Below are 57671 nucleotides of genomic sequence, written 5' to 3'. Positions count from 1 at the left end.
CGTTTCGTAAATTTCGAGGAATTCCTCAACGGTTTTCGGCACCTCTGGACCGAAAGTAGCGAGATATTCTTCCCAATCCTCCTGGAATCGGTAATCTGCAATTTGCCGAATGTTGGGAGTACCATTCTCAACGTAGAATTCAAGGAACTCGGGGTCGAAATTGACTGGGTCAACAATTTCTGCTCCCAGTTCTTCTAGGGTTGAGATCGCCTCTTCGGCTAAGGCATCAATCTCAGGATCGCCCCCAAAGAAATCTCGAGCCACACCAATGCGTGCTCCTTTTAGCGAACCTTTGACTAGAAAGTCCGTATAATCTTCAGAGATTAGCTCCTCACTATTTGGGGTCAAGGGATCGTTTGGGTCGATTCCTGCCAGTTCGTTCATCAATAGTGCCGCATCAGTGACGGTACGAGCAATTGGTCCTGCCGTATCGAAGGTTAAGTTTTTGGGAGCGATGCCATCACGGCTAATGACTCCAGTGGTAGGTCGTATCCCAACCAATCCCTGATAGGAAGCAGGACCCCGAACAGAAGTGCTGGTATCAGTACCCACAGCAAAAGTGGCAAAGTTTGCAGCAGTTGAAGCTGCAGAACCACTACTAGAGCCGCCAGTGTCGCGGATAAAGTCGTAGGGATTTTTCATTTGCCCATCAAGGGTGCTGTAAGGACCCCCCGCAAATTCCCCCATGGATGCTTTACCCAGGATAATTGCTCCGGCATCCCGCAGAGATTGAGTAATAAAAGCGTCATCTGGCGGAATTGCATCCTTGAGAATGACCGAACCATTGGAAGTTGGCATGTCAAAGGTATCAATATTGTCCTTCAACAGCACGGGCATTCCATGGATGGGACTTTTAATTTCTCCAGCCTGAAATGCTTCATCTAAAGCTTTGGCAACCTTTAAGGCATCGGGATTAATATAAGTAACTGCGTTTAGTCTAGGTCCCGCGTTTTCATAAGCTTCAATTCGATTGAGATAAAGTTTTACTAACTCCTCAGCTGTGAGAGCACCAAATTCAAAGGCTTTTGTAATCTCATCAACTGTTGCCTCTATCAGATTGAATTGAGTTGGAGCTGATGTGATAAACGTTTGCGCCATAATTTTTTTCCTGTATTAATGTGAGCTCACAGCGGGAAAATACCTGTATACTCAGGCAGTCAGATAATAGAGAAATTTACTTAGAAGATTTGTATAAGAAGATACTGGCGTTGCCTGTTAAATCCTAGTGTTGCCAAGAGTATTCGGTCTAACTACGTCAAAGATGTCTGCATTAGCTCTGTTATCTTTGACTTGGTAAGATTTTGTCGTTTCGTTTCTTTTATTATGCGTACTAAGAATCCTCTTCAAATTCAATGTGCGTTGTCTCAGTCATTTTGGGTATCGCTTAAAAATTTAATGTGACAATAAAGCTACTGCATGGCTGTGCTACGCATCTTCTCTCTACTATTTTTCACTTTAAATCACGTCGGGATACTTAAAATTATCCCGTTGAAGAAATGGTTACAATTATATTGTATAAAACTCTAACTAGCGAGTCGTTCTCTGTGAAAGAAACCAACATTAGGCAAACAATAGCCGCTCGTGTTCAGAGTTTGCCAGCAGAACAAATCAAACAAGCTGTATTAAAATGGCTCGACACAGAAGAGGGAGAGCTTGTCGATTTGGCACGAGATTTATCTACAGCACCAGAAGCTGAGAGTCGCTCGGAGTTGTCAGCAGCAAAAAAAGTCGTAGCTTTTAGAGAATGGGCTGATAGTCACCGTCGCGGACTGCCGTTATTAAGCGATGAAGCGATAAGTAGGGAAAGCATCTACAGCGACGAACGGCTGTAATGAGTTATTTGGTAGACACGAATATTCTGTTACGCAGTTGCCAGCCAGACCACCCGATGTACCCGATTGCGGTGGAAGCAGTAGCAGCTCTTTTGGCACGAGGTGAAAAGCTTTATGTTGCACCACAAAACATTATTGAGTTCTGGAACGTCTGCACTAGACCACTGGATAAAAACGGGTTAGGCATGACACCAAAGCAAGCTAGTACCGAAGTCGCCAAAATTGAAAACCTTTTACCTTTAAAACCAGACCTGCCAGAGATCTATCAACAATGGCGGAAACTGGTCGAACTTTATGCTATCAAAGGGGTAAACGTTCACGATGCCAGATTGGTGGCAGCCTGTATCGTGAACGAACTCACTCACGTTCTCACCATAAACGTGCGAGATTTTAAAAGATACCGAGAAATCGTTGCCGTTCATCCAGACACGGTAAATCTCTAGAGCAGGCTTTCGCCCGTCACCGATTAAAAATCGAGCGTGGCGATTACAAAAATAGTTTTTGAAATGCCTATAGCACAGGGCTTTCAGCCTTAGCGTAATTCTCTGTACAATTGCTACTCAAATGCCATAACGAAAAATTAAAACTTTTTCGATCGATAATTGTTCACTTAAACGACCGTTAATTTGAACTTTCTCGACTGCCGCGATTGCATTTTAGTGAATTTGGCGATCGCTAGCAAATTCGTCACTCTATTTTCGAGCAGAGTTTATTATTGTGGTTTAGTCAATCAAAGTATATAATTCTGCTTGATAGATAAGTTTACTAAACAATAGCCAACAAAATGCTTCTCGGTTATGCTCGCGTTAGTACCAACGAACAAAACCTAGATTTACAACTCGATGCTCTACGTTTGCATGGATGCGAACGCTTTTTTACCGATACGGTTAGTGGAGCTAAAGCAGTTCGTCCTGGATTAAATGAGATGTTAAGTAATGCTCGTCCCGATGATGTTATTGTCATTTGGAAATTAGATCGCCTAGGGCGAAGTCTCAAGCACCTGGTCGAGTTGGTAGCCGAACTAAACGAGCGTAATATAGGGTTGAGAAGCCTCAACGATCCTATCGATACAACTACGGCTCAAGGTCGGTTGGTGTTTAATATCTTTGCTTCTCTGGCAGAGTTCGAGCGAGAGATAATTCGCGAACGAACCAATGCGGGGTTAGCTGCTGCTAGGGCTAGAGGCAGAATGGGTGGCAGAAAACCTGGACTATCGGAAGATGCCCAAAGAAAAGCTCGTATAGCTCAATCTTATTACCAAGAGGGAATGCCCGTTGACCAGATTGCCAGAGATTTGGATATTTCTAAAGCTACTTTGTATAAGTATTTGCGGTTTCGGGGAGTAGAGATTGGCAAGTATGAAAAACAAATATCATGACTTTATTTTAAATGGCAAATCATACAGTCTTTCTTTTACTTTGTCTAAATCGACCGCTGTATTGATTGTAGAGCAAAGGTTTTAGCGACAGGCTGTACCATATCAAACGAACCTTCTATTTCCGCCAACAAGCTGCTAAGGTTAACAGCAAAGAAAATTTTGCTCCCGTCTTAGACAAACATCTCGAAGATATTTTCGTACAACGCCTAGAAGGTAATGAAAAAATCTTTATGGAAGTGATGAACAATGACGAGCTTAAAGAACTTGTTTTTCAAGATTTACTATCTCGCGTCTACAGCCAGCTCAACGATTGAGGTCTTCAATTCAGACTCAATTTATCGACGTTGCTCGCTCGTCTGCTGGGTTTGAAAATTCAAGCTGGCGATCGCTACTAAATTTTCTGTATTTCTGTAATTGCAGAAAACTGTAATTGCAGAAAACTAGATATTTACGCTCGAACTGCCAAACCAGACGGGGAGTTAATACTTCGCTCATCGACGACTATTTTGTGGCATCGAATTCGATGGAGTATGGTTCCAATCGCCCATTGGGATCTTGCCAGTACATTTTGCCATCTACGGAGATAATTGTGGCTATACCTAGAGCGTGCATTCGCTTAACGGCTTTCTCGACGGCGATTTGAGCTTTTTGCTCGATTTCATCTGGGGTAAGGTAAAAAAAACCTTTCTCCGTTTGAATTGATGAGTCTTGAAGATTTAGTTCGCCGTGAGAAGTAACTTCTGACATTGCGCTCGCGCTTTTAATAATTAATTGACTATCTTTATTTAATTTTAGCTTGGGAAGTAGGTACCAACCGAGGCGCATTTTCTGTAATTACAGAAAAAAGTAATTACGTCCCTAACAAACCGCTACGACTGACTTTTTTGCTCTCAATCGCCGAGAAAGTTCATTTCTATGTCTATCAGCCTCCCCACCCCTTAGAGTCAATTGAAGCAGATATTAAATCTTTAGAGACAGAGATTATAGCAATGTTGGGAGATGTAGTTTAAGTTAATGATAGCGTATGTGCTATCTTATAAAGATGGTTACAAAAATCGTTATTGATACCAGTGTGTTTATTGGTGCGCTTATTAGTAGGACTGGTGCTAATCGCGAATTGATTCGGCGTTGTCTGAGACAAGAGTATCAACCTTTGATGGGCAATGCTTTATTTTCTGAGTACGAATCAGTAATGAATCGACCAGAAATTATTACTAAATGTCCCATAAGCCAAGAAGAGGTCATGACTTTGTTTGCAGCCTTAATTAACGTCAGTCAATGGGTATCAATTTATTATCTGTGGCGACCAAATCTTAAAGATGAGGCAGACAATCATCTAGTGGAGTTAGCAATGGCGGGAAATGCTCGAATTATAGCGACTAACAATATCAAAGATTTTCATAATTCTGATTTGCTTTTTCCCAATTTGGCGATTTTAAAACCTGAAGATATTATTCGGAGTTAGATAAGTATGGCAACTTTAACAATTCGTTTACCAGACGACAAACACGCAAGATTAAAAGAATTGGCTAGATCGAGAGGGATTAGTCTAAATAAGTTGATAGAAGAATTTTCCACTATTGCTTTAACAGAATTTGATGCGGAGAATCGTTTTAGGGCTTTAGCAGCTAAAGGAAATCCAGAAGAAGGCTTGAAGATTTTAGATAAGTTAGATCGTTCATTTGAGCCGTGAGTGAGCAAAATAGACTCTTATCATTACACATTTAGCAACGCCACAAATCTATAGATAAAAGTAATGAAGCTGAAAGGAATTATTAAAGGGCAAACTATCGAACTACTAGAACCAATTGCTATTGCCGAAGGTTCAGAAGTTACTATCGAAATCTCCGAATCAGAATTAGAACCCAAACCCAATTGGACAGAATTACAAAAAGTAATTGGAATTTGGCAAGAAGATACTGAAATACAAGAAATTTTTGAGGAAATAGAGCGAAAACGTCATTTAGATTTGGAAAGGGATGTCGATTTTGATAATTTATAGGGTAGTTCGAGCGGAATGTATTTACTAGATACAAAAGCCAGCTCAATGATTGAGGTCTTTAGTTCAGACCCAATTTATCGACCTTGCTCGTCCGCCAGCTTGATTTCTCAAACCAAGCTGGCGATCGCCTTCGTCTACTTGTCACATATCCTCAGACAAACAAAATATATTTCGATAACTTAAAAACTTAGTGCTACTTGCATTAGCGAAACAGCTAGTAGGGGTTACTTTTCTCAGCTTTTTCTATTGTAAGGGGTGACTCCAAACGTCAAAGGAGTCTGGGTAAAGCTCTAACTTTCTGTAGTAAAATAGGCTTTTTAAAGAGTTTCTAACATTCGCTACTCTTCATCTTTAGCTTTTTGTCTGAGTTCGAGAAACTCTAAATAAAAACCGTATTTCGCGCCAGAAAATAACTCGCTAACCCAAACTAAACCCATTGACATTTGAAGCCTCCACCCCTTGCGTCAAAGATAGCTGAGGAAAAACTCAGTTGTAAATTTTATCCAATTTAGGAGTTACAAAATGCCAATTAATCACAATGCTCTATCTTCTAAATTCCAAGTTCCTACACTCAAAGAACAGGAAAGAAAAGCCGCTTTTCGTAGATGGCAGGCAGTGTTCTACACTTTGCGTCATCTAGTTTGGGACAAAATTAGGACGAATATTTTAACAGATGCTTTCGCATCAGGGGCAGTAGAGCGTGGCGATATTCCAGAAGAAGTTATCAAACAACTTTATTCGGAAGCTTGGAAAGAGTTTGAGGTAGAATTTGACGCGGCTTTTATCAAAGCTACCGTTGAAGAAATGGTCGAGTATGCCAAAGAGCGACTCAAACCAGAGATAACTTTGGACTACCTATTGAAGCTAAATAAAGAGCGTAGTGCCAAACGATTCAACAGATAAGTATGACTTTAGCTCAGGACTTACATCCTGAGCTTTATTTTCTCTGTCAAAAATCAACTAATTAAACTAATAAAAATAAACCAACTAAAAAAAAGATAAAAATAAAAGTCCTTCGGTAGCGGTGAAATTAATTGAGGTCAAATAAATGACTACCGCTCAAAACTTAATTTATTCTAAATCCGCTGCCGCTAGACTGTTAAATCTTGACTATTTCCTAATTAAAGATCTAGAAGTCTGGAATAAAGTCGTTCTAGTTAAAATCCACGATCGAAAGGCTAAATTCGTTTCCAAGAAAGAATTCTGCCAGCACTTTGCTAACTGGCGCAGGTCTAGAAGTCGCACACTTGAAACTACACCTCATCTCTACAATAAAGAATCTTTTACAGTCTACAATCCCTACAAAGAAACTCGCTATCAAGTTACCGTTCGCCCACAAGAATTAATCTGTGACTGTGATGATTGGGCTAATCAAAAAGAGTTGTTGGGTAAAGCCTGCTGTAAACATTGTTACTCGGTTCTGAACCACCTCAATTACTCTTCTCTAAAAGAATACATCGAGAAATCTAAAGAGTTAGTAACGGCATAAATAAACAAATAAAAGTGTCAGAGAAATAAAATCTGGCACTAAAAACCAAACAAACCTTCGGCGATCGCGTAATTAATTTGGAGAGATATAGCTCATAGAGATATAGCTCATGGTTAATGCTTTTGAACCTTTAAAAATGGACGGTATTGTTTACATCCCTGGTCGTCCCCGTCAGTATCGCGCTGACTGTAAAGCTGGCGTGTTTAAAATTGGCGAGTCAAAGCTGGTTGGTAACGAACTCAAACTAGAAATCCTCAGCTTTCGCACCTTTGAAGAACAGCTATTCAATTATCCCTATCAAAGCTGGTTGGAAATTATCTTTGTAGACCCCGATAACATTGTCGGTCATATTCTACTCAAAACCGAATCTCTCGATAACTTTATCAATCTTCATCTAGATTTAGGGGTAAAAGGTATTGCTATCGGTACGGGTATTGTAACTGCCAAGATGGACAAACGCTCTTCCGAACTAGGGACTTATTATGCAGTAGAGTTTGAGTGGGCTGAAAATCAGGAGGAACGAGTTGAGGAGTTGAAAGCATTTATCGGTCAGCATCAACTCTATGCAGCGCGAATGAAGGATGGGCAGGTAGAACTACCACCACTCCCAGCAGCAGCTAGGTCAGTAACAGAAGATGCCGAGGTCGAATTTTAACTAATTTAATGTTTGACGGGCAACCTATTGCTGATTGTCCGTCATGTTTTCTAGTTCCTCAATAGTAGGAACATTGACAATCTTTAGCTGTTCCAAATCTCCATTTAGAAAATAACCGTTGAAGTTAAAGTAAGTCTCGTCCCATTCATAATGAGACACCCAATCTTCACCGTTATTCAAAACCAATCGCTCGATACCTAAGTTGTGAATTAATTTACCGAGATTCCCTATTAACAAAAATCCACTTAACTGATTTTCTGTCCAAGAGTTAGGACAATGAACTAGTAATGCCGAACTGCCTTCTACTACAACCATTTTTATTTGACATAGTTTAAGCAGTCCTGCTTGCGCCTCGCTACAGTTTTTAATTAGGCGATCGCCAATCAGTTGACTAAAATTTTCCATAACCGTAATTTTTACCTCGCTAATACAAGAGTATCAAATGAACTAAAAGATAGAAAAGAATAATTAGTCCTTCGGTGTAAAGGAAATTAATAAACTAAAAGGAAACAACAGTTTATGAATGATAATCTCTGGAATCAAACTCAAGACCTCATCGATTTAGAAGAAGCAATTGCCGAAATTGCTAACAGCGAAGAACTAACCGAAACAGAAAAAGACGAACGTTCTCAACAACTATTTCAACAGTGGTTGGGTAAAGAAGAAGACTGGAAAGCAAAGCTAGAATCTGCTGCCTATGCTGCTAAATGCTTAGAAAAAGAAGCCGAAGCCGTTAAATCCATGATTGACGAGCTTAGAGTCAGACAGGTTAGTAAGCTCAATTCTGCCAACAAGCTAAAACAATACATCCTCCTGGCAATGCAGCAGCGAGGAGAAACCAAAGTTAAGGGTAAGTATTCAACCATCTATCAGCAAACCAGACAGCCAGTAGTTCTTAAGGTAGCACCAGAAGAACTGCCAGAGGAATATCAGCGAGTTAAAGTCGAGGCAAAATTAAACGATCTAAAGCAGGCATTAAAAACTAGTAAAGATGATTTTCCCTGGGCTGACTGGGGAGAAACCGAAACCAGTTTGGTAATTAGGATTAAATAGAAAACAAGATAGATAAAAACTAAATAGTTACTGTCTCGTGCTGAGGAGTAAGTGAAGTTTATTAGATAACAATTACTATGAACTATTCACAACCTAGTTCGAGAGATGAAGATGCTCTATTTGAGTACATCAATGGTGAAAATGATGCCCTGAATTTAGAAACTCCAGCTTCAGATGACTGTTACTATCTTTCTGGCTGGCATGAAACTAAAGCCAAACTAGCCAGAGGAGAATTGACCGTGGAGATAACAGAAAGAGACTTAGAAGAAGAAAAATATAATCCAGAGATTTTCTGAACAAAGCAGTCCTACGGCAACCTGTGAAATTAATTCTAAATCGAACTATGAACGTAATTACTTTGCAAAAAGCCGTAGCTAACCTCAATTGGCACATTGATTTTTATGAATTCTGTCGAGAAATACTTCAAAAACATAACTGGACTGACAGACGGTTAGAAAAAGATGCTTACTGCCTGGAAAAATGGCGCGACTGGCAAAAGTTAAATAAGGCGTTACATCTCTTTGATGATGAAACCTTAGAGCGCATTGTCACTGTATATGAACGAAGACATAAAAACAAATAAACATATAGTATGGCTGAAATTTTAAATAAACTTTCAATTTCAGCCATGAATAACTGTATACAAGCAGTGTTGAATGTTGAGGTAGCGATCGCCTGCAATAAGAAGTCAATGAAGCCATCGCCTAAACCACGATCGCCACACCGAGAAAGTAGAACGAGAATTACACAGCTAAAAGAAAGGTAAATCTAAGAAAAAGAAAGCAAAAACTAAGAACTTTGAGGAGCAATTAAAATTAATGTAGAGTCTTGCTAACACGCTTATTTTGATTATGAAGGGCTATATTAAAGGAAAAAACATAATTCTCTTAGAAAACGTACCCGAAAACTTTAAGGAAGGAGATGAGGTAGATATTCTAATTACTCCAATACCATAAGAAAACTATCCTTTTCTAACTTTTGAATTAGGAGTTAAAGAGGAATATCTCAATCGAGAAAAAATCTATGAATTAGATTAGAATGCAGAGCGCGGGCAGGACTCAGCCTCACGATAGTAATCTGCCAGGATATTCTTTTTAGCTTAATGAGCAAAATTCTGGTTGCAATTTCTCTATGAAGTTAAAAGATGTAATTGATTATGTATCTATAGATCCTCGTAAACTAACAGAATATGCACTCAACCTAGATAACCCTAAAGGTAGGGACAAGGCGTTAATGTTTCAACGTCATCTTGGTTTTACTAAAGACAACTATCAACCTCTGTTAGAACAAATTGAAACAAAAGTGCTTAACGCAGAAGCAAGTTTACAAAGGACTGACGTACACGGGCGAAGATATCAAGTAGATTTACAAGTAAACGGAGTCAAGCAAGGACAAACAGAAGTTGTGCGAACGGGGTGGATAATCGAACCAAATACGAATGTAGCTAGATTGGTGACGCTTTACGTGAGGAAAAGAAAATGATTCAGCCAGAATTATTCGATATTGTTGAGTTGCTAGTAGATTTACCTGAATACAATCTTCGAGCAGGAACACAGGGGACTATTGTTGAAAGTTACCAAAACAATGCTTATGAAGTCGAGTTTTCTGATTCTACAGGTGAAACTTTAGCACTTTGTACATTATCTTCTCAACAGTTTATAGTTGTTTGGCAAGCTAAAACAAAAACTTGGTTATCTGTTCCCGACAGAGTAGCCGCTATTCTCAATAATTTAGACAATAAACGTCAAGAAGAAGTTTTAGATTTTGCACGTTTTTTATATCTTAAATAGATTTCAAACCATTTTTATTCCTACAAAATAACTTTATTCAATTGAATTTTTACTTAAATTTATTAACATTGTGAAAAACCTATCTATCCAACTACCTGAAACCGTTTTTTCCGCCCTCCGAAAAAATCCTGACGAATTTGTCAGAGAAATGCGGATTGCTGAGAACGAGACACCTGAGCTTGGCTCAGGTGCTTGATATGTCCGTACTGCCGTAAAATGGTATGAATTAGAAGAAATTTCCCAAGGTAAAGCAGCAGAAATTGCGGGCTTGAATAGAGCAGAATTCATTGATGTTCTTTCCCGCTATCAAGTATTTCCATTTCAATACACTCCAGAAGAAATAGCTAATATTGATGAGTAGAGTAGTAATCGAGACTTCGCCTTTGATTGTATTGTTTCAAAGTTTATTTAAGACCTAAATAAACATTACTTGTCGAAGTTTTCTAACAGCTTCAGAGAGAATTTCTGCGGCTTCTTCAATCTCGCGATCGCTCGTAAATTTTCCCAATCCTATTTGGATATTTGGTCTTGTAGCAGTTTCTGCAACTTATCTCGCTTTAGCGCGATCGCCTGTTCGTCTGCTTACATTTCCAACTGTCTTAACTGACGAGCTTCTTCTAAATCAACAATACCTAATTACATCAATAGTTCGACATTATCTTTATTCCGCCACGTACCAGGGACTCTAATATTAACTCAACGTTCGCTCAAATTAAAAATGTTTGAGTGAATAAAAAAGGTGGAATCAAGTAACAATGATGCTTTGAGCTAGAGGAGTTAATCAGACATTAGCTGAAAAACAAAATAAATCAACTCTACTTCAAAAGATTTTAAATCAACAAAAAGTTGTGACCTTTTATCGCAAAATTAAAGCTTTAAATTAGTGGAAAATAAGACAAATTAAAACTGTCAAAAATATCGCAATTGTTTTTAGGTGTTCGCCGCGTTACTGTCTATTGTTAATTATTTTTGGTTGATGTATTGTGAGAAATAGTTTGTATGTCCGAACAAATTTTAACAGTAATTTAACTTTAAATTAAAAACAAGTTAAGAATATGAAATCGCTAACAGAAAGACAAGTTTGGATGACTATCTTAGCTAAATCTTCTGTAGTCAACCTCGAACAACAGGTTAAGACGTTAGAAAAATTACCAGAGTATACTGTTTTGCGGCAACCAGAGATTGGTTTGACAATGGTAAGAGCTAGAGCAGGAGGTACGGGCGAAGCATTTAGCTTAGGAGAAATGACAATTACGCGCTGTGTTATAAAAATAAATGAGGTTATGGGTTTCGCTTATGTTGGAGGGAGAGCCAAACGTCATGCAGAGTTAGCTGCTGTTTGCGACGGATTATTGCAACAGGAAGAATGGTTTTCTCAGGTGTGCGAGCGCGTCATTCAACCCTTGCAAATCATATTGCTAGAACATCAACAAAAACAACAAAGACAGACAGAAGCAACCAAAGTAGAGTTTTTAACTATGTTGCGCGGAGAATAAGTTTTTAATGATAGTTGAACTGCCAGGTTTTGAAGATTTAACCCACGATTCCCAAAGTACATTTAGAGTATTGCTCAATGCTTTGTCTCATCCAGGAACAATAAATAAAATTACCGCTCAATTAACCCCACCTTGGCAATTAAATATAGCTTGTGCTGCTGCATCTTTAACTCTATTAGATATAGAAATCCTCGTATGGCTGCAACCAGGATTAAATGAAGAAGTTAAAAACTGGCTTTTGTTTCATACAGGTTGTCGTTTTACCGAAAATACAAAACTGGCTGATTTTGCAGTTATTTGGGATGTTAATAATATGCCCTCATTATCTCAATTCAAACAGGGAACGCCAGTCTATCCAGAGAATTCCACCACATTGTTAATAACCGTAGAAGCAATTGGCGAATTATCACTACAACCAAGAAAATTAATAGGCGCAGGTATTAAAGAACAAATTACCATGCCCATCAATTTACCAGAAATATTCTGGCAACAATGGCAACAAAACCATAATTCCTATCCTCTGGGAATAGATATTTATTTCTTCTATCAAAACAAAGTACTTGGTTTACCCCGTACCTCAAAAGTAATTTAATTTTCCATTATCGATTATCAATTAAAAAATATGGCTTACGTAGCGGTAAAAGGTGGCGAAAAAGCAATACAAAATGCAGAGGCTTTATTACAAGCAATGCGTCGGGGAGATAAACATATCCCCGAATTATCTATCGAACAAATAAAGCAACAACTGGCTTTAGCCGTCGATCGCGTTATGGCAGAAGGAAGTTTATACGATCGCGATTTGGCAGCTTTAGCAATTAAACAATCTTGGGGAGATCTAGTAGAAGCAATTTTTTTATTAAGAGCCTACCGAACTACTTTACCCAGACTCTATTACAGCCAGCCTCTAAATACAGAAAAAATGCAGATTCAAAGGCGCATTTCTTCTATTTTTAAAGACGTACCAGAAGGACAAAAACTAGGTGCGACTTATGACTATATTCATCGTTTACTAGATTTTAAATTAGCCGCAGAAGACAATAATTATAACACTCTAGAAACAGATAACAATCGCGATCGCAATGGAAAAATAGCAAGGGCGATCGATACGTTAGATAGAGAAGGATTAATTCAATCCGAAACCTGTAAAGACGCAACTAATGAACCATTCGATCTTACCCGTCAATCGCTAAACACTCCTACCAATAGAGATGCTAGATTACAAAATTTAGCACGCGCTGACGAAGGCTTTTTACTGGGTTTGGCTTATTCCTCCCAACGGGGATACGGTAAAAATCATCCCTTTGCAGGTGAAATCAGAGTCGGAGAAGTAGAGGTAATTATCGAACCAGAAGAACTAGGTTTTGAAATTGCGATCGCCGATATTCAAGTAACCGAAGTTCAGATGTTAAACCAGTTTAAAGGCAGCAAAGAATTACCGCCTCAATTTACTAGAGGTTACGGTTTAACTTTTGGCTATAACGAACGCAAAGCAATGTCGATGGCAATAGTAGATCGTGCTTTAAGAGCAAAAGAGTTTGGGGAAAATTTAGAAGGTGTAGCGCAAGATGAGGAGTTTGTTTTATATCACTCTGATAATGTCGAGGCACAAGGGTTCGTGCAGCATTTGAAGTTACCTCATTACATTGATTTTCAAGCGGAATTAAATTTAGTTCGTCAGATGAGGAAAGAACAAAAAATAAATAGCTTAAAAATACGTGCGGCAGAAGCACATGATTATCCTGCAATAGCAGAAGTAAATAATTTAGCCTTCGGAAGAGAAAATGAAGCTGAGTTAGTTGAGAAAATTAGACAGAGCAAAGGCTATGTTCCCGAACTATCTTTAGTAGCCGAACTAGATAACAAAATAGTCGGTCATATTATGTTTAGCTACATAGATTTAATAGACAAAGAAACTACTCAAGTTTTAGCTTTAGCACCTGTAGCCGTATCGCCAGAACATCAAAATAAAGAAATAGGAAGTTTGTTAATTAAAACTGGTTTAGAAATAGCAGACAAAATACCAGCACCGATGGTTATTGTTTTGGGCGATCCTAAATTTTATATTCGTTTCGGATTTAAACCTGCAAGCAAGTACAGTATTCAATCTCCTTTTAATGTACCAGACGAATATTTTATGGTAAAGTTTTTGACTAAATCTGATGGTTATCGAGGAAAGATTGTTTATCCTGCTGCATTTAGTGCTGTTTAATTTATTAAAGCTGTAATTTATGAACCAAGCTCATTTTCCCGACAAGATTCGTACTTTACCAATTTTCCAAGGTAGATTTGAGGCAAATAGATTGACTACAGAAAATGTAGATATTTATTTTGCTAGTTATTCTCAAGGTACGGAAATCGAAGCGCATCAACACAATAGCGACAATCACGGCGTAGTAACTCAAGGAGAGTTGATTTTAATTGTTGATGGCAAAGAAGAATATTACAGCTTAGGAGATTGGTATCACCTTAAACCTCATCAAGTTCATGCAGCTAGATTCGATCGCGATACTTTTATTATTGAGTTTTGGTTTAAATAGTAATTCAGTATTAATTAAGACAAATGATCTCAGGATTAAACCATTTAAATTTATCTGTTACTAATTTGGAGGCTTCCTTTGACTTTTATACTCAGAAGTTGCAGTTTAAACCTCTAGCTAAATGGAAACGTGGTGTATATATGTTGGCTGGCGATCTTTGGTTCTGTTTGTCTTTAAATCGAGAGAGCGATCGCCACGTAGCTTCTGTCTACACTCATTACGCTTTTAGTATTTCTCAAACAGAGTTGAATTATTATCGTCAAAATATCAAGCAATTAAATCTTAGATTATGGCAGGACAACACTAGCGAAGGCGACTCTTTATATATTCTCGATCCAGACAATCATAAATTAGAACTTCACGTTGGTAATTGGCAAACTCGCCTAAATGCAGTTAAAGAAAATTCTTATGAAGAAATGATTTTTTATGTCTAGAAAATTATTATTCATTCATCTACTATGACTCAAACAGAACCAGGCTTTAACTTTGCCTATCTCGACGAACAAACCAAACGCTCTATTCGACGCGCTATCTTGAAAGCTGTCGCCATACCAGGACATCAAATTCCGTTTTCCTCTCGCGAAATGCCAATGTCTTATGGTTGGGGAACGGGAGGTATTCAAGTAACAGCTTCGGTAATAGGTAAAGAAGATACTTTAAAAGTTATCGATCAGGGTGCAGACGACACTACTAATGCCGTAAATATCAAACGCTTTTTAAAAAAAGTTTGTGGTGTAGATACCACAGAAAAAACCAGTGAAGCTACTTTGATTCAAACCCGTCATCGTATTCCAGAAACCCCGTTAACCGAAGGGCAAATTATAGTTTATCAAGTTCCCATGCCCGAACCTCTATTTATTATCGAACCATCGAGAACCGAAGCGGCAAAAATGCACGCTTTAGAAGAATATGGCTCGATGTACGTCAAATTGTATGAAGATATTACTAATTTTGGACAAATTGCCACTGCTTATGATTATCCCGTAATGGTTAACGATCGCTATTTAATGAAACCAAGTCCCATACCTCGTTTTGATAATCCTAAAATGAATAACAATCCCGCACTGCAATTATTCGGTGCGGGAAGAGCTAAGCGAATTTATGCCGTTCCACCCTATACCAAAGTTAAAAGTTTAGACTTTGAAGATTATCCTTTTTCAGGTGAAAAATGGGACGATAAAGCCTGTGAATTTTGCGGTTCGACTGAAAGTTATTTGGATGAAGTAGTAATTGACGATCGCGGAACTAGAATGTGGATTTGTTCTGATACCGATTACTGTAATTCACGCCGTGCGCAACTTGCGGCTAAAATTGAAAAGAAAAAACCCATTTGAAAAAATAAAGACTTCGACTCAAATGCAAAATATTTAGTACTGAAGATTTTATCATCACTTGCCGTTCAATTGAAGATGTTTTATTTATATAGTGCTTGCGATCGCTCAACCAAATTTTATCGAGTCGGTGCGATCGCATAAAAAAAGGTGAGCAAACGCCCACCTAGTTAACAAAAATTAGATGAATTAGTCTTTAGTATCTAAATAAGAGCTAAATTGTCTGCTACATTGAACTGGAAGATTTGACCGCCTTGGTCTGCCTCGCGCTCCTCGATGATGCCACTAGATTCGCCACTGTGCTGCACTACGCCGATTAGCGTCTGCTCATTTAGAGGGAATCGGTCGATAATATCTTGTATGCCAGTTCCAGCGATTTCTTCTTGAGTGTAGAAGCTACCGTCTTCCTTAGTCTGCACCAGGTGAGTCACGTTCCAGGAGCCAGAAAACTCCGAGCTAGTAGCCTCTGTAAAGGTGTCGGGAATTGCTGAAATTTCCGCGATCGCACGAGGATTGAGTTCACCACCAGCAGATGCTAAGAAGTAGCCCGTACGTTCTTCTTCTAGCTGCAACGTCTCGGCATCGATAGGCAGAATCATTTTCCGCTCGCCGTAGTCGTTACCTGAGTCCTCATCCACAATCAGGTAGTCACCATCAGAGGTCTTAATCCACTGTAAGCCATCGGGTTGATCCAGCCGAGCTTCCTCAATTTCTAAATGAGTCGCATGGGTAAGCGTACCATCGGGGTTGTTTGGTCCAATGTGACCCTTACCCTTACCACCAGTTTCTAAAGTCAGCGCGCCGTCTACACCAGCTAAGATGCGAGTTACGTCTGCCGATAGGTAATCTGGCAGACCGTTGCCATCGGCATCGTTATTTTCTAGCTCGTTAACCATATCGGTAAAATCGATGCCTAACTGAGCGCTGGGGACGGTCAGGTTTTGGACATAGCGATGCTTGGTGATATCGGGATCTACTGCTGGGTGTTCGGTCTTGCTGTCACCGTTGAAGTAGGTGTGACCCTCTGGCTGCTCGTTTACCTCACCGTTGTCGCCATCTTTCTCCCATAGAAATACCTCGGTGTCTGCGGCTGCTTCAGGAGTGTCGAAGCCATCCCACTGGTAGCTAGTAGGAACGTAACGCGCGCTGAAGTTTTCGGGAGCATCGGCATCAGTAGCGTAAGCATCCAACATAAACTCGTCAGCATCGACCTCGTCAATACCAAGAGAAGCGTAAGTCTCGTCAGTAGCAGCCATACCGTAGATCTGACCGTATAGTAGACCGTTGCGACCCAAGAAGGAATCGCGATCGCTAGCACCCTCGGCAAGAGGGTTGCCGTGGGCATCTACACCTTTCTTACCTACGTAGACCGTCAGCGGTGCTGGCTCAACTTCAAGGTTATAGCCCGCCATCACCATGACAACATAGTCCTCATGACCTGAGTTCATGGGGATCATTTTCTCATAGCCAGACTGACCCAACACTGGCACCGTGTAAGCCGTCTCATTTTCAATGTCTACAACCATGGAAGCCAGACCCATAGTTTGAGTAAAGTAGTCCTCTCCTGGAGAGATGCGGGCTTCTTCTTCAGTAATGCCAGCAGCGGCAGCAGCCTCCTCAAACATTTCACCAATGTTCCACTCCTCGCCCATTAGCCACACATCGTCTTCAAAGCCGATGCCGTCGCCGTACTTGTTGGCTTGCTCGTAGTATGCACCGCAGAAAGAATGGAAGAACCAGTCAGCTAAGGTAAGCTGCCGATCTGAGTCGAACTCGACTACCGTGCCGTCTGGCAGAGTTTGGTTGCCCCATTTAGCACTTAGGTCGGTCGAGTCTAAGTTTTTGCCGTCAACAATCTCACCGAAGACGTTATAGACAGTGTCGAATAGATGTCCTGCACCCTTAAACATTTCGCTGGCAGCAGCGTCATTGTTTAGGAATTCGGCAAATGCCTCGCGATCGTAGTCAATTGTATGGACGTGAGAACCAGTGAAAGTTGCGCCACTCTCCATCTCCCAGGGATATGTTTCGCTAGACAGGGTTGCGTATGACTCTGACTGATACGCTACGCGCACGGTATCTTGGTCTGCTAACCAAGCTGCCTGACCGTCTGGATAACCAGTCAGTACGTGACCATTATCTGGATCGATCTCGCCCACAGTCGCTAGTGCTTTAAAATCACCATAAGGAAAATCCGTGTCGCCACTACTGCCTTCCTGCAAATCTTCAGGCGCGTACGAGCTGCCCGCTTGAGGAATCAGCGCAGTAGTTTCACCAACAGTTATTTCGGGTTCGATAGCAGAAGCATCAACACGGGTATCACCAACGTCTGCACCAGTTAGTTCCGCAGCCCCTAAAGCTTCGGCAAATTCTGGGGCAACTAACAAATCTGCCTCAGCAATTTCTAATGACTCAGCATCAGCGTTAAGGCTACCTGGAGTGCCAACATCAAACAAAATTTCTAGCTCTAGATCGTCTTCAGTTGTATCTGCCACAAAAAAGCCACTGGCAGTTTCTGAGACTCTTGTCTCATCAAAACCAATCGAGAAATCGCCTACAGTAACTTCCGTGTCATCTAAGCCCAGAGTGACTGTTCCTGAATGTTTAATAGAACCGCTTACAGGAACAAAAGGATCGGTTTCAAATGTAAAATATGAATCTTCAATGGGAAAACCTACTTGGAAGTCTTCAGAGAAAGGTTCTTCTGTACTATCTGTATCGACCAAGGTAATTCCTGCTGCCGATTTTAATAAAGGTAAATCGAGAAAAACACTAGTAGTTCCTGAATCGACTTGAGCAAAAGTAGTTTTTGATTCGGTATCGGGTGTCAATGTATCTGTCAAGGGACTACCTCCTAAAGTAGGGTCTAAATCTAAGGGTTGTTCTAAATCGAGCAAAATAACTTCGTTGTTGTCGATATCGCCTTCTCTGCCCATCGAGAAAGGATAGTTATTGTCATTGGCGACTAAGATAGTGTCTTCGTCTACTACCACTACGTCTTCGATAGTTACGAAGGGGAAAGAAAAAGAAGTTTTGCCGTCTTCGTTTAGGTCGTTAGGATCGGCAATATTTAGCAAATCGACAACTTCTTCTTTAGCGACAAAACCGTTTTCGTCTACTTTTGAAATATCGATTTTGAAGATTTTTTTGAATTCGGCTTCTTCTCCTTCGTTGTTATCGCGTTCGATAACTAAAAACTCGTTTTCGTTAATGGGAGTAAAGTCGCCAATGGGATGAGAATCTTCGGTGGGATAGTAGCCAATTAACTCATCGCTGTACTCGCTGCGTTCGGGATCGAATTTATAGATGCGTAAAGCATTGTCGGGATCGCCCAATACTGGACCTTCGAGCAAAGGATAGAGTGTAGTATTATCGGGACTAAACGCCATACCCTCAAAGCCTTGAGAGCGATTCAAGTTGGCTAACTGTTCTTCGCCCAAAGCAGGATTTTGGGGAGATTTAACCAAGTCAGCAACTACCGCATCTCTAACTTTGTCTCCAGTACCAGGAAAGTCGGTGAAGAAGCCATCGGCACCGATTTGAATTAGCTGCTCGAATTCTCTTTCGGGTGTTTGAGGGGTACCGTCTGCTTCTAAAGTTAAAAACTGTTCTTCGTTGCGTAAAGTGTAAGGATGAACCTGCAAACCCGCAGTGTGAGCGTCATCGATGAAAGAAGTAATTTCGCCAGTAAGCTGAGTGGTAATTTCGGCTTCGCCATCGTCATTACCATCAACTGGTTCTTCCAAAGATTCTCTAAGCAGAATATTGTTTTTCCAGGGACCAGCACCTTCTGCATAGAGGTCGGCAATAACCTGTAAGAATTCGGCACTATCCATGTCACGATAGGTAGTAGCTTCAGATAAACCGTTTTCGACCGCAGCTAAAAACTCTTGTCCGTAAATTGCCTTTAAGTCGTTACCCTGTTCGAGGTTATAACGAATGTCATAAGGAACGGAGAAACCATCTTCGGGACTGGCATCTTTAGTAGTGTCTCCATAAAGCTGAACTAAAGGAATATCGCCCAAACCTGCTTCATCTAACATTCCCTGTAGTTTAATTAAGTTTTCAAACTCAAAGGATTGAATAAAGATGCGGTTGGGATTGGTAAATCCCGTTTTTTGTAAAGTTTCAATTAACGATTCTTCTGGAGATAAGTCCTGAAGATCGAAGTAAGTAGGATGCTTGGTTTCGGGATAGATGCCTACTTGTACTCCCGTTTGCGCCTCGACTTCTTGTACTAATTCGATGACTTCTTGAAATGTGGGAATTTCAAAAGCACCGTTAAATTCTTGCGAGCGAAAATCGTTTTGTTGAACCGCTCTTAACTGCTTGATTTCTGCTAAGGTAAAATCTTCAGCAAAATAAGCGGTAACTTCTTCGCCGTCGAGTATTTTGGTAGACATTCTGTCTTCACCAAATACCTCTGCGACATTAGTAGTATCGTCTAAAATTGGCTCGTGACGGGCAATCAACACGCCATCTTTGGTAGAAACTAAATCGGGTTCGATAAAGTCTGCTCCTTGCGCGATCGCCACACGGTAAGCTTCTAAGGTATGCTCTGGTAATAAACCGCTAGCACCACGATGTCCGATTACTAAGGGGTCTTGTCCGTTAAGAGTATTGAGCCTGGGGATATTGGGTGTGGGAATGGGAGCTTCGATTAAAGTGCCACCTCGATCGAAATGAAGTAGATAGGGACCAAATTCATCACCTACCCAAATATCGCCATTACTATCGAAGACAAAGGACTCAATATCGAAGTCACTACCAGTAAGTAGACGTTCTTCGCTGTTTTCGTTGACAATATTAAAAGGAATTAGCTTATCGGGGTCGGATAGCTGTACGAAGTTTTGCACTTCTACACTACCGTCTCCCTTTTCTGCACCAGCAAAATCGGGATCTGCTTGATAAATACGTAATAAATAGTCGGTACTATTTTCTTGTGCGCCAAAGCCGTTGTCGGATAAAAACCACAACGCACCGCTATTATCGGGAGCGAACTGTACGCCGCTAAAACCCTGTACGGGCTGTCCGTCAAATGGTCCCGTTCGACCGTTGGCTTCGATAGGATTACCTTCACCATCATCCGCACCAGATTGCGGTCCTTCGGCAAAAGTATCCGCAGGAAGCGAGGCAAAACCGATTAGTTCGTTAGCCATGTTTAACTTTTACTTAACCTAGAAATAATTAGAAATTAGTATTGACATGAATACTGTTTTAATTAGCGACAATAGCAATTTATTAGTTTCGCTAATACCACTTAGATATGATTTCACGATCTGGTTAAGAAAAGAATATGAAGCTATTAATAACAAATCAAAAAGTTACTTTTGTTTTATAAATAAAAAATAAGGATTCAGGTGGGGATTGTATAAAAAAAGAAGTATCGGTAATCTAAGAGTTAAGATGAGCCAAGAAACTCCAGCGAGAAACCGAGAAAAACTAAGCCAGTTGTCCACATTACTAAAAGAAAAGTCACTAGTGGTTCTCGTTCTCTGGCGCGATTTGAGGACATTGCTAGTAATTTAACTGCGATCGAGACTTGTCGTTTTCAAGGACGTTCGGTGATAAATTTTTTCGCCTCTGCTTTAAAGGCTTCTGTTGATATTGAAAAACAGCCTTTTTTAATTTCCAATTCTCATACCTGAATCCTTACGAAATTATCAATTAAAATCGGCGACCGAAACTGTTGTGTAAATCAAAATACAGACAAGAAATAAAGTAATGAAGTCATTATTAAATATATCTCAACTAACTAAAAACTATGGCAATGTAAAAGCTTGCGATCGCGTTACTTTCGATCTTTATCCAGGGCAAGTATTGGGTATTGTTGGTGAGTCTGGATCGGGTAAATCTACTTTATTAAATTGTATTGGCAATAGTTTAGAGATAGATGCAGGAACAGTTATTTACACTAATAGTAAAAATGAGATTTTAAATATTAAACAATTACCAGAATCACAACACAGAAAATTAACTAAAACTGAATGGGGATTTGTGCAGCAAAATCCTCGCGATGGTTTGAGAATGAATGTTACCGCAGGGGCAAATATTGCCGAAAGGTTATTAAACGTGGGAATACGCCACTATGGAAATATCAGAGAGGAAGCTAAATATTGGCTAGAACAAGTAGAGATCGCACCGAAGAGAATGGATAACTTTCCTTATACTTTTTCTGGGGGAATGCAACAGCGTTTACAGTTAGCGAGAGTATTAGTTACCAAACCTCGGTTAATTTTTATGGACGAACCTACAGGAGGTTTGGATGTTTCGGTACAGGCAAGACTTTTAGATTTATTACGATCGCTCGTCAGAAATCTCGATCTTAGTGTTATTTTAGTAACTCACGATATCGGCGTTGTCAGGCTATTAGCACACCGTTTATTAGTAATGAAAAACGGACAAATAGTAGAGTTGGGTTTGACAGATCGAGTTTTAGACGATCCGCAACATGCTTATACACAACAATTAGTTAGTGCAACTTTAATACCATAATATTTAATGAAATTAGCGACTTTACCTTCAGAAGTTATTACCGATTTAAGCAACCGCGATCGCTGGCGACTAGACGTTTGATAATTTGAAAGATACAACCCACATACATAGTTGGTTTGTACCATAGCATCTAATACCAAAAAATAAAAGTAACTAATATCTATGAATGTTGAAAAATTAACAATCGAACAGCCTGCAATTGCTCTTGCTAGCGTTACTCTTTTATATGCCACACGAATATTTAAACAATTCACGTTACACAATCAAGGTGGAATTAAATTACCCGTCTTGGAAAATGTCAATTTAGAAGTAAAAGCAGGGGAATGTGTTGCTTTAACAGGCGTATCTGGTTCGGGTAAATCTACTTTTATGAAGGCTTTATACGGTAACTATGGTATTGATGATGGTGAAATTTGGCTAAAACATGAAGATAATTGGGTAGATTTAGCACAGTTACAACCCCATGAAGTAATTGAAGTTAGACAGAAAACAATTGGCTATGTCAGTCAGTTTTTAAGAGTAATTCCTCGCGTACCAGCTTTAGATGTTGCCGTAGAACCCTTATTGGAATTGGGAATAGATATCGATACAGCTTATAGAAAAATCCAAGAACTTTTTAGTTTGCTCAACTTACCAGAAAGACTATGGCAACTATCTCCCACTACTTTCTCTGGTGGCGAAAAACAAAGAGTAAATATCGCTCGCGCTTTAGCTGTAGACTATCCAATTTTTTTATTAGACGAACCTACCTCGGCTTTAGATGCCAAAAATCGCCAAGTTGTAGTCGATCTACTAATAGCTAAAAAAAACAAGGCTGTGCTTTAATTGGCATTTTTCATGATGAAGAAGTCAGAAATAGTTTGTGTTCGCGAGAGTTGATATTTGGAGACAATTGATAATAGACAATCGTTAATTATCAGTTGATTGTAGTTGATAACTAAAACTCCAGCCATGTTGCTTAAAACCTAAAGATTGATAAAATTTATGAGTGCGATCGCGCTTCAGATTAGAAGAAAGGGTAACTTTGTAGCAACCAGCTTCGGCACTAATTTTTAATGCCTCACGCATCATTTGTTTGCCGTAACCTCTTCCTCGATAACTACTAACAATTGTAACGGCATCGAGAAGAGCCGATTTGTGAAAAACTGGATGCATCATTGTCGGTACAAACAACAAACTAAAAGTACCAATTGCCAATTCTTCTAGATAAGCAAGATAAATGTAATAGTCAGGAACCTGCTGTATTTTCTGCCAAATTTTTGTTATTTGTTCTTCGCTCATTAATGGTTTGTTATCCATATCTGCATAGAGATGATTGAGAGTCGGTAAATCGTCTTTGGTAGCAATACGGATATCAAAATTTTGCATCGATTAACAACAAGTTTCAACAATCGCCATAAAATGCTTTAAATCGGGTGTAGTCAAATTTTTTACCTTAGCCAGATCGTCCCAAACTCTCAATTTAATTGCATCCTCGGCAAAAGATTGTTGTCTAAACTTTATTGCTGCTTCTGGTGAAAAAATACCGCCTTGTAATTTCAGGCTAGTCTTAGAAGCTGGTGATAAACTCGCCCAGTAATTAAAATCGGTAGCACAAAGATATCTTTTTGCTGCTACGTGCATTCTAATTGGTTCGGTTACGGCAGGACTAAATATCTTTTCAAGATAACTCAAAGCGCGATATTCGTGGCGATCGTCTATACCTCTGGTTGCTGCATCTTCTCCCAAGTTATGAACTAAATGACCGAAATCGTGAAGTAGTGAGGAGGTAATTAGTTCGGCAGAAGAATTATCTTTTTCTGCTAGAGTAGCGCATTGTAAGGCGTGTTCGAGTTGGCTTACTGCTTCAGTGCCATATTGTTCGTGTCCTTTGGTAGATAGAATTTCAATAATCTCGGTTAGGTCATAGTTCATGTTTATTTACCAGTTTTTTAAAATTTATTGATAGCGTGCGACTTCTTTACCTGCGACATAAACAGACACGATCGCGCTAGGATAAGGATTGTTAGGTTGAATTAATAGAAAATCTGCATCACAGCCAGCAGCATTACTACCTTTACTATTTTCAATTCCCGCAGCTTTTGCAGGATATGCCGAAACCAGTTTCCAAGCTCGTTCTAAAGGCATAATGCCTAATTCTGATAACTTAAAAGGTGCGTGAAATAGAGAAGGATAGTGATAGTCAGAACAAAGACAATCGATAACGCCTGCTTTGGCTGCTGCTTCTACACTCATCCAGCCTACATGAGAACCACCTCGAATTAGATTTGGCGCACCCATCAGCACCGACGCACCGTAGTCTCTAGATTTAGCGGCGAGTTCGATAGTAGCTGGAAATTCAGCAATAGATACTCTGCGTTTGGCACTTAACTCTACTTTGGCTTCGGTATCGTCATCATGGGAAGCTAAAGGTATATCGTGTTGATGAGCGAGAGTAACTAACTCCTCAAGTTGCTGTAGTCCTTTTTCTCTATTACCTAAAGCAGTTTGAATTAAATTCTGCAACTCTACATCTGTCATCTTGTGTCTGCGGCGCAAACTGTTGAGATGACGATTGAGTTTATATTCGTCTCCTGCTGGGGGAAGATGATCGTTTAAAGACAAAAGCTGAATTTTTCCTTGTTTGAGCCAATCGCACAGTTCGCTATAGTTATCTGTATTAGCCTGTTCGTGACGAATATGAATTCTGCTGTCGGCTTTTAAACTTTGCTTTCCTTTATCCAATACGAAATTAATAATTTCTCTGGCAGTATCGCGACTGCGTAACCCCGGTTCGTAAGAGTCGGTAATCGAATAGAAAAAAGTAGTAATCCCTGCGGCGATTAAATTACGGTCATTTTCTTCTATAGCCATTTTAAGGAGAAAACGCACACCAGGACGGGGCGCGATCGCTCTTTCAAAGGCATCACCGTGTATATCTACTATCCCTGGTAGCATTAGCAATCCTTTGGCAGCTATTGTAGGTATTTTAGGACTATTAGCTTTATCTATAGAAATAAACTTACCGTTTTTGATTACCGCAGTGCCATTTTTTAACCAACCTGTAGGAGTAAGAATATTTGCTCCTTCAATTGCAAACTTTTTCATCGCGATCGCATTTGACTACAAGAAGCAGTTTAATGCTTGGTGATAGGTTAAAGATTAACTATAGATTATGCTGTAGTTAAGTTTCACAGGCTAGAAACTTTTGCGATCGACTTAATTTCTCTAGGATAAAATTTTTGGATTTTTTGCTAATTTGCTAATGTTTGCTTAACTACGGCTTTATTTTCTGTTTACACAAGACTGGGAAATTATTAGAGTATCTTGACAAGAAATTTACTGATAGATAGTACGGGGCAAGTTTTTAGACGGAATACAGAGTGCCGTTTAAAACTGCAACCATACAAGCTTGTCGCGAGCGCTATATCCTAATTATTTGATTATTCTATGGCTAGCACAGATTTATTTATTTCAGAATATATTGAGGGCAGTAGTTTTAATAAAGCACTCGAAATTTATAACAATACGGGCAATGCGATCGATTTAGCAGCAGAGAACTACAACCTTAACTTTTATTTTAACGGTAATACTTCTGCTAGTACTGTAATCAATCTGACAGGAACGGTAGCTGATGGCGATGTTTTTGTAGCAGCTGATGATGGTGCCGTTCCAGCTATCTTAAATGTAACCGACCAAACTAGCAGCAGCAATTTTTTCAACGGCAATGATGCTGTAGTTTTGAGTAAAGATGATACGGTTATCGATTCACTAGGTCAAATTGGATTCGATCCTGGTTCCGAATGGGGGAGTGGCGATACTTCTACGGCAAACAATACATTGCGGCGTAAGACTAGTGTTGTGGACGGAGATACCAGCCCTAATAATGAATTCGATCCTGCGGTTGAGTGGGATGGTTTTCCTCAAGATACTTTCGATGGGTTAGGTAGTTATGGTGACGATGGTGGCGGCAATGGTAATGGCGATCCGACCTTAACTCCTATTTATAATATTCAGGGAGCAGCTCAAACTTCACCCTTAGCAGGTAAATCTGTAACAACCACAGGTATTGTTACCGCAGTAGATACTAACGGATTTTATCTACAAGATCCTAGTGGCGATGGCGAACTTGCTACTTCCGACGCGCTTTTCGTCTTTACTAATTCCGCTCCTGGCGTAAGCGTAGGCGACGAACTACAGGTAAGCGGTACGGTAAGTGAATTTACTCCTGGCGGTGCTGCGTCTGGCAACCTTTCTACTACACAAATTTCTGGCAGTCCTACAATTACTACTCTTTCTACTGGCAATACGCTTCCCAATGCGGTAATTATTGGTGGCGAAAGAGTACCTCCTACAGAAAGTATTGACGACAGTCCAAATAGCTACGATCCTGCTGCTGACGGACTTGACTTCTTTGAATCCTTAGAAGCAATGCGCGTTACGGCACAGAATGCTGTAGCTGTTTCTGGTACCAATGGCTTTGACGAAATCTTTACCGTTGTCGATAATGGTGCTGGGGCAACAGGATTGAGCGATCGCGGTACTCTTAATATTAGTCCCGATGACTTTAACCCCGAACGAGTCCAAATTGACGAAGATGAAGGTATTTTCGATTTCGATCTTCCTAGCGTCGATGTAGAAGCGCAACTAAAAGACGTTACGGGAGTAGTCGGCTACAGCTTTGGTAATTTTGAAATCTATCCTACAGAAGCTTTTAATGCTATCAACTCTGGAATTGCACCCGAATCTACAGCAGTTTTAGGAGACGCAGACGAGCTAACTGTGGCTACCTATAACGTACTCAACCTCGATCCCAACGATAGCGATGGCGATACTGATGTAGCTGATGGTCGCTTTAGCGCGATCGCCAATGATATTGTTAATAATCTCAATACTCCCGATATTGTTGGCTTACAAGAAGTTCAAGATAATGATGGTTCGGTAAATAGTAATGTTACCTCTGCAAGCGAAACTTTGCAGTTATTAGTTGATGAAATTGCTGCTGCTGGCGGTTCTCAATACGAATTTATCGACAACACTTTTATCGTGGATGACCAAAGTGGCGGTCAGCCTGGGGGTAACATCCGCACTGCCTTTTTGTACGATCCCAGCCGAGTCGATTTAGTCGAAGGTTCGGTGCGTCCGATTGGCGACCAAAGTTCTGGTAGTCCTTTTAATGGAGCGCGTTTACCCTTAGTTGCCGACTTTGAGTTTAACAACCAAACCGTTACCGTCATTGATAACCACTTTTCTTCTAAAGGGGGCAGCAGTCCCATTTTAGGTGTAGACCAGCCTTTTGAAGAACTACAAGAAGATCCTACCGTCAATGGCAGTTTGGACGAACGTAGGGAACAGGCGCAAGCGGTTAATGATTTTGTCGATGGTATTTTTGCCAACGATGACGATGCTAATATAGCTGTTGTCGGCGACTTGAACGAGTTTGAGTTTATTTCTCCTCTCGACATTCTGGCTGGTACTACTGTTAGCACTAACAACGGACAGGATACTATGCCTGGTGGTGAAGCAGTTCTTACCAATCTCATCAATAATATTCCCGAAGACGAACGCTATAGCTTCATTTTTGAAGGCAATTCTCAAGAATTAGACCATGTTTTAGTAAGCGATAGTTTATTAAATGATGCCAATATAGATATTGTTCATCTCAATGCAGAATTTGCCGAAACCGAACAAAGTGCCAGCGATCACGATCCAGTAGTTGCTAGCGTAGTAATAGCAGCACCAGAACCTATAGTGCTAGAAGGCGGCAACGGTAAGGATAGTCTCACAGGTGGCGCGGGTAACGATAAATTGTCTGGCGGTAACGGACAAGATACCCTTGTCGGTTTAGCAGGAGATGACTTACTAGAAGGCGGCAATGGTAAAGATCTGCTCAATGGCGGTCTTGGTGATGACACTCTCATCGGTGGCAATGGAAAAGATACCTTTGTTATTGCTTCTGGAGAAGGTACGGATACTATCCAAGACTTCGGTGAAGATCTTATTGGTTTGGCAAACGGTTTGAGTTTCAACGATTTAACTTTCTCAGGCAACAGCATTCTCTCAGGTAAAGAAGTGTTGGCAAACTTAGAAGGTGTCGATACAACTGCCTTAACAGCAACGGATTTTACTACTATTTAGCTTCATTGAATTAACAGCAATTTTAAGCGAACAAAGAGGCGAATATTATTTGTCTCTTTTTTTATTACAAATAACAAAAATTTTGCTCAGAGGAAATTCTTAGATTTAAAAGTTTTTACCATAAAATAACTGTTTATTAAACAAATAGTCGCCTCAGCTTAACTTTGCTCCGATACTCTACTTTAGTTATAAATGTATAATTTTTGACATTTTAACAGTTAAATATAGTTGCAATTAACAATGACTAATAGCAATAATATTCGCTTCGCTACTTTTAATGTCTCTTTGAATCGCAATGAAGCAGGAGAATTAATTGCAGATTTATCTAGTCCCGATAACCAACAGGCTAAAAATGTCGCTGAAATTATTCAACGGCAAAATCCCGATGTCGTTCTTTTAAACGAATTCGATTACGATCCTGAAGGAGAAGGGATCGAGTTATTTCAGGATAACTATCTTTCCGTCAGTCAGAACGGAGTCGCTCCAGTAGAGTATCCTTATGTTTATCTTGCCCCTTCAAACACAGGTATTCCTTCTGGTTTAGATTTTAATAATGATGGTACTGTCGATGGTGCCGATGATGCCTATGGATTTGGTTTCTATCCTGGGCAATATGGCATGGTTTTGTTGTCTAAATATCCTATAGATAATGACAATGTTCGTACTTTTCAGAATTTTCTCTGGAAAGATATGCCTGGGGCATTATTACCAAACGATCCGAGTACGCCAAAACCTAATGATTATTATTCTGAAGAGGAGTTAGAAGTTTTTCGACTATCTTCTAAAAGCCATTGGGATATTCCCATAGAGATAAACGGCGAAACAGTTCACATTTTAGCTAGTCATCCCACACCACCCGTATTCGACGGTGAAGAAGATCGTAACGGCAAACGCAACCACGATGAGATTAGGTTTTGGGCTGACTATATTACCCCAGGCGAAAACGGTTATATCTATGATGACGAGGGTAACTATGGCGGTTTGCCAACAGGAGAAAGCTTTGTTATTGCTGGCGATCAAAATGCCGATCCTTTTGATGGTGATAGTACCGACAACGCTATTCTACAACTGCTAGATAATCCTCTGGTAAATACTACCACCACTCCCGTTAGTCAAGGGGGAGTTGCAGCCTCTAAGCGTCAGAACCAAGTTAACGATACTCACCAAGGAAACCCCGCTTACGATACGGCAGACTTTAACGACGAGTCTTCTGGTAATCTGAGAGCAGACTATGTATTGCTTTCTCAGGATTTAGAAATTAACGAAGCAAAAGTTTTTTGGCCCGTTAAAGACGATCCTTTGTTTGAATTAGTAGGCGACTACGACCCCAATAGCGAAATTCCTAATGGCTTTCCTAGTTCCGATCATCGTTTGGTATATGCAGATGTTAAGGTTTCTTCAGAAGATAAAGATATTAATCGTCAGAATGTTACTAATCTCGATTTTCTTGGGGAAGTAACTTTTCCTACGGGGTTTAGTTTCGCCGAGACAGAAGTAGGCGGAATTTCGGGACTTACTTATAACGCTGCAAATGATACCTATTATGCCCTTTCAGATGACCGCAGCACGATTAATGATGCTCGTTTTTACGACTTGGCGATCGCTCTTGACGATGGTAGCCTCGATGAAGGAGATGTCGAGTTTGAAGATGTTACAACTTTACTAAATACTGGCGATAGTCCTTTCTCTGCCTCTAGTCTCGATCCTGAAGGTATTGCTGCTACTAGTAAGGGAACTTTATATATTTCTTCTGAAGGAGATGCGGATAACTTAGTCGATCCGTTTATCGGTGAATTTAGTCTCGACGGCGAGATATTTAACGAGTTGCCCATTCCCGATAAGTTTTTACCTACTGCTGATGGCAGTAGCGGCATTCGCAACAATCTAGCATTTGAAAGTTTAACTATTACACCAGACGAACGTTATTTATTTACGGCAACCGAAAATGCTTTAAATCAAGATGGCGAAACGGTATCTTTAGAAGCGGGAAGTCCTGTTAGGATTTTACAGTACGATTTAAAAACTGGAGAAGAAATAGGCGAATTTCTTTACGAAACCGATCCCATTCCCGTTCCTCCAGAACCAGCAGACGACTTCGCCGATAATGGTTTGGTGGAGTTATTAGCAATAGATAATACGGGGACGTTTTTAGCTTTAGAACGCTCTTTTGCTGCTGGCGTTGGTAATAATATTCGACTCTATCAAGTAAACTTACAGGGTGCGACGGACATTAGTAGCGTCGATGGTTTGCTAAATGATGGAGAAACTACAGATATCGACGCGGTAGCCAAAAAAAAATTATTACTCGACTTTAGCGAGTTGGGGATTACTTTGGATAATAGCGAAGCGGTTTCTTTTGGCGAAACCCTACCTGACGGCAGACAGTCATTAATTGTTGCTAGCGATAACAACTTTAGTGAGGAACAAAAAACGCAGTTTTTAGCTTTTGCGATCGATACCGAAACCATTCCCTCAATTACTGCTACTGCCGAAACTCCCGATGAAATTCGCTACGACCTCGACGAACCAGAACCCGAAGAAGGTTCTGACTCTGACGATCCTGCAATTTACATCCATCCCAAAGATCCCGAAAATAGTTTTGTTATTACTGCCATGAAAAACGGTGGTTTGCGGGTTTATGACTTAGAAGGACAAGAATTACAAAGCATTACCCCCGAAAACATTCGCTACAACAACGTCGATCTTGCCTACGGGGTTGAAGTACAAACTCAGTTTGTCGGCGAAACCGTTACTGTAGATTTAGCCATTGCCAGCGATCGCGCCAATGATACCCTAGCAATTTTTGCGATCGACCCAGAAACCAAACAGCTAACCAAATACGACGAGGGATTTGAATTTCCCGAATCTATTTTTGGCGTAGACGACGGCGAAGCAACCGCCTATGGTTTGGCTACCTACAAAGGTCTTGTAGATGGTAAAACCTATGCCTTTGTCTCTCAAGCAGACGGCAATAAAATCGCCCAACTAGAAATAACTCCAACTTTTGGTGCTGCCGACGAACCAGTAGTCAATGCTAAAGTAGTTCGTACCATCGAAGTCCCCGTACCTGAAGGAGAAACAGCAGAAGATGCACAGGTAGAAGGCATGGTGGTAGATAGAGAAACTGGCGATCTCTACGTCGGACAGGAAGGCTACGGCATCTGGAAATATTCCGCCGAACCCAATGGCAGTAACGAGGGAAAGATTGTCGATACGGTAGACGATATTCGCGAAGATTCTTCCCTAACTGCCGATGTTGAAGGATTGTCGATTTATTATGGCGAAGACGGCAACGGTTACTTGCTGGCTTCTAGTCAGGGAGACAGCACTTTTGCCATTTACGATCGCGCTGGAAGTAATTCTTATCTCGGTAGTTTTGCCATTGAAGACAGTAAGACGATCGATGGGGTAGAAGAATCCGATGGTGCGGATATTACTAATGTTCCTTTGGGCGATAAATATCCTGCGGGACTGTTAGTCGTACAAGACGGGTCAAACGAACCAGCAGCAGTATTTCCCGATCCCGAAGATGGCGAAATTCAAAACTTCAATACCAACTTTAAATACGTCAGTTTAGTCGATTTTGCCGATATATTCCCCAATTTACCTACATATAATCCCGACAGCTTCGATCCGCGCCAACCAGAAGCTAGAACTTTAATTAATGGCGTGGCTAGCGGCGACACCACCAAAGATTCCACTGTCTTGTGGACTCGCAGTAACGTTTTAGGAAATGTTACTTTTGAATACGCTACCGATCCTGACTTTAACAACATCATCGGTACGGAAACCGCAGAAGTTACCGATACTTTACTTCCCGTCAAAGTCAACATTGCAAACCTGAACCCAGACACAGATTATTACTACCGCGTTACCGATGCTGCTGGCGACATAGAAACTGGTACTTTTGCCACCTCAGCAGCAGTCGGCACTAAAACGGGTCTGCATTTTGGCGTGTCTGGTGACTGGCGCGGCGAACTCAAACCATATCCCGTAATTCGTAATGCCGACAATAAAGGTTTGGAATTTTTTGTCGAACACGGCGATACTATTTACGCCGATGTTGCTTCCGATGCAGTTAAAAATCCCGACGGTACGAGAAAAGAACAGGCACGAACTATTGATGAGTACCGCGCCAAACATAGCGAAGTTTACGCTAATCGCTTGGGTTCTAACTTCTGGGACAATTTGCGGAGTTCTACCTCTATCTTGGCAACTATCGACGACCACGAAGTAACTAACGATTTTGCTGGTGGTGCAACAGCTTCTAGCGACGATCGCTTTGCGGCAACTAAAGGCTTAATCAACGATACGCAACTATTTGAAAACGGTCTGCAAGCCTTCCAAGAATATAATCCCTTGCAGGATAAGTTTTACGGTGAGACAGGAGACGAAGTAACGGCAGAGGAACGGCAGCTCTATCGTTACAATACTTACGGCAGCGATGCGGCAACTTTTGTTCTCGATACTCGTTCTTTTCGCGATGCAGAATTGACCCCTCCAGAAGATATCACCAATCCAGCAGAAATCGGGCGAGTTCTTACCGAGTCCCAAACTCTAGACCGCACTTTGCTGGGAGAACAACAGCTAGAAGACCTCAAACAAGATCTAAAGGCAGCCGATGAAGCAGGAGTCACCTGGAAATTCATAATGATTCCCGAACCAATTCAGAACTTGTTCCCTGGTATCAACGTTGATAGTTATGAAGGTTATCTCAAAGAAAGGGCGGAACTTTTGAGCTATATCGACGAAAATAATATTGACAACGTGGTCTTTGTTGCCGCAGACGTTCACATGACGGCAGTAAATAACCTCACCTACCAAACCAAACCCTTCGGCGAACAGACCGCTACTAATGCTTTTGAAGTTACTACTGGCGCAATTACCTACGATCCACCTACAGGAGAATTTCTAGCCGATTTATTGACGGCTGATAACCCAGAACTTCAGGCAACTTACGATTCTCTCCCCGTCGCACCTGATTTAGATAACAAACCCAACGATAAGGACGATTTCATCAAACAGGCGATCGATTCACAGTTGCTAGATCCTCTAGGTTTCGATCCTATAGGCTTAGATAACAACCTGTCCCAAGCAGATGGTTTAATCGATGCCGAACTTTTACAGGGTGATTATTATGCAGGACATACCTACGGCTGGACTGAGTTTGATATCGATAGAGAAACTCAGCAACTGCGAGTAACAACTTATGGTGTAGATGCTTATTCTGAAGAGGAAATATTAGCCAACCCCAACGCGATAAATAGTCTCGTTCCCCAAGTGGTTAGCGAATTTGTCGTCAATCCCGCAATGTCAGATATTTAAAGACACATCTTTTAGGGGCGAATTGCGATTTGCCCCTACCAGTTTTTATTTACGATTCACAACCGCAATTGCCATCCCATCATGACCTTTAATTCCAATAGTTTGCAGAATACTAGCCGTAACATCAATATTGCTAGCCAACATCTGATTAAAACGCCGAACTCCTAATACTTTTTCATCTTTACTGTGGCGATCGAGTATTTTTCCTTCTCGAATTACATTATCCGCCACAATTAATCCCCCAGGACGAACTAACTTTACTGCCCATTGAAAGTATTCTACGTAAGGTGGCTTATCGGCATCGATAAAAACAAAATCAAATGGTATTTTAATTTCTGCTTCTATTTGGGGTAATAATTCTAATGCCTTGCCGAGTCGAACTTCTACTTTAGATTCCAAACCCGATCGCGCAATATTTTTACGTGCTACTTTAGCATGATGGCGATCGCATTCTAAACTTATCAAACGTCCATCATCGGGTAATGCTCTTGCCAGCCAGATCGTACTGTAGCCTCCTAAAGTGCCAATTTCGAGAATATTTTTGGCATTACACACTAAAGCCAGAATCTGTAGCATTTTGCCCTGATTTGGCGATACGCTATGCTGTGGTATTCCTTCACGCCCTAGCGATTCTATAGTTGCCGATAACGCATCATCTTGAGGTGCTAACAGATCGCCAATGTAGCGATCGACTTCGGCAAAAAGTTCTGGATTCATAATTTATCTAAATTACGTGCGATCGACTTTACAACTTCAAGATTAAGTTTGGCTAAAGAGTAAAATGATAAATAGATTTTTGGATATAACTTATTGAATTATCCTTTTATCCCAATCTAAATTGTGATTAATCTACGCATTGCTACTATTGCCGATCTAAAATTATTGCAATATTGGGATAAACAACCTCACATAATTGCTTCACTTGGCGATGATGACTGGGGTTGGGAAGTAGAACTCGATCGCACTCCCGATTGGAGAGAGCAATTAATTGCCGAACTAAACGATCGTCCTATCGGATTTATTCAGATTATCGATCCAGCAAAAGAAGATAGTCACTATTGGGGTAAGGTTGCAGAGAATTTACGCGCGATCGATATTTGGATTGGGAAAGAGTCAAATTTGGGCAAAGGCTATGGAACAAAAATGATGCAGCTTACTCTTAATCGATGTTTTGCCAATCGTTTAGTGACTGCTGTATTAGTCGATCCTTTATCTAGTAATACCCGCGCTCATCGCTTTTACAAACGCTTAGGGTTTAAATTTGTCGAGCAGCGAAGATTTGGTAATGATGACTGCTTTGTTTACTGTTTGAAGCGAGAAGATTGGCAAGGCGAAACTGTAACCAAATTTTAGACTGTAATAGTAAATAATGAACTAAAAGCGATAATTGCGATCGCACCATAATAATAAAAGAGAAAAAGAAATTTAGCTTTTTCACTCAGATGAGGGAATATTGGCATTAACTAGAATATTTCTGAGCGTTCCAATAGGTAAATTTTTTCCTTGATGATAGAGATTCCTTGATGATAGGGAACAGTTACCTGAAGGTTTCTTTCCAAATTGCGTGATTTCTTATGACTTCCTTTTTGGCTGACTAACTCAAAACCATACTTTTTTAATATCTTTTCAACTTCCTTGGCATTCATGCGACGAATGCGATCGCCCATTATACAGTTACCTCGCGAATTATTGCACCAGATTCAAGCTCAATCTCGCTAGGCTCAAGATATAATTCAATAGCTTCCAAAATGTTTTGCAAAGCTTCCTGTTCTGTTTCGCCACAAGAAACACACCCAGGAAGTTCGGGACACCAAACCGCCCAGTCTCCAGTTTCGCGATCGCAAATACTTTCGCATCAAATTTTCACTCGATTACATCAAAGCTTTACGAATAACTGACGATACTCGTTCTACCAGTAAAACCACGACAAAAATCACGATAATCGTCATTAAGGCTTCGTCATAGCGCAATAACTGCATTGAGGTAGCTAGTTCTACCCCGATACCGCCAGCACCAACCAAACCCAAAACTACTGCCGAGCGCACCGAGGCTTCTAAAGAGTATAAAGTTGATGCCACAAAAGAAGGCATGGTTGCAGGAAAAATCGCCCCAACGATAATTCCCCATTCTGATGCACCTAATGCTCGTAAAGCTTCTACTGGCTTGGGGTCAATTTCTTCAATGCGTTCGGCAAAAAACTTACCGCAAAAACCCATTACATCAACGGTAATTGCCAGAATMCCCGCCCCGACACCCAATCCCACTACCACGATAAACAACAAACCCCAGACTAAATCTGGTATAACTCGCAGCAGGGTAATAAAATTGCGACTCAAGCCATACACAACCGAATTAGGACTGGTATTTTTGGCAGCTAACAAAGATAAAGGCAAACTTAGTATTGCACCGAAAACCGTTCCTACCAGTGCCATCTCAAAAGTTTCGATAGTGGCAGAAATGATATTTGTCAAGCGATCTGGTTTTGGTGGAAAAGCATCGGCAAGAAATTCTCCCAAACGAAAAAAACCTTGGTATATTCTCTCTGGGGTTAGATTGCTGATATACAAACCATGTAGAAAAAAAGCGATGAGGATACCTATACCAAGCCAAACGGTAAAAGAAGGTTTACGCCATCGTGGCGGTGGTGTGATTTTAGGTAGTTTACGAGAAGAATTTGATTTCATTAACCTGTAGGGGACGAATGGACATTCGCCCTATCCTGGATTTGAGTTTGAGATAAATTTTGAGAAGATTGATACAGCATGGTTAAATCTTTTTCCGTAAGGCGGTCGATAGCAGTATCAAGTTGAATTTTTCCACCGCGCAAACCAATGATGCGATCGCCGTATTGTTTGGCTATTTCTAGCTGATGTAAGGTACAGATAACGGTTAACTGCTGTTCTCTGACAATCGACCAAAGCAAATCCATAACCTCTTTGCCAGCTTGAGGATCTAGGCTGGCTACTGGTTCGTCAACTAAAATCAGTTGGGGATTTTGCATTAAAGTTCTAGCGATCGCTACTCTTTGCTGCTGTCCGCCAGAGAGGGTATCGGCTCGTTGCTGGGCTAAATGTGCTAAATTTACCCGTTCCAAACACTCCATCGCTCGTTTGCGTTCTTTGGTTGGTGCGGTAGCGGGAAACCAATAGCGAGGGCTGGTGCTGCGTCCTAGTGCACCGTGAAGAACATTGTGAAAAGCTGACAGACTACCGACTAAATGGAACTTTTGAAACACCATTCCTATCTGCGATCGCATCTTACGAAGTTGTCTGGAATTAAGACGCGATAGTTGCTTTCCTTCTAGCCAAATTTCTCCCGATGTCGCCGCTTCCAAGCCCAAGATACAGCGCAGTAGAGTAGATTTTCCCGAACCGTTTGCCCCTAAAAGTACAATGCCTTCTCCTGGTTCGGTGGTGAAATTTATCCGCTCTAATGCAACTGTACCGTTGGCGTATGTTTTAGTCAGTTCGCTAATTTTCAGCGATAACATTTTGTCAGTTACTAGTAAATAGTTGTCAATTATCTGTAAGGGCGTTTTGCAAAACGCTCCTACTATTCACCGACAAATTCGGTAAAATCATTAACGCCGATCGCCTGATACGCTTCGCGGATAGGATCGTAATCGGCATCTTTTGCTTCGACAAGTTCTGAACCCTGATATTTTTCATTTGCTTCAACCGCCACAATAGCGTCAATTAATTTATCCTGGTTTTCTACCATGCGATCGCGAAGTTCGGCGACGTATTCGGTATCTAAATCGCTACTGGCAATAAAGACATCGCTGGGTAAAAGATCGCCATTTTTAATAATCGGATAACTTTCTGACTTGAGGCTTTTAGCTTGCATAAAGCGATCGTAATCTAAAGCCGAACCACCCCAAGCTGCAACATCTTCATTTTGAAATGCCTGTAAATCGGCATCCCCTAGCATTTTTATTTCGATGTCTGCTTCTGGTTGCAAACCCGCATCAACTAAGATTTTAGTTGGTCCCAACTGTCCGCTAGTAGAACCAAGATCGGACATGGCAATGGTTTTACCTTTGAGGTCGCTGAGAGATTTGATTCCACTGTCTGCGTGTACCGCTATTACCGAACGATAGTTAGGGCGAGTAATGGCAATAAAAGGTTCGGCATATTTATAATCTACAAAATCTCATTGCAGTTTACAAGTTGATGATTGCGTTCGCGTTAATGAAAAGTTATCTGTAATTTAAAACTCAAACAAGCGACCAAGTTTTTAAACACGTCCAAGTCCAATCGGCGTTTTTTTGATAAAAACATAATTCCCAATCTACTTTAGCTTTAAGAGCGATAATTTCTAAGGCTAAATTTTTAAGTTCTGCCGAATGTCTGCGGTCGAAATCATAAGCCAAACTGAGATGTAGCCAATCTTTGATTCTTATTACCTCTTGGCGTGTAGTAGAAGTTTCTATACGGGTAAAATTGAACATTAGCTGTTTGAGTCCTTCGGCTTGTAATTCCAAACCATGCCAATTTTCTCTAAAAGACAACTGTTTTATTTCTATATCCACAGACAAATTATTTTCAGCCTCTATATAAGCTTTGTTTAAAGCCTGAATATAAGTTGGAATCGAACTAAGTTCATCGGCAAAAAATCCCGTTAAGCTACAGTGAGGCATATATTTATGTGCCGAGTTCTCACCATACAATTCGCGACTCTTATTAAAATAAGTTTCAATCTGGCTATTTAATTTCCCAACGGGACAAGCATAGATTATGAATTGATAATTGATAATGGACAATGAACAATTACTCCTGACTTTAGGCAACTCGTTACTTTAGGCAACTCGTTTTCCTTGTTTGTATACTTCTAAAATTCTGGGAACGATGCCATCATCATGTACGCTAATAAAGTCGGCTTTTTTACCTACTTCCAAACTACCAATTTCAATATCTAAATTAATTGCTTTAGCTGCATTGAGAGTAACTAACGCGATCGCTTCATACAGTGGCTTATTAGTTTGCTGGCAGATAATAAATATCGACTGCAATAAGCTTCTAGGTACATAGTCAGAAGAAATAATATCTACAATATCTAGTTCGACTAATTCCATTGCCGATACGTTACCCGAATGAGAACCACCCAAAACTATATTTGGCGCACCCATTAGCACCTGCAAACTATTACTATGTGCTTCTTTAGCCGCATCAATGGTAGTGGGAAATTCTGCCAATACTACCCCTTCAGCGATCGCCTGTCTGACGTGTTCTACGGTAGCATCATCATGACTGGCTAGGGATATCCCTTTTGCTTGGGTTAGGTTTACTAAAGCCTGTCTATTGTTCTTAGCGTACTGTCGTTGATTTTCTAGACGCATGGTTACAAAATCTTCCATCTTTTCTATTGGTACGCCATGTTTGCCTACATAATATTGCTTGTATTTATCGACGTTAATGAACTGACGCTGACCAGGAGTATGATCCATCAAAGATATTAGTGCTAATAATGGATGATGTGTTAGTGGCTCGATAGTTTGGTAGAGATGTTCGTAACCCAGTTCGCAACGCAAATGCAAAAGGTGATTTGCACTAAACCTTCCTGCGGTTTGTCCTTCGGAGACGGCATCTATTATCGGTGCATAATGATGGAGGCGTAACGAGTCTTGTTTGGGGGTAACATCGCCTATAGCGATCGCATCACAGACTGTGGTAATCCCAGAACTAATCAAATCTCTGTCGTGATTTACTGCTGCTGCATCTAAATTCCACCTTACCCCAGGACGAGGAGAAATACACTTTTCTAAGTTATCCGTATGCAATTCGATTAACCCTGGTAACAGATAATTACCCGCGCCGTCTTGTCCCTGAGATATTATTCCTGGCTGAATATCGACAATAATACCATCTTTGACTGCGATCGTGCCTAAAACTTCTTCGGTTGGTAAGAGCAAGCGGTAGTTAGTGTATATCTGTTCCTGCATCTATTTCTGGTTTTAATATTACTTTGCAGTTTATGCTTTCTTTAGTGAAATATAAATTAAAGACAGTTTAGCTTTAAATTAAAAGATAATATTACATTAAACTTAAATCGAGCTAAATATAAATAATCAATTTTCAAATTATTTAAACATAGAACATCACTCAATCGATTTGTTTTCAAATAATTAGATAATTATTATTTTTAACCAATTCATAAAATAATTATATTCTTTACTTAAACAAAATCCTACAAACTATTTCCATAGTATAGATTATGGGAAATAAGTTTGACTAATACCATAGCGATAGAAGTTAAAAATTTAACTAAAAGCTTTAAAGGTAAAGTAGCTTTAGATGAGGTTAGCTTTGCTGCAAATAAGGGGGAAATGCTGGCTCTCGTTGGTGCTTCTGGTTCTGGTAAATCGACTTTATTGCGTAATCTCAATGGTTTGCAGATTGCCGATGCGGGAATAGTTAAAATCTTTGATACTCTACTGCAAAATAGCGGTAAGAATCATTCACGAATTCGTCGTCTGCGGAGTCAAATTGGCTTTATTTTCCAGCAGTTTAATTTGGTCGGCAGACTAACCGTTTTAGAAAATGTTTCGATCGGCAATTTAGCTAAAGTTTCCCTAACGCGATCGCTTTTTCGTCAATTTAGCAAACGGGAAAAAGCTCGGGCTTTAGCGGCTTTACAGCGAGTCGGTATTCTCGAACAGGCTTACCAGAGGGCATCTACACTATCTGGCGGACAGCAACAGCGTGTGGCGATCGCTAAATGTTTGGTACAGGGAGCAAAAATTATTCTCGCCGATGAACCCATAGCCTCACTAGATCCCGAATCAGCCAGAAAGGTAATGGAATTACTCTGCGAACTAAACAGCGAAGGCATTACCGTAGTTACTTCTCTCCATCAGGTGCAAATGGTCAGACAGTATTTTCCTAGAGCGATCGCTCTGCGGGATGGGCGAGTCATGTTTGATGGTGCGGTAGCAGAATTAGACGATAAACGACTTACCAGCATCTATGGTTCGGCAGTAGATGAACTGGTATTGCGAGGACATGGAGAGGTCAGTGGCGATGAAAATTTATTAGTCAAAGCTCACGCCGAAAATTTTTAAAAACGATTTTTATTTTTAACAACTTTAAAAAAACTATGAAAAGACGCTCATTTATTAAAACTACTTCTATATTTGCTGGTTCGATTGCAGCAACCAGGTTGTTATCTAGTTCTGCCAAGGCACAAGAAATTAAAGAACTAAACTTTGGCATTATCTCCACCGAATCTCAAGCTAATCAAAAACCAATTTGGGAACCTTTTATTTCGGCAATGTCGGAACAGTTGGGAATGCCAGTTAAAGCTTTTTATGCTACCCAATATGCAGGAGTAATTGAAGCAATGCGTTTTGGACAGGTGCAGTTAGCTTGGTATGGCGGTAAATCTTACATCGAAGCTGCTAAGATCGCCGATGCGGAAGTATTTGCCCAAACTGTTAACGAAGATGGAACCAAGGGTTATTATTCTCATTTAATTATGAATAAAAATAACCCTAGAGTTACAGAAGCCAAAGAACTTGGTGGTGATAATTTTGTAGTGCAAAACGCTGCCGATCTAACTTTTGCCTTTAACGATCCCAACTCCACTTCTGGCTACTTAGTTCCTAGCTACTATGTCTTTGCTAAAAATGGAGTCAACCCCAAAACAGCTTTTGAACGTTTGATATTTGCAGGCAATCATGAGGCTACTGCCTTAGCCGTAGCTAACGAACAGGTAGATGTAGCCACCAACAACAGCGAGTCTCTCAGCCGTTTGGAGAAAACTAATCCTCAAGCCAGAGAAAATATCGAAGTTGTCTGGACTTCTACTTTGATTCCCAGCGATCCCATTGCCTGGCGCAAAGATTTACCCGAAGATCTTAAAACTCAAGTCAAAGACTTTTTCTACAGCTACAAAGATGAATCCGTACTCGGACCTTTAGAGTGGGCTGGATTCGATGCTGCTGCGGATAATATTTGGAATCCCATTCGCGAATTAGACATCGGTGAGAAAATTTTAGCTATTCAAGCTAACGATAATTTGCCTCAATCAGAAAAAGACAAGCAAATTGCCGAATTAAATCAACAGTTAGAAGCGATTGAATAATAAACAATGGACAGTTGACAATGTTTGATTGATTGTCAATTTTAAAATATTATGAAAGCGACTTATAGCAATCAAGAAATGTCTGCCGAAGTAGCGCAGATGTTAGCCAAGGAGGATAAAAGAGTTACTACGGGTAAAGTAATTTTCCTTGTTGCAACTATCGCTGTTTTAATATTTTCCTACCGACAAAGCGAATTAAATTTTCCGCTGCTGCTTCAACGTGGAGGAAATATGGTTGAGTATACCAGATCCTATTTTCCTCCCGATTTTTCTTACTGGCAAACTTATTTGGAAGATACGATAATTACTATCTCTATGGGAATCTGGGGAACTTTACTGGCAGCGATCGCGGCAGTTCCCCTATCGGTACTAGCATCGGAAAATGTCTGTCCAGTTTGGATCGTACAGCCTACCCGCAGGCTGTTAGATGCCATGCGAGCGATTAACGAAATTGTTTTTGCCCTGGTGTTTGTCGTTGCTGTAGGTTTGGGTCCTTTTGCGGGAGTAATGGCATTATTCGTTCATACAGCAGGAGCTTTGGGTAAATTGTTTTCCGAAGCTGTCGAAGCGATCGAGCCAGGGCAAGTTGAAGGAGTTCGGGCAACGGGAGCTAGTAAAATTCAGGAGATTATCTTTGGCATTATTCCCCAGGTAATTCCTCTCTGGACTTCTTTTACCCTATATCGTTTTGAATCTAATGTTCGTGCTGCTTCAGTTCTAGGTATTGTCGGTGCGGGGGGAATTGGCGTTTCGCTCTATCAAAGTTTTCAATCTTTCGATTATGGTAAAGTCTGCGCCATCTTGATTATCTTGATTTTGGCTACGAGCATCATCGATACCATCTCGGCTAAGTTGAGAAATTCATTAGTTTAAAAAAGTATTACAGCAATTCTCGGTCATATGAGGTACACTTTGGTTTTGTAAGGCAAAAGGCAAAAAGCGATCGGCATACGCCGATCCGACAGCGAAGCTGGCGGCGGACTCCAGTCCGCGCAACAGATATTCAGGCAATTTGTTCTAAGTTTAAATTTGTACCTCAACTAATTGAGAACCGCTATAAGCAGTTTGTTGAAAATTACAATATGCGAGCGATAACCAGTGCTTTTCTTAACTCTCTAACTAGCCTATGTGCGCAATCGCGATAGAGAAGACAAGGTAGTGTTTGTGGTAACTCTGCCATTGTTTGTCTGGCTATGCTCAGATCGCAGCCTGCAATTCGATAAATAAGATTGGCACCTTCAAAGTATGCGTCTGGAGTTACAACCGATTCGATTCTCACGCGCACATTTTTGAGGGTAAGATCTAATTCTCCCAGTTCGATGCTTTTTAATCCTGCGATCGTTGCCAAGACTACCAAGCGATCGCCCGATTTAAGAATTAATTCTTCTATAGGAAAGACGATAGATGCTTGACTGGGTTTTTGGTAGAGTACGGGAACGACACCATAACCATAAGCAACATCTGATAACTTTAAATCGTGTAAAGTGTCCTCGACTTCAATTTGATACTCGGTTACTAAGATTGTTTGTTTTTCCCAACGAAACAAACTGATAATGTTTTCGCCAAAAGCTGCCCCTGCAAAGGCAGCAGCAGATAGGGTATGAATGTCTAAGATGCGTGCATCTGGCAATAATTGGTGGAGATGTTGCCGCAAACGCAATCCAGCAGTACGAACAACTAAATTGAGGTGAGGATATATCCGTCGTGTCATTAGTGCGGCTTCTAAATTGTAAACATCATTATCGGTAACAATTACCACGCTTCTAGCCCTTTCTAAATGTGCCAGAGATAAACTTTGAATGAGATTGCCGCAAATTAAGGGGATTTTTGTTGCGGCTTGCTGAAAAAAGTCTGTATTTGAGGTGATTCCCACTAGAGGCTGCTGCCACCTAGTCAGCCAACTAGCAATTTTTTGTCCGACTCTACCCATACCGAAAATAATTACATGATTTTCGTGAGGAATTTTTAGAGGTTTATTTGCCAGATTAAAGCGAGAGGAAAGCAAGGCTTCGGTTAATAGAGCATATAGTACGCCTACAAATGCCGTACCAATCAGAGTCAAACCCAAACTAAACAATTTTAGCCACCAAGGAAAAGGCGTAACTGCTTCTATTTCTCCAAATAAATCGCCGTATCCACCTAGTAACAAAATTGCTGTCGATAAAAAAGCTGATAGCGGTTCGATATCTGGATAACGCCAGTAGAATAAAATCGTGCCGCTAAATAGCAATATTAACAAAACAATCGTATATACAATAGCCAACTGTCTTACCTGCTGGCGAAAGTTCAGGTTAAGGAAAAAATTAACTAGGGTTTTCCAATTAAATTTGAAATGTAGACTATTTCGGCGTTTTCTCTCTCTTTGAGGCTGAGAGTGCAAACTATTAACTGGAGAATAGGATTCAGCAGCAGTCTCTAAATAAACAAGTCTGTCTCCTACCGATAGGTAAACTTCAGAGTCTGGTGGTTCCAAAGTTAAATCTTCAACAGGATCGAATCTGTTATGTGCCAGAATTTTTCGTTGATGGGATTCTAATTCATAAATAGAACGCCTCAACCAGCGATCGCCAGATTCGATCTCGCGGTGACAAACTCGAAATATTTGGTCATCGAGAGTAAAATAGCCTAAAATATCCGTTCCCAAGGCGGCGAGGGTAAAAGCAGCAATTGGTAATTCTGTAGGATCGAAGGCGATAAAGTTACCTAGCTGCTGAGAGAGTAACTCATTAAGATTAGACTGTGCAGATCGTACTACTAACCGCGTGTCGGGATTAAGTTGACGAATGGCTAAAGCGGTTTCGATATTAACCCTTTCATTGCTAGTAACTATCAGCGCGGCGCGACACTGTAAAATCTGCGCTTGGATTAAAGTCTTATCTTGCAGACAATCTCCTACAATTAAGTCATCTAATAACTCTGGTAGAGTTTCGATTTCCCAACTAGGAGGAATTATTAGCTCGATTGCATTTACTTTTACGCCAAACTCGGCTAAAGCGACAACGCAATGTTGTCCCAAACTACCCAAACCACAGACTAAAAACCAATCCACATTAAGATCTGTATTTTTTTTTTCGTCACATAACACTTAAATGATACTTGCGCGTATTGCTTTCGCGATTGCTTAAATCTGCTTACATTATTTTATTTACTTATAAGTCGACGGTTAGACTCCAAAATCAACCTTACTATAGATACGAATAAATTTTATTTCTCTAAAAATAGCTGCAAGTGAAATATTTTTGTACAAAAATTAAACAATTGACAAGTTAAAATTAACAATGACAGTTGTTAACTTTAACTTGTCATTTTTTATTGCTAACATTAGCGACGGTTTATAACTTGACGAAGTTTCTATGTTTCACCCGCCTCTTGTTCTGGCAAATATTAGTAGCAAAAGTTGATGATTTATGCACTATGTTTTGCGACACTGTTGGAGACTCAAGGAGACAAAAAGTAAATTAGGGGGAGTTGCCAGCGATACGGCTAAACTATCTACTTTCAAAATCTTTAGCTGTAAGAGAAAAGCCTATATTTTCTTGTGTAATCTGTTTAAAAATAAGTTTACTCTCGTAGAATAAAAAAAACATATCAATAAATTTTGATGTTGGCTACTACACAAGAATCAATCCAGATTTGGTCTGCTTTCCGCGCACTCTCAGATCCTTTAAGGCTACAAATACTCGAGCTTCTTCGCTCTCAGGAACTTTGCGTTTGCGAACTCTGCGAACAACTTGATGTGAGTCAATCCAAACTGTCTTTCCATCTCAAAAACCTGAAAGAAGCTAATCTCGTCAATTCTAGACAACAAGGACGTTGGATATACTATAGTCTGAATTTAGCTCAATTCGTAATATTAGAGCAATATTTAGCTGAATATAGGCGTTATAGCGATATATTACCTGCTAGAGGCTGCCAGTGAAATAATCAAATCTTAAACTTCAGTTAACCCATCAAATAATTTTTATACATCAATATTTTTTGATATATAATGAGATTACTCCGACAGTTTTGAGTGGAGTAATTAAATATGAAAGTTCAAGATAAAACCCTAATAAAATCTCTTCAATTGCTAGCGTTGGGATTGGGAACGGCATTGCTTACCCTTTACAATCCCCTGGCTGCTCAAGAGACTCAAACAATAAAAATTGATGGCTCTAGCACCGTCTATCCTATTACGAGAAAGATAGTTGAAGATTATCAAGCCAACCTAAAAAAGCCAGTAGATATTGAAGTACAGTTTTCTGGTACTGGTGGCGGTTTTGATAAATTCTGTGCTGGTGAAACTGATGTTAACAATGCTTCCCGTCCGATTCAGTTAGATGAGATGGAAGCCTGTAATAGTTCAGAGGTTCGCTACATTGAATTACCCATTGCCTTTGATGCTCTGACGGTAGTAGTCAATCTGCAAAATGATTGGTTAGAAAATATCACCGTTGAAGAGTTAAATAAAATCTGGTCGCTCGAAGCTGAAGGTAAAATTACTCGTTGGAATCAGGTTAGAGAAACTTTTCCCGACCGTCCTCTAAATCTCTATGCTCCTGGTAAAGATTCGGGAACGTATGATTACTTTACCGAGGCGGTAGTGGGAAAAGCGGGTGCTTCTCGCAGCGATGTTACAGAAAGTGAAGATGATGATGTATTAGTGCAAGGAGTGAGCCAAGACTCCGATGCACTGGGATACTTCGGGCTGGCTTACTACGAACAAAAAGCCAATGACCTCAAAGCGGTAGCAGTTGATAGTGGCAGAGGTGCGATATTACCTTCAGTAGAAACCGTAGAACAATCTCAATATCAGCCTTTATCCCGTCCCTTATTTATTTATATCAACGCAGCTTCAGCACAGAAAAATAAAGCATTGAGAGAGTTTATTGATTTTTATTTGGCTCAAGCACCTGAGCTCGTACCAGAAGTAGGGTATGTTCCTTTACCAGAGGAAGCTTACCACATTGATAAAGTAACCTTTCATAGAGGAGAAGTAGGAACGGTATTTGAGGGACAATCTCAATTTAACCTGACTATCCCAGAATTGTTACGCAAACAAGCCAGATTTTAATTCCTAAGTAAATAGCTATATGAATCCAGATTCACAAGTTAACGCCCAAGCTGTCCAAGCTGGCGGTCAATTAAACATATTCGAGAAATATCTCACCCTTTGGGTTGCCCTGTGTATTGCTGGGGGAATTATTCTAGGTAAAGTTTTTCCTGGGGTGGCTCAATCCCTCGATGCCATGAGCGTTTATAACGTCTCTATTCCCATTGCCATTTGTCTGTTTTTCATGATGTATCCCATCATGGTCAAAATTGACTTTTCTCAGGCAAAGCAGGCAGCAAAATCACCCAAACCAGTATTGTTAACTCTAGTAATTAATTGGCTGATTAAACCTTTTACAATGGTGGCTTTTGCCCAGTTTTTTCTGGGTTGGTTATTTCAATCTTTCTTGTCAGAGACAGAATTGATTAGAGGGGTAGAAGTTACCCTGGCTAATTCTTATATCGCTGGCACGATTTTACTGGGAATTGCTCCCTGTACCGCTATGGTGTTGATGTGGGGTTACTTATCGTACAGTAACCAAGGACATACTTTAGTAATGGTGGCAGTTAACTCCTTGGCGATGTTGTTTCTCTACGCACCTTTAGGTAAATGGTTGCTTTCTGCGAACAATCTTACTGTCCCCTGGGAAACCATTGTTTTATCGGTATTAATCTATGTCGGATTGCCTTTACTAGCAGGAGTTTATAGCCGTTACTGGATTTTCCATAATAAGGGAAGACGCTGGTTTGAAGAAAAGTTTTTACATTATCTTTCCCCTATTGCGATCGCAGCATTATTATTAACCTTAGTTCTCTTATTTGCCTTCGAAGGAGAATTAATCGTCAACAACCCCCTACACATTTTATTAATTGCCATTCCCTTATTTATCCAAACTAACTTTATTTTCTTAATTACCTACGTTGCAGGATTAAAACTCGGTTTAGATTACGAAGACGCAGCCCCCGCAGCCTTAATCGGGGCAAGTAACCATTTTGAAGTAGCGATCGCCACAGCCGTAGTTTTGTTCGGTCTTAATTCTGGTGCAGCTTTAGCCACAGTAGTGGGGGTGCTGATAGAAGTGCCAGTCATGCTGATGTTAGTAAAATTTTGCAAGCGCACCGCTAATTGGTTTCCCCGACAACCAGAAAAAGCGACTTTACTCGACCCTCGTTGTGTCAGTTCTTATAAGTAAGTAGAAATAAACTGTTAATTATCAATTGTCCATTGTTCATTCACAAATTCTTTTGGAGATATTGTCATGATTGCCTTAAAACCTCATGTTTCCTTAAAAGTCAGCAATTTAGAAGATTCAGTAGCATTTTATCGGGCGATGTTAGGCACTGAACCCGTTAAATACAAAGCCGATTATGCTAAATTTGACCTTAACAATCCGTCCCTCAATCTCACCTTAGAAGCTAGTTCGAGTATTAATCCTGGAGGAACGCTATCCCATCTAGGTTTACAGGTAGAAAGTTCGGAAGATGTCAGAGATGCGGTCGTTCGTTTTCAACAGGCAGGATTGGCAACTTTTGAAGAAAAGGATAGAGATTGTTGCTATGCCCTACAGGACAAAGTTTGGGTAACAGACCCCGACGGCACGAGTTGGGAGGTGTTTGTGGTTAAGGTAGCAGATACTACCCCCGAAACCAATCGCCAAGTTACACCCAACCTAGAAAGTAGCAAAACACAACAACCTTGCTGTAACTAGATAGTCCAAACCTATTTTTACAAATCAGAATGACCAATTTCGAACATCCACCGAGAATCTTATTTTTGTATGGCTCGTTAAGAGAGCGTTCCTACAGTCGTCTGTTAGCAGAAGAAGCAGCCCGCATTATTAGTGAGATGGGAGCGGAAGTTAAATTCTTTCATCCTCACGAACTACCACTCAGGGGACAAGTTGAAGAAACTCATCCCAAAGTGCAGGAGTTACGAGAGTTAAGTCAGTGGTCGGAAGGTCAGGTATGGTCTTCCCCTGAAATGCACGGCAATGTGACGGGCATACTCAAAAACCAAATAGATTGGATACCTTTGAGCTTAGGTGCGGTCAGACCGACTCAGGGAAGAACTCTAGCTGTGATGCAGGTAAGTGGTGGTTCGCAATCGTTTAATGCGGTTAATACTTTAAGAATCTTAGGACGGTGGATGAGGATGTTTACCATTCCCAATCAATCATCAGTAGCTAAAGCTTACCAGGAGTTTAATGAAGACGGCACTATGAAGGATTCTTCTTACCGAGACAGAGTAGTGGATGTAATGTAGGAACTGTATAAATTTACCCTGCTACTACGGGATAAGGTGGATTATTTAACCGACCGATATAGCGAACGGAAAGCCAGAGAACAAGCAAATAGCTAATTATAAAAATTATGAAAAATGTCATGTTTGTCTGTAAAAGAAACTCCTGTCGCTCTCAAATGGCGGAAGGTTGGGCAAAAACGCTAGGAGAAGGCAAGATTAAGGTGACATCATCTGGGTTAGAAGCCAGTCGCGTACATCCTACAGCCAAAGAGGTCATGTCAGAAATTGGTATCGATATTAGTAATCAAACCTCCGATGCTTTAAGCGATTTTAATGCCCGAGATTACGATGCAGTCATTTCTATGTGTGGTTGCGGTACGGGTTTACCTCCTGAATGGGTCACACAAGAAATTTTTGAAGATTGGGAATTAGAAGACCCCGATGGCAAACCGATAGAGACGTTTCACCGTGTCAGGAATGAAATTAAAGAGCGAGTAACCAAACTAATCGATCGACTTAGCTAAGAGAAAATATCAGATTAAATTGCTCGATTCCGTAGTCAGTCAAGCCAGAACCTGGGGGTTCATCTGTCAATGTCAGGAATCAAACTCTTGGCTAATACTGCCCCAAAACCCCGACCAAAGATGGAAATTACAACAAGTTGAAGAGCGGTGGATTTTATCAGTGGGAGATATTCCTCAACTTCGTCTTCATACCGAAGAAGCGATCGCATTTTTAGAAAGTATGCAAGTTAAATAATTAAAAAATATGAATTCTCTTGAGTCCTTGCCCGATATCTCGATTTCATCTGAAGGGATAGTTGCTCAAAAATTTCTTGACTTAGAAATAGCAACATTTCATCAAGCTTGTCACTGGGTTAAAAATTTACCCTATGGATTTAATTCTGACTCTAGTAATTCTTTAATTATCTTTGAACAAAGGCGAGGAACTTGTACTACAAAACATGGAATTATTGCCAGATTAGCGCAAGAGTTGGGATTAGAAGTTTATAAAAACCTGGGTTTCTACCGTTTAAACGATGAAATTATAACTGGTGTCAATCAAATTATCCAGCCTTATGGCTTAAGTTTTATTCCTCAAATTCACTGCTTTTTAGAGTATCAATCCTATCGAATAGATTTAACCGAAGGTAATTGCAATGGCAAAAATAAAACCATTGAAGATTATGATTTTGTTGTAAGAGTTAAACCAGATTTAAGTAAACAAGAAAAAGAAGATTGCTATCTTACTTATTTACAAAAATATTATGCGATCGCTCCAGAATTAACAAATATTAGCACCGACAAAATTTTCTAGTTGTTACAAGATTGCGATCGTACCTTGCAATATCGATGTTCTCTTCCTTATAACCCAACATAAAAGTAACCTTAGATTTAATATGTCTGAACAAACACCATGCCCCGATTATGTTTGGTGGCTCATCCCAGAAAAACTAGCAGGTATGTCTCGTCCTCTGTCCGAAGATTTACCCCGACTTTATCAAGCAGGTATGCGAGGCATTGTCTCAGTTATGGATGAATCTTCAGGAATTGAAGAATATAAAAATGCAAAATTTCAAGCTCTTTGGCTACCAACTACAGGAGGTAAACCACCAACTGTGGAGCAGGTAAAGAAGTTTGTTGAATTTGCCGAACCATTAATAGAAAATAATCAGCCAGTAGTAGTTCACTGTACCAGTGGCAACCGTAGAACGGGAACATTACTTGCTGCCTATTTGGTAGCTAAAGGAGAATACCCAGAACGTGCGCTCTCTTTAGTTCAAAAAGCCCGTCCTACCGCCGAATTAAGAGATGCTCAAAGAGAATTTCTTTCTGTTCTTCCCCAATTATTGGCGAAAACCTAAAATTAGAAAGAGATTAGAAAGTTTAGGGAAGAAACTCTAGAGTTGAAGAGATAGTCTATTTTAACGTCCGTATAAATAGACTTTGTACTAACTAATTAGTACAAAGATAAGCGATTTCTCGAATCGTGTTTGCTTCGCACATTTTTAATTTTCGTGTAACTTTTGAGATTAAGTAGCGTAACTTCTTCAAAGCTCAATGGCGTAATACAAATAAACTGATACAGCATTATTCAAGCCGACTATGAATAGAAAAGCGCAAATCTATCATACGATAATCTAGCCCGAAATGCTGACAAAGTAAGTATTTTAGCAAGCATAACTAATCTGCACATCTCCAGGTCAAATTTGTGATAAAACGTAGTGCATTAATCACAGACTTTTGCCATTAACTTTTGCAATAGGAAAAGTCCAACAAAACCGTAAACCTGAAATTTGTAGCAAAACTTGCAAGTTTTGCGACGCGCTAGCTAATCCTTTAGAATACAACGGAACATAAGTTCCTTCGTCGCTTTTAGCCAAATCTAACTTTTCTATTAATTCCCGCATTCGATCTAGTACCTCATCGGTATAAATATCTCGCTCGAATAGACCGTTAATTTCTGCTACAGCATCTAATATTTCCTGAGTGGCATTCTCACTATCACGATTGAATACTCTAGCGCGATCGAATAAATTTTCTACATTAAAGGCGGCAATTTTCATCGAGTTTACCTGAAAAAAACTAATTCTCCTTCTCGTCTTGCTTGTTCTTTGGTATAGCTTACGCCATCGACTTTATAACCGCGATCGTCGAGGAGAGAAATTAATCCTCCCTGGTTGGAGAGAGAAATGCGATCGACCGCTATTTGAAGAGTTTCTCCAGAAGCTAAAATGGTATCGTCTGAAATTGTCTGAGCTTCATCTTTGATATTGAGCAAAGACCAGCCTCTGAGGGATATATCTTCCAAAGAACGATTGAGTAAGTAAACTGCTTCTGGTTCTACATTTTCATTTCCCTGATTTTCGCTACCCACAGGATTGACTAAAGCCGCCATAATTGCCACGCGGCGATTGTCAGTAATTTTTTCTTTTTCAACTTCTGGTTCTTGAGTGCCATCTCCACCAAGTAATTGGGCAAAGTTCTGACTACCTGATAGAGCATTTCCCGTCTGTTCGTCAGTATGAACGGCTTGAGAAGCAAAAGCCAGCCAAATTGCTGCAAAACGGTTTTCATCAGGAAAATAAATAATAATTCCGCCATCTTGCCACACGCCATTAGAACTAGCAAACCTACCCGCACTCCCCTGATTCATGTGAATATTATGAATACCCTTCATATCGTCGTAAGGTTCACCAAAAAGATATACCATAGCGTTGCGGTTAATCGCAGCCTGTAGTTCTGGCATTACGTAATCGATAATATCGTCCCGTTCGTCTGGTAAATCGTGAGGTAAAATCCGACCGCGATCGAAATCCATTAAGTTACCGCGAATGTAGTCTAAAGCTACACCGCCAGGCTGACTAGGTATCTGTTGAAATCCTCGTTTTAATCCTCTTAACTGGTTAACTATGGGATGTTGAAAATCTAAAACCAACCAAAAAACTAGCTCGGATATTTCTGACAGGGATTTGACGTTAATCGAGGCTCTAAACTCCTCTCCACTATCTACTTCATTTTGATAGAAAAGATGAATATGGGGCGATCGCGGATCTTGTTCTGCGCGTTCGGCACTGACTCTAATTGGCTTGGCAACCCAGACACCGTACTTATTAATTGGCATTGTTAAAAATTTCCTCCGTTAAATAAAATTTTTCCGAATTGAAGCAAGCTTTGAGCCTTTAGCCGTTAGCCTTTAGCTAATAACTAACAACTAATAACTACCGTGAAGCGGTTAAAGCTCTAGAATCACCGCTGTAACCAAGCCTGAGTGCGTTTTCGCAGTCTTTGCGTAAGCAACCAGTAAATAATTCTTACAGCCAAACTGGTACAAACCAACAGCGCAGACATCGCTGCCGCAGCATCGATATCCCCTGCATCATCCATATTGACAATTGCCACTGCTGCTAGCGGTAAATCGGCAGGATAGAGAAAAATAATTGCCGAAATGGTAATCATGGCGTTGACAAAGTAATAGATGCCAATTTCTAAAATTGCTGGGATAGACATCGGTACCGTGACGCGCCAGAAGGTTTTGTAAAAAGGAACGGAAAGGGATGCCGAAACCGCTTCAAATTCGGGGTCTAATTGTTTGAGGGCGGTATTGGCAGTTAAAAAACAAACCGTGTAAAAGTGAATGACGTTACACAATACCAAAATTCCCATCGTGCCATAAAGAGAATTTAGGGGATTTACAAAGGCATATTCGGTAGCAGGAATGGGAATAGTAGGCTGATTGAAAAAGAACACGTAAGCCAAACCCAACACTAATCCTGGTAAAGCCAAAGGCAGAGTCGATAGAAAATAGTTAACTCCTCGCAACCAAGCCAGACCTTTGCCTTTTTCTACTAAGTAAGCACCAATAAATACTAAAATTGTACCCACAACGGCAGTATAACCAGCCATGCGAATGCTGTTCCAATAGGAATCGTAGCCACCGCCACCGACACCAGTAAAGTCGTAGTTGTTCAAACTCAAGCTAAAGTCATAGGGCCAAACCTTAACCAAGGAGGCAAAAATAATTGTGCCAAAAACTATTAAGGCAGTAGCAACAACCAACAAGCAAAAGCCAAACATAATTCCGTCTAATAGAGGATTGGGTTTGGGCTGGAGGGGAACTGCCTTGGCACTGACTAGAGCATTTTGCCGACGCTGCACGATGCGATTGACAATATATGCCACAACGGTAGGAATCAACAAAAAGACGCTGATAGTTGCACCCATTGAGAAGTTTTGCTGTCCGATTACCTGTTTATAGATATCCGTAGCTAAAACATTATAATTGCCGCCTACTACCTTGGGAACGCCGAAGTCGGTAAAGGATAGGGTAAAACAGACAAAAATAGCGCTAATTAGCCCGTACTTAACGCTAGGAATAGTTACCGTCAAAAAAGTCCGCCAGGGAGGTGAACCTAAGACTTCTGACGCTTCATAAAGCCTCGCATCTGTCAGGCTGAGAGCGGTAATTAAAATTACCAAAGCTTGCGGAAAGCAGTAAAGAACCTCGCCGATAATAATGCCGTGTTCGCCATAGAGATTGATATCCCAACCAGGCAGGCGACCAAAAAAGCCCGTAGTGATAATTCCCTGGTTGCCAAATAAATAAATTAAGCCGATCGCATGAGCTAAAGGAGGAATATATAAAGGTAACATTCCCAAAGTGCGAAAAATACCTTTCCCTACCATTGCGGTTCTGGTTAAGGCGTAGGCAAAGCCAAAAGCCAGAATGACAGAAACTAGCGTCGTGGCGATCGCAATTAATAAACTATTAGTAAAAGAAGCCGCTAACGCAGGTGTGGTTAAATATCGGATGTAGTTACTCAACCCTACCCATTCCCCAGCGCGATTTTGGAAACTCCGAATTAGCATCGGGTAGAGGGGAATCACTACGCCAATTAGCAGAAACAAACTTCCTAACACAATGAAGATTCGCATTAGCCAATCTTCAGCCGTATTTACCTGCCCTTTAAGGGATAGACGTTGCCAAAAATTTTGTTTGGTAGATGCAGTCATGATGGAGATTAATTGGCTTCGAGGGGAAAGATTTGAATTGATTCTGGCGGTAGTTGAATCTCGATCTTTGCGTTAGTGTTTAAATCCAGTCGTCTTGCTTCTTGAATTGGTAAACTGACAGTCAGCGTGGTTTTAGCGTCTCCCTCTGGTGCCAGAGTAACCAAGTATGAAGAACCCAAAAATTCAGTGTCTTCTATAGTTGCCGTTAGTAAGTTGGGCAAATTAGTCTCGTTGGAGTTATCATCCAATGCCACGATATCTTCGGGACGTATGGCAACTTTAACCCGTTCGCGATTGCCAATTCCTTTTTGCAATACGTCAATGGTAAGATTGCCGCAGCGCACTTTTCCCGAACTTTCAACCACTCCAGGTAAAAAGTTCATTACGCCGATAAAATCAGCCACAAAAGAGGTATTGGGTTGCTGATAGATTGCGTGGGGCGTACCAGTCTGAGCGATATAGCCCCGATCCATCACTACAATGCGCCCATTGCTAGAGCTTCTTCTTGGTCGTGAGTGACCATAACTGTAGTTACTCCCAATTTTTTTTGAAGCTGAGATATTTCGTTACGCAGTCTGACGCGAACTTTGGCATCTAAAGCCGATAGCGGTTCGTCTAACAATAACAGCCCTGGTGATAGTGCTAATGCCCTGGCTAACGCTACCCGTTGCTGTTGTCCTCCAGATAGTTGGGCGGGATATTTATTACCGATATCTGGCAAACCAACCATTTCTAGTAACTCTGCAACTTTTTGTTTAATACTCGGTCTTGACTCCCTAGCATTTTCCAGCCCGTAAGCAATATTTTTTGCCGCAGTAAGATTGGGAAACAAAGCATAAGATTGAAAGACAATCCCAAAATCTCTTTTCGCAGCAGGAAAATTAGATACATCTTTACCAGCTTGTATTACCCGTCCTTTTGTCTGTTGTTCCAGACCTGCAATAATCCGCAGCAACGTAGTTTTTCCGCACCCCGAAGGACCCAGCAGACAGACAAACTCCCCAGGATAAACGTCTAGATAGATGTCTTGCAGGGCAACAAAATCGCCAAACTGTTTATGAACGTTTTCTAACTGCAAATATGGCTGTCCCAAATCTGATTGCTTTACAGAGGCGCGTTCGCTTCTTAGCCGATCTTCTGCCAAAGTCTCTAGAGAAGTAATTCTGGTAACATCTTCAAAATTAGTCATAATACTAAATATTTATTAAAGGAGTTTTATACGAGTGACAAAAAAAGCTAAATTACTTTTAATTTTTAGTTTTTGACTTTTTTGATTTTTAACTTTTGACTTTCTACTTATTCTTCTGGTTCGGATTTAGAGTCGTAGCGGCTTTTCCATTCTTCAAGGATGCGATCGCGATTATTTGCCGCCCACTGAAAGTCGTTATCAATTAGTTGGGCAGTAGGATCGCTAGGAAATGCTGCGGGGGGTTTGACATCGGTTTTAACCGCAGTAATGGCAAAGTTTTCGGCGTACTGTTGGGAAATGTCTTTACTAATTGCCCAATCTAAGAAAGTTTTAGATGCAGGTTTAATATTATCTTTCTTAACTAAGGCATTAGCTTCAATATCCCAACCCGAACCTTCTTCAGGGAACACTGCTTCTATTGGTTCGCCATCTTCCTTTTGAATAGCGGCGCGATAGCCAAAGGAAACACCAATGGGATACTCTCCCGTTCCCGCTACCTTACAGGGTTTAGAACCAGAGTGCATGTATTGAGCGACGTTTTGATGTAGCGAGTCGAGATATTCCCAGCCTTGTTCTTCGCCCATCATTTGCAAAATTGCCGAAACAGACAGATAACCTGTTCCCGAAGAAGCTGGGTTAGACATGACAATTTGATTTTTATATACGGGATTGGTTAAATCTGCCCAAGAATTAGGCATGGGTAAATTCTTTTCTTCTAACTCAATAGTGTTAACGCAAAAAGCCGACATCCAAGCATCAATACCCACCCATTTTGGCGGATCGCTACTATCTCTTAGCTTCTCCTGAACGTTTTTTAAATTAGCTGGTGCGTATGGTTCGAGTAACCCCTGTTCGTCGGCAACCAGTAAACTCGATGCAGCCAAACCCCAAACAACATCAGCTCTTGGGTTATCTTTCTCTGCTAATAACTTGGCGGTAACAATGCCTGTAGAATCTCTAACGACATTAACTTCAATATCGGGATGTTCTTCTTTAAATGATTTTAAATATCCGCCAAGCTGATCGTCTTCCAAAGCAGTATAAACTGTAATTGAATCAGCACCAGTGCCACTACTTGCTTGTGCTTCGTCTGGTGTACTGGTAGCTGCTTGTGGTTGTTTTACACAACTGGTCGTACCTAAAGCTAAAAGTAAAGCCGTACTCGATACCAGCCCTAAAAAAACTTTTTTTCTGTTAATAAACATAGTTTAAATTTAATTAAAAATAATTAACTTTATAGTTGTTTAAACAAAAATATATTAAAGATAAGTAATTAAGTCCGATTTATTTCCGAGTTAAGAAGGGATTAATTTACAAAAATAAAGATTTATTTTTGTTGTGGCTAGCAATATTTAATACAATTTAATCTCTTTATTGTTATTAGAGCGGTAGATCGAATAGCGATCGCAAGCTATTCATTTTTGTTTATAACTAATAAATAATACTTAAAATAAAAAACTCAACCAAAAGCAAAAATTCTAATTTTCTATTTTTTTGTTTGTCGTCAACTACTAAACTAATGACGCAAAAATAAAAATATTACGTAAATATTGTCTAAATTTTCTAACAAATTAAGTAATATAGCAATCCTAAATGATTCATGAAAAAATTCTCTTGCCTCTTGCCTCTTGCCTCTTGCCTCTTGCCTCTTGCCTCTTGCCTTTCCCCATTATTTAGTTCACAAATAAAATAGGATCGCTATATACAGCAGATTGCATATTAAATTTGTACAAAATAAACTCAAATAGCGATCGCCGAAACATACATAAAGCTAAATGACCGAAGTGTTTCATATACGACCGAGAAGTTCTGTATCAGAATAGACATTAGAAAGTTTATAATTTAATTGTCAGCTTAAATTGGTATCTTGATTAAATAAAACGTTTAATTTGAGAGAAATTAGCTTTGTTTAGTAGAAGATAAAAAATGACCGAAGAATTCGATCGCGACCAAGAAAACGAAAACTTTTTAAATCCCATCGGCAACTATCATGGTGAATTTAAGCCAGAAAATCTGGTTTTTAACGCCAATCTGCAAGAATTTGCCCAAAAAGTAGCTTATGTTTGTGGTTTAGAGGCTAATGGCAAAATAACTCTCAAAGAAGCTTATCAAGA

57 protein-coding genes and 7 pseudogenes (1 of these 64 running past the window's edge) are annotated in these 57671 nt (G+C 40.3%); 42 read left to right on the top strand and 22 right to left on the bottom strand.

Annotation, left to right across the window (positions count from 1 at the left end; all coding sequences use genetic code 11):
• On the bottom strand, nt 1–1098 hold the 5' portion of the coding sequence (locus KV40_RS05190) for an amidase family protein (protein WP_052055376.1). It extends 1101 nt beyond the left edge of the window; only the first 1098 of its 2199 coding nucleotides appear in the window; the start codon lies at nt 1096–1098; its stop codon lies beyond the left edge, outside the window.
• Nucleotides 1099–1544: 446 nt separating this feature from the next.
• On the opposite strand from KV40_RS05190, the gene KV40_RS05185 reads away from it, so the two are divergent.
• The 3 genes from KV40_RS05185 to KV40_RS05175 all read left to right on the top strand — a co-directional run bounded on the left by KV40_RS05185 (nt 1545) and on the right by KV40_RS05175 (nt 3210).
• Nucleotides 1545–1832, top strand: coding sequence for a hypothetical protein (locus KV40_RS05185; RefSeq protein ID WP_036478550.1), 288 nt, complete (start codon nt 1545–1547; stop codon nt 1830–1832).
• The gene (locus KV40_RS05180) at nt 1832–2275 is read left to right on the top strand and encodes a PIN domain-containing protein (RefSeq protein WP_036478548.1); all 444 of its coding nucleotides are present in this window, start codon (nt 1832–1834) and stop codon (nt 2273–2275) included. Before KV40_RS05185 ends, KV40_RS05180 begins: the two co-directional genes overlap by 1 nt.
• A gap of 341 nt (nt 2276–2616) precedes the next feature.
• Nucleotides 2617–3210 carry a recombinase family protein gene (locus tag KV40_RS05175; protein ID WP_036478546.1) on the top strand — a complete coding sequence of 198 codons (594 nt, stop codon included), beginning with the start codon at nt 2617–2619 and terminating at the stop codon, nt 3208–3210.
• A 330-nt stretch (nt 3211–3540) separates the two neighbouring features.
• Here KV40_RS05175 and KV40_RS34660 read toward each other — a convergent pair whose 3' ends face one another.
• Together KV40_RS34660 and KV40_RS05170 are read right to left on the bottom strand one after the other, a co-directional pair.
• Nucleotides 3541–3705 (bottom strand): hypothetical protein, encoded by a 165-nt coding sequence (locus tag KV40_RS34660; RefSeq protein WP_156113948.1) that lies wholly within the window; start codon nt 3703–3705, stop codon nt 3541–3543.
• A 6-nt stretch (nt 3706–3711) separates the two neighbouring features.
• Nucleotides 3712–3957: a hypothetical protein gene (locus KV40_RS05170; RefSeq protein ID WP_156113947.1), complete on the bottom strand. Its 246-nt coding sequence runs from the start codon at nt 3955–3957 to the stop codon at nt 3712–3714.
• Between the two features lie 137 nt (nt 3958–4094).
• Here KV40_RS05170 and KV40_RS36905 point away from each other — a divergent pair, with 137 nt between their 5' ends.
• The 7 genes from KV40_RS36905 (at nt 4095) to KV40_RS05140 (ending at nt 7356) form a co-directional block, all read left to right on the top strand.
• On the top strand, nt 4095–4220 hold the full coding sequence (locus KV40_RS36905) for a hypothetical protein (protein WP_256381104.1): 126 nt from the start codon (nt 4095–4097) through the stop codon (nt 4218–4220).
• Nucleotides 4221–4252: 32 nt separating this feature from the next.
• Complete coding sequence (locus tag KV40_RS05165; protein ID WP_036478534.1) at nt 4253–4675, top strand: putative toxin-antitoxin system toxin component, PIN family; 423 nt, start codon at nt 4253–4255, stop codon at nt 4673–4675.
• 6 nt (nt 4676–4681) lie between these two features.
• Entirely contained in the window at nt 4682–4903 is a 222-nt protein-coding gene (locus KV40_RS05160; RefSeq protein WP_036478532.1) for a toxin-antitoxin system HicB family antitoxin, read from the top strand.
• Nucleotides 4904–4966: 63 nt separating this feature from the next.
• Entirely contained in the window at nt 4967–5212 is a 246-nt protein-coding gene (locus KV40_RS05155) for a hypothetical protein (protein WP_036478530.1), read from the top strand.
• Between the two features lie 522 nt (nt 5213–5734).
• Nucleotides 5735–6115, top strand: a complete 381-nt coding sequence (locus tag KV40_RS05150; protein WP_036478527.1) for a hypothetical protein — start codon at nt 5735–5737, stop codon at nt 6113–6115.
• A gap of 145 nt (nt 6116–6260) precedes the next feature.
• Entirely contained in the window at nt 6261–6701 is a 441-nt protein-coding gene (locus KV40_RS05145; protein WP_036478525.1) for a hypothetical protein, read from the top strand.
• A gap of 109 nt (nt 6702–6810) precedes the next feature.
• On the top strand, nt 6811–7356 hold the full coding sequence (locus KV40_RS05140) for a hypothetical protein (RefSeq protein ID WP_036478523.1): 546 nt from the start codon (nt 6811–6813) through the stop codon (nt 7354–7356).
• A gap of 24 nt (nt 7357–7380) precedes the next feature.
• Here KV40_RS05140 and KV40_RS05135 read toward each other — a convergent pair whose 3' ends face one another.
• The gene (locus KV40_RS05135) at nt 7381–7761 is read right to left on the bottom strand and encodes a hypothetical protein (RefSeq protein ID WP_036478522.1); all 381 of its coding nucleotides are present in this window, start codon (nt 7759–7761) and stop codon (nt 7381–7383) included.
• A 114-nt stretch (nt 7762–7875) separates the two neighbouring features.
• On the opposite strand from KV40_RS05135, the gene KV40_RS05130 reads away from it, so the two are divergent.
• The 13 genes and pseudogenes from KV40_RS05130 (at nt 7876) to KV40_RS05075 (ending at nt 15566) form a co-directional block, all read left to right on the top strand.
• Nucleotides 7876–8409: a siphovirus Gp157 family protein gene (locus tag KV40_RS05130; RefSeq protein WP_036478521.1), complete on the top strand. Its 534-nt coding sequence runs from the start codon at nt 7876–7878 to the stop codon at nt 8407–8409.
• Between the two features lie 77 nt (nt 8410–8486).
• On the top strand, nt 8487–8705 hold the full coding sequence (locus KV40_RS05125; RefSeq protein ID WP_036478519.1) for a hypothetical protein: 219 nt from the start codon (nt 8487–8489) through the stop codon (nt 8703–8705).
• A 47-nt stretch (nt 8706–8752) separates the two neighbouring features.
• Nucleotides 8753–8992 carry a hypothetical protein gene (locus tag KV40_RS05120; protein ID WP_036478517.1) on the top strand — a complete coding sequence of 80 codons (240 nt, stop codon included), beginning with the start codon at nt 8753–8755 and terminating at the stop codon, nt 8990–8992.
• Between the two features lie 9 nt (nt 8993–9001).
• On the top strand, nt 9002–9175 hold the full coding sequence (locus KV40_RS34655) for a hypothetical protein (protein WP_172657234.1): 174 nt from the start codon (nt 9002–9004) through the stop codon (nt 9173–9175).
• Nucleotides 9176–9540: 365 nt separating this feature from the next.
• A complete protein-coding gene (locus KV40_RS05110; RefSeq protein WP_036478515.1) occupies nt 9541–9891 on the top strand; it encodes a DUF6883 domain-containing protein in 351 nt (116 codons plus the stop codon).
• Nucleotides 9888–10199 (top strand): DUF4926 domain-containing protein, encoded by a 312-nt coding sequence (locus KV40_RS05105; protein WP_036478511.1) that lies wholly within the window; start codon nt 9888–9890, stop codon nt 10197–10199. The genes KV40_RS05110 and KV40_RS05105 overlap by 4 nt, the downstream gene beginning before the upstream one ends.
• A gap of 70 nt (nt 10200–10269) precedes the next feature.
• A pseudogene (locus tag KV40_RS37235) lies at nt 10270–10560 on the top strand (UPF0175 family protein).
• Nucleotides 10561–11254: 694 nt separating this feature from the next.
• Complete coding sequence (phnG, locus tag KV40_RS05100; protein WP_036478509.1) at nt 11255–11695, top strand: phosphonate C-P lyase system protein PhnG; 441 nt, start codon at nt 11255–11257, stop codon at nt 11693–11695.
• A gap of 7 nt (nt 11696–11702) precedes the next feature.
• Entirely contained in the window at nt 11703–12287 is a 585-nt protein-coding gene (phnH, locus tag KV40_RS05095; protein WP_036478506.1) for a phosphonate C-P lyase system protein PhnH, read from the top strand.
• A gap of 30 nt (nt 12288–12317) precedes the next feature.
• Nucleotides 12318–13904 (top strand): carbon-phosphorus lyase complex subunit PhnI, encoded by a 1587-nt coding sequence (locus KV40_RS05090; protein ID WP_081942766.1) that lies wholly within the window; start codon nt 12318–12320, stop codon nt 13902–13904.
• 19 nt (nt 13905–13923) lie between these two features.
• Nucleotides 13924–14232 carry a cupin domain-containing protein gene (locus tag KV40_RS05085; protein ID WP_036478503.1) on the top strand — a complete coding sequence of 103 codons (309 nt, stop codon included), beginning with the start codon at nt 13924–13926 and terminating at the stop codon, nt 14230–14232.
• 23 nt (nt 14233–14255) lie between these two features.
• Entirely contained in the window at nt 14256–14666 is a 411-nt protein-coding gene (locus KV40_RS05080) for a VOC family protein (protein WP_036478501.1), read from the top strand.
• A 24-nt stretch (nt 14667–14690) separates the two neighbouring features.
• Nucleotides 14691–15566 carry an alpha-D-ribose 1-methylphosphonate 5-phosphate C-P-lyase PhnJ gene (locus KV40_RS05075; protein WP_036478500.1) on the top strand — a complete coding sequence of 292 codons (876 nt, stop codon included), beginning with the start codon at nt 14691–14693 and terminating at the stop codon, nt 15564–15566.
• 200 nt (nt 15567–15766) lie between these two features.
• On the opposite strand, the gene KV40_RS36060 is transcribed toward KV40_RS05075, so the two are convergent.
• Nucleotides 15767–20722, bottom strand: a complete 4956-nt coding sequence (locus KV40_RS36060) for an esterase-like activity of phytase family protein (protein WP_253274167.1) — start codon at nt 20720–20722, stop codon at nt 15767–15769.
• A gap of 300 nt (nt 20723–21022) precedes the next feature.
• Here KV40_RS36060 and KV40_RS37230 point away from each other — a divergent pair.
• From KV40_RS37230 to phnL, 3 genes and pseudogenes are all read left to right on the top strand, one after another.
• Nucleotides 21023–21211, top strand: a pseudogene (locus KV40_RS37230) (IS66 family transposase); the annotation flags it as partial.
• Nucleotides 21212–21287: 76 nt separating this feature from the next.
• A complete protein-coding gene (gene phnK / locus KV40_RS05060) occupies nt 21288–22058 on the top strand; it encodes a phosphonate C-P lyase system protein PhnK (RefSeq protein ID WP_036478498.1) in 771 nt (256 codons plus the stop codon).
• A 162-nt stretch (nt 22059–22220) separates the two neighbouring features.
• Nucleotides 22221–22954 (top strand): annotated as a pseudogene (phnL, locus tag KV40_RS05055) (phosphonate C-P lyase system protein PhnL).
• 13 nt (nt 22955–22967) lie between these two features.
• Here phnL and KV40_RS05050 read toward each other — a convergent pair.
• From KV40_RS05050 to KV40_RS05040, 3 genes are read right to left on the bottom strand one after another with little or no spacing between them, the layout of a single operon-like run.
• A complete protein-coding gene (locus KV40_RS05050) occupies nt 22968–23426 on the bottom strand; it encodes a GNAT family N-acetyltransferase (protein WP_036478495.1) in 459 nt (152 codons plus the stop codon).
• Nucleotides 23427–23429: 3 nt separating this feature from the next.
• Nucleotides 23430–23972 (bottom strand): phosphonate degradation HD-domain oxygenase, encoded by a 543-nt coding sequence (locus tag KV40_RS05045; RefSeq protein WP_036478488.1) that lies wholly within the window; start codon nt 23970–23972, stop codon nt 23430–23432.
• 24 nt (nt 23973–23996) lie between these two features.
• On the bottom strand, nt 23997–25145 hold the full coding sequence (locus KV40_RS05040; RefSeq protein WP_036478486.1) for an alpha-D-ribose 1-methylphosphonate 5-triphosphate diphosphatase: 1149 nt from the start codon (nt 25143–25145) through the stop codon (nt 23997–23999).
• Nucleotides 25146–25487: 342 nt separating this feature from the next.
• On the opposite strand from KV40_RS05040, the gene KV40_RS05035 reads away from it, so the two are divergent.
• Together KV40_RS05035 and KV40_RS05030 are read left to right on the top strand one after the other, a co-directional pair.
• Nucleotides 25488–28175: a lamin tail domain-containing protein gene (locus KV40_RS05035; RefSeq protein ID WP_052055374.1), complete on the top strand. Its 2688-nt coding sequence runs from the start codon at nt 25488–25490 to the stop codon at nt 28173–28175.
• A 240-nt stretch (nt 28176–28415) separates the two neighbouring features.
• Nucleotides 28416–33500, top strand: coding sequence for a phytase (locus KV40_RS05030; RefSeq protein WP_052055373.1), 5085 nt, complete (start codon nt 28416–28418; stop codon nt 33498–33500).
• A 45-nt stretch (nt 33501–33545) separates the two neighbouring features.
• Here KV40_RS05030 and KV40_RS05025 read toward each other — a convergent pair whose 3' ends face one another.
• Nucleotides 33546–34217 carry an O-methyltransferase gene (locus KV40_RS05025; RefSeq protein ID WP_036478484.1) on the bottom strand — a complete coding sequence of 224 codons (672 nt, stop codon included), beginning with the start codon at nt 34215–34217 and terminating at the stop codon, nt 33546–33548.
• A gap of 123 nt (nt 34218–34340) precedes the next feature.
• On the opposite strand from KV40_RS05025, the gene KV40_RS05020 reads away from it, so the two are divergent.
• Nucleotides 34341–34853, top strand: a complete 513-nt coding sequence (locus KV40_RS05020; protein ID WP_036478482.1) for a GNAT family N-acetyltransferase — start codon at nt 34341–34343, stop codon at nt 34851–34853.
• Between the two features lie 81 nt (nt 34854–34934).
• On the opposite strand, the pseudogene KV40_RS05015 reads toward KV40_RS05020, so the two are convergent.
• From KV40_RS05015 to KV40_RS04985, 7 genes and pseudogenes are all read right to left on the bottom strand, one after another.
• Nucleotides 34935–35167 (bottom strand): annotated as a pseudogene (locus KV40_RS05015) (type II toxin-antitoxin system HicA family toxin).
• Nucleotides 35167–35346 (bottom strand): type II toxin-antitoxin system HicB family antitoxin, encoded by a 180-nt coding sequence (locus tag KV40_RS33105; protein WP_036478481.1) that lies wholly within the window; start codon nt 35344–35346, stop codon nt 35167–35169. The pseudogene KV40_RS05015 and the gene KV40_RS33105 overlap by 1 nt, the downstream one beginning before the upstream one ends.
• A 25-nt stretch (nt 35347–35371) precedes the next feature.
• A complete protein-coding gene (phnE, locus tag KV40_RS05005; RefSeq protein ID WP_052055372.1) occupies nt 35372–36184 on the bottom strand; it encodes a phosphonate ABC transporter, permease protein PhnE in 813 nt (270 codons plus the stop codon).
• Nucleotides 36184–36990 (bottom strand): phosphonate ABC transporter ATP-binding protein, encoded by an 807-nt coding sequence (gene phnC, locus KV40_RS05000; protein ID WP_036478478.1) that lies wholly within the window; start codon nt 36988–36990, stop codon nt 36184–36186. The genes phnE (KV40_RS05005) and phnC (KV40_RS05000) overlap by 1 nt, the downstream gene beginning before the upstream one ends.
• 62 nt (nt 36991–37052) lie before the next feature.
• Nucleotides 37053–37619 (bottom strand): PhnD/SsuA/transferrin family substrate-binding protein, encoded by a 567-nt coding sequence (locus KV40_RS04995; RefSeq protein WP_216595537.1) that lies wholly within the window; start codon nt 37617–37619, stop codon nt 37053–37055.
• A 97-nt stretch (nt 37620–37716) separates the two neighbouring features.
• A complete protein-coding gene (locus KV40_RS04990) occupies nt 37717–38262 on the bottom strand; it encodes a hypothetical protein (RefSeq protein WP_052055371.1) in 546 nt (181 codons plus the stop codon).
• A gap of 36 nt (nt 38263–38298) precedes the next feature.
• The gene (locus tag KV40_RS04985; RefSeq protein WP_036478476.1) at nt 38299–39441 is read right to left on the bottom strand and encodes an alpha-D-ribose 1-methylphosphonate 5-triphosphate diphosphatase; all 1143 of its coding nucleotides are present in this window, start codon (nt 39439–39441) and stop codon (nt 38299–38301) included.
• Nucleotides 39442–39726: 285 nt separating this feature from the next.
• Between KV40_RS04985 and phnC (KV40_RS04980) the strand changes: the two genes are divergently transcribed.
• The 3 genes from phnC (KV40_RS04980) to phnE (KV40_RS04970) are packed head-to-tail and all read left to right on the top strand — an operon-like array spanning nt 39727 to nt 42455.
• The gene (gene phnC, locus KV40_RS04980; protein ID WP_052055370.1) at nt 39727–40560 is read left to right on the top strand and encodes a phosphonate ABC transporter ATP-binding protein; all 834 of its coding nucleotides are present in this window, start codon (nt 39727–39729) and stop codon (nt 40558–40560) included.
• 35 nt (nt 40561–40595) lie between these two features.
• Nucleotides 40596–41582: a phosphonate ABC transporter substrate-binding protein gene (gene phnD / locus KV40_RS04975; RefSeq protein ID WP_036478475.1), complete on the top strand. Its 987-nt coding sequence runs from the start codon at nt 40596–40598 to the stop codon at nt 41580–41582.
• Nucleotides 41583–41633: 51 nt separating this feature from the next.
• Nucleotides 41634–42455: a phosphonate ABC transporter, permease protein PhnE gene (gene phnE / locus KV40_RS04970; protein ID WP_216595531.1), complete on the top strand. Its 822-nt coding sequence runs from the start codon at nt 41634–41636 to the stop codon at nt 42453–42455.
• Nucleotides 42456–42657: 202 nt separating this feature from the next.
• Here the strand turns inward: phnE (KV40_RS04970) and KV40_RS04965 are convergent, their stop codons facing one another.
• Complete coding sequence (locus tag KV40_RS04965; protein ID WP_253274166.1) at nt 42658–44631, bottom strand: TrkA family potassium uptake protein; 1974 nt, start codon at nt 44629–44631, stop codon at nt 42658–42660.
• A gap of 552 nt (nt 44632–45183) precedes the next feature.
• On the opposite strand from KV40_RS04965, the gene KV40_RS04960 reads away from it, so the two are divergent.
• From KV40_RS04960 to KV40_RS04920, 9 genes and pseudogenes are all read left to right on the top strand, one after another.
• Nucleotides 45184–45501 (top strand): helix-turn-helix transcriptional regulator, encoded by a 318-nt coding sequence (locus KV40_RS04960; protein ID WP_036478472.1) that lies wholly within the window; start codon nt 45184–45186, stop codon nt 45499–45501.
• A gap of 108 nt (nt 45502–45609) precedes the next feature.
• Entirely contained in the window at nt 45610–46635 is a 1026-nt protein-coding gene (locus tag KV40_RS04955; protein WP_052055369.1) for a PstS family phosphate ABC transporter substrate-binding protein, read from the top strand.
• Nucleotides 46636–46654: 19 nt separating this feature from the next.
• On the top strand, nt 46655–47806 hold the full coding sequence (arsB, locus tag KV40_RS04950; protein ID WP_036478471.1) for an ACR3 family arsenite efflux transporter: 1152 nt from the start codon (nt 46655–46657) through the stop codon (nt 47804–47806).
• 66 nt (nt 47807–47872) lie between these two features.
• Nucleotides 47873–48322: an ArsI/CadI family heavy metal resistance metalloenzyme gene (locus KV40_RS04945; protein WP_036478470.1), complete on the top strand. Its 450-nt coding sequence runs from the start codon at nt 47873–47875 to the stop codon at nt 48320–48322.
• Between the two features lie 29 nt (nt 48323–48351).
• Nucleotides 48352–48972, top strand: a pseudogene (gene arsH, locus KV40_RS04940) (arsenical resistance protein ArsH).
• An 11-nt stretch (nt 48973–48983) separates the two neighbouring features.
• A complete protein-coding gene (arsC, locus tag KV40_RS04935) occupies nt 48984–49379 on the top strand; it encodes an arsenate reductase, glutathione/glutaredoxin type (protein ID WP_036478469.1) in 396 nt (131 codons plus the stop codon).
• A 19-nt stretch (nt 49380–49398) separates the two neighbouring features.
• A complete protein-coding gene (locus KV40_RS04930; RefSeq protein ID WP_036478468.1) occupies nt 49399–49614 on the top strand; it encodes a hypothetical protein in 216 nt (71 codons plus the stop codon).
• A 9-nt stretch (nt 49615–49623) separates the two neighbouring features.
• Complete coding sequence (locus tag KV40_RS04925) at nt 49624–50172, top strand: hypothetical protein (protein ID WP_072013775.1); 549 nt, start codon at nt 49624–49626, stop codon at nt 50170–50172.
• An 82-nt stretch (nt 50173–50254) separates the two neighbouring features.
• Nucleotides 50255–50719 (top strand): dual specificity protein phosphatase family protein, encoded by a 465-nt coding sequence (locus KV40_RS04920; RefSeq protein ID WP_036478467.1) that lies wholly within the window; start codon nt 50255–50257, stop codon nt 50717–50719.
• A 369-nt stretch (nt 50720–51088) separates the two neighbouring features.
• On the opposite strand, the gene KV40_RS04915 is transcribed toward KV40_RS04920, so the two are convergent.
• From KV40_RS04915 to KV40_RS04895, 5 genes and pseudogenes are all read right to left on the bottom strand, one after another.
• Nucleotides 51089–51421, bottom strand: coding sequence for a hypothetical protein (locus KV40_RS04915; RefSeq protein WP_036478465.1), 333 nt, complete (start codon nt 51419–51421; stop codon nt 51089–51091).
• A gap of 5 nt (nt 51422–51426) precedes the next feature.
• Nucleotides 51427–52479 (bottom strand): DUF2278 family protein, encoded by a 1053-nt coding sequence (locus KV40_RS04910; RefSeq protein ID WP_052055368.1) that lies wholly within the window; start codon nt 52477–52479, stop codon nt 51427–51429.
• 125 nt (nt 52480–52604) lie between these two features.
• Nucleotides 52605–54368, bottom strand: a complete 1764-nt coding sequence (locus KV40_RS04905; protein ID WP_036478464.1) for a putative 2-aminoethylphosphonate ABC transporter permease subunit — start codon at nt 54366–54368, stop codon at nt 52605–52607.
• Nucleotides 54369–54376: 8 nt separating this feature from the next.
• Nucleotides 54377–55557: pseudogene (locus KV40_RS37225) on the bottom strand (putative 2-aminoethylphosphonate ABC transporter ATP-binding protein).
• A 107-nt stretch (nt 55558–55664) separates the two neighbouring features.
• On the bottom strand, nt 55665–56762 hold the full coding sequence (locus KV40_RS04895) for a putative 2-aminoethylphosphonate ABC transporter substrate-binding protein (protein WP_036478463.1): 1098 nt from the start codon (nt 56760–56762) through the stop codon (nt 55665–55667).
• Between the two features lie 721 nt (nt 56763–57483).
• Here KV40_RS04895 and KV40_RS04890 point away from each other — a divergent pair.
• Nucleotides 57484–57671: pseudogene (locus KV40_RS04890) on the top strand (hypothetical protein); the annotation flags it as partial.

Origin of the sequence: Myxosarcina sp. GI1 (assembly GCF_000756305.1) — a bacterium.
In the GTDB taxonomy this organism is placed as follows: Bacteria; Cyanobacteriota; Cyanobacteriia; order Cyanobacteriales; family Xenococcaceae; genus Myxosarcina.
This window is presented reverse-complemented; position numbering and strand designations above follow the sequence as displayed.

Coding starts and splice junctions, on each gene's coding strand:
- phnC (WP_036478478.1), bottom strand. CDS start 36,990: ATGTTATCGCTGAAAATTAGCGAACTGACTAAAACATACGCCAACGGT.
- KV40_RS04960 (WP_036478472.1), top strand. CDS start 45,184: ATGTTGGCTACTACACAAGAATCAATCCAGATTTGGTCTGCTTTCCGC.
- KV40_RS04955 (WP_052055369.1), top strand. CDS start 45,610: ATGAAAGTTCAAGATAAAACCCTAATAAAATCTCTTCAATTGCTAGCG.
- KV40_RS04985 (WP_036478476.1), bottom strand. CDS start 39,441: ATGCAGGAACAGATATACACTAACTACCGCTTGCTCTTACCAACCGAA.
- KV40_RS05160 (WP_036478532.1), top strand. CDS start 4,682: ATGGCAACTTTAACAATTCGTTTACCAGACGACAAACACGCAAGATTA.
- KV40_RS05045 (WP_036478488.1), bottom strand. CDS start 23,972: ATGAACTATGACCTAACCGAGATTATTGAAATTCTATCTACCAAAGGA.
- KV40_RS05135 (WP_036478522.1), bottom strand. CDS start 7,761: ATGGAAAATTTTAGTCAACTGATTGGCGATCGCCTAATTAAAAACTGT.
- KV40_RS05080 (WP_036478501.1), top strand. CDS start 14,256: ATGATCTCAGGATTAAACCATTTAAATTTATCTGTTACTAATTTGGAG.
- KV40_RS04925 (WP_072013775.1), top strand. CDS start 49,624: ATGAATTCTCTTGAGTCCTTGCCCGATATCTCGATTTCATCTGAAGGG.
- KV40_RS05050 (WP_036478495.1), bottom strand. CDS start 23,426: ATGCAAAATTTTGATATCCGTATTGCTACCAAAGACGATTTACCGACT.
- KV40_RS04920 (WP_036478467.1), top strand. CDS start 50,255: ATGTCTGAACAAACACCATGCCCCGATTATGTTTGGTGGCTCATCCCA.
- KV40_RS05180 (WP_036478548.1), top strand. CDS start 1,832: ATGAGTTATTTGGTAGACACGAATATTCTGTTACGCAGTTGCCAGCCA.
- KV40_RS34660 (WP_156113948.1), bottom strand. CDS start 3,705: ATGAGCGAAGTATTAACTCCCCGTCTGGTTTGGCAGTTCGAGCGTAAA.
- KV40_RS05125 (WP_036478519.1), top strand. CDS start 8,487: ATGAACTATTCACAACCTAGTTCGAGAGATGAAGATGCTCTATTTGAG.
- phnH (WP_036478506.1), top strand. CDS start 11,703: ATGATAGTTGAACTGCCAGGTTTTGAAGATTTAACCCACGATTCCCAA.
- KV40_RS05085 (WP_036478503.1), top strand. CDS start 13,924: ATGAACCAAGCTCATTTTCCCGACAAGATTCGTACTTTACCAATTTTC.
- KV40_RS05075 (WP_036478500.1), top strand. CDS start 14,691: ATGACTCAAACAGAACCAGGCTTTAACTTTGCCTATCTCGACGAACAA.
- KV40_RS04895 (WP_036478463.1), bottom strand. CDS start 56,762: ATGTTTATTAACAGAAAAAAAGTTTTTTTAGGGCTGGTATCGAGTACG.
- KV40_RS05175 (WP_036478546.1), top strand. CDS start 2,617: ATGCTTCTCGGTTATGCTCGCGTTAGTACCAACGAACAAAACCTAGAT.
- KV40_RS04910 (WP_052055368.1), bottom strand. CDS start 52,479: ATGCCAATTAATAAGTACGGTGTCTGGGTTGCCAAGCCAATTAGAGTC.
- KV40_RS05025 (WP_036478484.1), bottom strand. CDS start 34,217: ATGAATCCAGAACTTTTTGCCGAAGTCGATCGCTACATTGGCGATCTG.
- phnE (WP_216595531.1), top strand. CDS start 41,634: ATGAAAGCGACTTATAGCAATCAAGAAATGTCTGCCGAAGTAGCGCAG.
- KV40_RS05105 (WP_036478511.1), top strand. CDS start 9,888: ATGATTCAGCCAGAATTATTCGATATTGTTGAGTTGCTAGTAGATTTA.
- KV40_RS05130 (WP_036478521.1), top strand. CDS start 7,876: ATGAATGATAATCTCTGGAATCAAACTCAAGACCTCATCGATTTAGAA.
- phnD (WP_036478475.1), top strand. CDS start 40,596: ATGAAAAGACGCTCATTTATTAAAACTACTTCTATATTTGCTGGTTCG.
- KV40_RS04945 (WP_036478470.1), top strand. CDS start 47,873: ATGATTGCCTTAAAACCTCATGTTTCCTTAAAAGTCAGCAATTTAGAA.
- KV40_RS34655 (WP_172657234.1), top strand. CDS start 9,002: ATGGCTGAAATTTTAAATAAACTTTCAATTTCAGCCATGAATAACTGT.
- KV40_RS04905 (WP_036478464.1), bottom strand. CDS start 54,368: ATGACTGCATCTACCAAACAAAATTTTTGGCAACGTCTATCCCTTAAA.
- KV40_RS05030 (WP_052055373.1), top strand. CDS start 28,416: ATGACTAATAGCAATAATATTCGCTTCGCTACTTTTAATGTCTCTTTG.
- KV40_RS05170 (WP_156113947.1), bottom strand. CDS start 3,957: ATGTCAGAAGTTACTTCTCACGGCGAACTAAATCTTCAAGACTCATCA.
- KV40_RS05110 (WP_036478515.1), top strand. CDS start 9,541: ATGAAGTTAAAAGATGTAATTGATTATGTATCTATAGATCCTCGTAAA.
- KV40_RS36060 (WP_253274167.1), bottom strand. CDS start 20,722: ATGGCTAACGAACTAATCGGTTTTGCCTCGCTTCCTGCGGATACTTTT.
- KV40_RS05120 (WP_036478517.1), top strand. CDS start 8,753: ATGAACGTAATTACTTTGCAAAAAGCCGTAGCTAACCTCAATTGGCAC.
- arsC (WP_036478469.1), top strand. CDS start 48,984: ATGAAAAATGTCATGTTTGTCTGTAAAAGAAACTCCTGTCGCTCTCAA.
- KV40_RS05155 (WP_036478530.1), top strand. CDS start 4,967: ATGAAGCTGAAAGGAATTATTAAAGGGCAAACTATCGAACTACTAGAA.
- phnK (WP_036478498.1), top strand. CDS start 21,288: ATGAAGTCATTATTAAATATATCTCAACTAACTAAAAACTATGGCAAT.
- phnG (WP_036478509.1), top strand. CDS start 11,255: ATGAAATCGCTAACAGAAAGACAAGTTTGGATGACTATCTTAGCTAAA.
- KV40_RS05040 (WP_036478486.1), bottom strand. CDS start 25,145: ATGAAAAAGTTTGCAATTGAAGGAGCAAATATTCTTACTCCTACAGGT.
- KV40_RS05090 (WP_081942766.1), top strand. CDS start 12,318: ATGGCTTACGTAGCGGTAAAAGGTGGCGAAAAAGCAATACAAAATGCA.
- KV40_RS05035 (WP_052055374.1), top strand. CDS start 25,488: ATGGCTAGCACAGATTTATTTATTTCAGAATATATTGAGGGCAGTAGT.
- KV40_RS05150 (WP_036478527.1), top strand. CDS start 5,735: ATGCCAATTAATCACAATGCTCTATCTTCTAAATTCCAAGTTCCTACA.
- KV40_RS05145 (WP_036478525.1), top strand. CDS start 6,261: ATGACTACCGCTCAAAACTTAATTTATTCTAAATCCGCTGCCGCTAGA.
- KV40_RS04915 (WP_036478465.1), bottom strand. CDS start 51,421: ATGAAAATTGCCGCCTTTAATGTAGAAAATTTATTCGATCGCGCTAGA.
- KV40_RS05165 (WP_036478534.1), top strand. CDS start 4,253: ATGGTTACAAAAATCGTTATTGATACCAGTGTGTTTATTGGTGCGCTT.
- KV40_RS05140 (WP_036478523.1), top strand. CDS start 6,811: ATGGTTAATGCTTTTGAACCTTTAAAAATGGACGGTATTGTTTACATC.
- arsB (WP_036478471.1), top strand. CDS start 46,655: ATGAATCCAGATTCACAAGTTAACGCCCAAGCTGTCCAAGCTGGCGGT.